General features: G+C 39.2%; 51 protein-coding genes, 1 tRNA gene, 1 pseudogene, 1 riboswitch and 1 other annotated feature (1 of these 55 running past the window's edge). Of the genes and pseudogenes, 36 read left to right on the top strand and 17 right to left on the bottom strand.

What is annotated here, in order from left to right:
- The 4 genes from pstB to FC85_RS00615 form a co-directional block, all read right to left on the bottom strand.
- Positions 1 to 292, bottom strand: partial view of a phosphate ABC transporter ATP-binding protein PstB gene (pstB, locus tag FC85_RS00630; RefSeq protein ID WP_057863643.1) — the 5' end (the start) only. Its footprint begins 503 nt before the window's first position; only the first 292 of its 795 coding nucleotides appear in the window; its start codon is at positions 290 to 292; its stop codon lies off the left edge, out of view.
- Positions 293 to 302: 10 nt separating this feature from the next.
- Positions 303 to 1,190 (bottom strand): phosphate ABC transporter permease PstA, encoded by an 888-nt coding sequence (pstA, locus tag FC85_RS00625; protein ID WP_057863642.1) that lies wholly within the window; start codon positions 1,188 to 1,190, stop codon positions 303 to 305.
- The gene (gene pstC / locus FC85_RS00620; protein WP_057863641.1) at positions 1,187 to 2,110 is read right to left on the bottom strand and encodes a phosphate ABC transporter permease subunit PstC; all 924 of its coding nucleotides are present in this window, start codon (positions 2,108 to 2,110) and stop codon (positions 1,187 to 1,189) included. Before pstC ends, pstA begins: the two co-directional genes overlap by 4 nt.
- Before the next feature lie 174 nt (positions 2,111 to 2,284).
- Positions 2,285 to 3,178: a phosphate ABC transporter substrate-binding protein PstS family protein gene (locus tag FC85_RS00615; protein ID WP_057863640.1), complete on the bottom strand. Its 894-nt coding sequence runs from the start codon at positions 3,176 to 3,178 to the stop codon at positions 2,285 to 2,287.
- A 186-nt stretch (positions 3,179 to 3,364) separates the two neighbouring features.
- On the opposite strand from FC85_RS00615, the gene FC85_RS00610 reads away from it, so the two are divergent.
- The 3 genes from FC85_RS00610 to FC85_RS00600 are packed head-to-tail and all read left to right on the top strand — an operon-like array spanning position 3,365 to position 5,467.
- Positions 3,365 to 4,096 carry a winged helix-turn-helix domain-containing protein gene (locus FC85_RS00610; protein ID WP_057863639.1) on the top strand — a complete coding sequence of 244 codons (732 nt, stop codon included), beginning with the start codon at positions 3,365 to 3,367 and terminating at the stop codon, positions 4,094 to 4,096.
- 23 nt (positions 4,097 to 4,119) lie between these two features.
- On the top strand, positions 4,120 to 4,704 hold the full coding sequence (locus FC85_RS00605; protein WP_057863638.1) for a uracil-DNA glycosylase family protein: 585 nt from the start codon (positions 4,120 to 4,122) through the stop codon (positions 4,702 to 4,704).
- Positions 4,697 to 5,467: an aminoglycoside adenylyltransferase domain-containing protein gene (locus FC85_RS00600; protein ID WP_057863637.1), complete on the top strand. Its 771-nt coding sequence runs from the start codon at positions 4,697 to 4,699 to the stop codon at positions 5,465 to 5,467. Before FC85_RS00605 ends, FC85_RS00600 begins: the two co-directional genes overlap by 8 nt.
- Before the next feature lie 86 nt (positions 5,468 to 5,553).
- Here FC85_RS00600 and FC85_RS00595 read toward each other — a convergent pair whose 3' ends face one another.
- The 3 genes from FC85_RS00595 to aroF all read right to left on the bottom strand — a co-directional run bounded on the left by FC85_RS00595 (position 5,554) and on the right by aroF (position 8,899).
- Positions 5,554 to 6,315 carry a hypothetical protein gene (locus FC85_RS00595; RefSeq protein WP_057863636.1) on the bottom strand — a complete coding sequence of 254 codons (762 nt, stop codon included), beginning with the start codon at positions 6,313 to 6,315 and terminating at the stop codon, positions 5,554 to 5,556.
- Positions 6,316 to 6,809: 494 nt separating this feature from the next.
- A complete protein-coding gene (gene aroB, locus FC85_RS00590) occupies positions 6,810 to 7,886 on the bottom strand; it encodes a 3-dehydroquinate synthase (protein WP_057863635.1) in 1,077 nt (358 codons plus the stop codon).
- Complete coding sequence (gene aroF, locus FC85_RS00585; RefSeq protein WP_057863634.1) at positions 7,883 to 8,899, bottom strand: 3-deoxy-7-phosphoheptulonate synthase; 1,017 nt, start codon at positions 8,897 to 8,899, stop codon at positions 7,883 to 7,885. Before aroF ends, aroB begins: the two co-directional genes overlap by 4 nt.
- A 723-nt stretch (positions 8,900 to 9,622) precedes the next feature.
- Positions 9,623 to 9,860 (top strand) — a binding site (T-box leader).
- A gap of 141 nt (positions 9,861 to 10,001) precedes the next feature.
- Between aroF and FC85_RS00580 the strand changes: the two genes are divergently transcribed.
- Both FC85_RS00580 and FC85_RS00575 read left to right on the top strand, forming a co-directional pair.
- The gene (locus FC85_RS00580; protein ID WP_057863633.1) at positions 10,002 to 11,480 is read left to right on the top strand and encodes an anthranilate synthase component I family protein; all 1,479 of its coding nucleotides are present in this window, start codon (positions 10,002 to 10,004) and stop codon (positions 11,478 to 11,480) included.
- Positions 11,464 to 12,066 carry an anthranilate synthase component II gene (locus FC85_RS00575; protein WP_057863632.1) on the top strand — a complete coding sequence of 201 codons (603 nt, stop codon included), beginning with the start codon at positions 11,464 to 11,466 and terminating at the stop codon, positions 12,064 to 12,066. Before FC85_RS00580 ends, FC85_RS00575 begins: the two co-directional genes overlap by 17 nt.
- Positions 12,067 to 12,479: 413 nt before the next feature.
- Here FC85_RS00575 and FC85_RS00565 read toward each other — a convergent pair whose 3' ends face one another.
- Positions 12,480 to 13,028, bottom strand: a complete 549-nt coding sequence (locus tag FC85_RS00565; RefSeq protein WP_057863630.1) for an RNA 2'-phosphotransferase — start codon at positions 13,026 to 13,028, stop codon at positions 12,480 to 12,482.
- A 194-nt stretch (positions 13,029 to 13,222) separates the two neighbouring features.
- On the opposite strand from FC85_RS00565, the gene FC85_RS00560 reads away from it, so the two are divergent.
- Positions 13,223 to 13,861, top strand: a complete 639-nt coding sequence (locus tag FC85_RS00560; protein WP_083484832.1) for a histidine phosphatase family protein — start codon at positions 13,223 to 13,225, stop codon at positions 13,859 to 13,861.
- 307 nt (positions 13,862 to 14,168) lie between these two features.
- On the opposite strand, the gene lepB is transcribed toward FC85_RS00560, so the two are convergent.
- Complete coding sequence (gene lepB / locus FC85_RS00555; RefSeq protein ID WP_057863629.1) at positions 14,169 to 14,759, bottom strand: signal peptidase I; 591 nt, start codon at positions 14,757 to 14,759, stop codon at positions 14,169 to 14,171.
- A 192-nt stretch (positions 14,760 to 14,951) separates the two neighbouring features.
- On the opposite strand from lepB, the gene FC85_RS00550 reads away from it, so the two are divergent.
- Positions 14,952 to 16,151 carry a multidrug effflux MFS transporter gene (locus FC85_RS00550; protein ID WP_057863628.1) on the top strand — a complete coding sequence of 400 codons (1,200 nt, stop codon included), beginning with the start codon at positions 14,952 to 14,954 and terminating at the stop codon, positions 16,149 to 16,151.
- 259 nt (positions 16,152 to 16,410) lie between these two features.
- Here FC85_RS00550 and mnmG read toward each other — a convergent pair whose 3' ends face one another.
- The 3 genes from mnmG to jag all read right to left on the bottom strand — a co-directional run bounded on the left by mnmG (position 16,411) and on the right by jag (position 21,119).
- Positions 16,411 to 18,342, bottom strand: coding sequence for a tRNA uridine-5-carboxymethylaminomethyl(34) synthesis enzyme MnmG (gene mnmG / locus FC85_RS00545; protein WP_057863627.1), 1,932 nt, complete (start codon positions 18,340 to 18,342; stop codon positions 16,411 to 16,413).
- 35 nt (positions 18,343 to 18,377) lie between these two features.
- Entirely contained in the window at positions 18,378 to 19,772 is a 1,395-nt protein-coding gene (gene mnmE / locus FC85_RS00540) for a tRNA uridine-5-carboxymethylaminomethyl(34) synthesis GTPase MnmE (protein WP_057863626.1), read from the bottom strand.
- 609 nt (positions 19,773 to 20,381) lie between these two features.
- Positions 20,382 to 21,119 (bottom strand): RNA-binding cell elongation regulator Jag/EloR, encoded by a 738-nt coding sequence (gene jag / locus FC85_RS00535; RefSeq protein ID WP_057863625.1) that lies wholly within the window; start codon positions 21,117 to 21,119, stop codon positions 20,382 to 20,384.
- A 244-nt stretch (positions 21,120 to 21,363) separates the two neighbouring features.
- On the opposite strand from jag, the gene FC85_RS00530 reads away from it, so the two are divergent.
- Positions 21,364 to 22,317 carry a cation diffusion facilitator family transporter gene (locus tag FC85_RS00530; RefSeq protein WP_057863624.1) on the top strand — a complete coding sequence of 318 codons (954 nt, stop codon included), beginning with the start codon at positions 21,364 to 21,366 and terminating at the stop codon, positions 22,315 to 22,317.
- A gap of 411 nt (positions 22,318 to 22,728) precedes the next feature.
- Positions 22,729 to 23,499, top strand: coding sequence for an acetoin reductase (locus FC85_RS00525; protein WP_057863623.1), 771 nt, complete (start codon positions 22,729 to 22,731; stop codon positions 23,497 to 23,499).
- A gap of 291 nt (positions 23,500 to 23,790) precedes the next feature.
- On the opposite strand, the gene yidC is transcribed toward FC85_RS00525, so the two are convergent.
- From yidC to rpmH, 3 genes are all read right to left on the bottom strand, one after another.
- A complete protein-coding gene (gene yidC / locus FC85_RS00520; protein ID WP_057863622.1) occupies positions 23,791 to 24,627 on the bottom strand; it encodes a membrane protein insertase YidC in 837 nt (278 codons plus the stop codon).
- Positions 24,624 to 24,989, bottom strand: coding sequence for a ribonuclease P protein component (rnpA, locus tag FC85_RS00515; RefSeq protein ID WP_057863621.1), 366 nt, complete (start codon positions 24,987 to 24,989; stop codon positions 24,624 to 24,626). The genes yidC and rnpA overlap by 4 nt, the downstream gene beginning before the upstream one ends.
- Positions 24,990 to 25,050: 61 nt before the next feature.
- Positions 25,051 to 25,185: a 50S ribosomal protein L34 gene (gene rpmH / locus FC85_RS00510; RefSeq protein WP_003550985.1), complete on the bottom strand. Its 135-nt coding sequence runs from the start codon at positions 25,183 to 25,185 to the stop codon at positions 25,051 to 25,053.
- Between the two features lie 500 nt (positions 25,186 to 25,685).
- Here rpmH and dnaA point away from each other — a divergent pair, with 500 nt between their 5' ends.
- The 13 genes from dnaA (at position 25,686) to dnaB (ending at position 41,834) form a co-directional block, all read left to right on the top strand.
- Entirely contained in the window at positions 25,686 to 27,041 is a 1,356-nt protein-coding gene (gene dnaA, locus FC85_RS00505) for a chromosomal replication initiator protein DnaA (RefSeq protein ID WP_057863620.1), read from the top strand.
- Between the two features lie 190 nt (positions 27,042 to 27,231).
- Positions 27,232 to 28,371 carry a DNA polymerase III subunit beta gene (dnaN, locus tag FC85_RS00500; RefSeq protein ID WP_057863619.1) on the top strand — a complete coding sequence of 380 codons (1,140 nt, stop codon included), beginning with the start codon at positions 27,232 to 27,234 and terminating at the stop codon, positions 28,369 to 28,371.
- Positions 28,372 to 28,917: 546 nt separating this feature from the next.
- Positions 28,918 to 29,148 carry a S4 domain-containing protein YaaA gene (yaaA, locus tag FC85_RS00495; RefSeq protein ID WP_186825081.1) on the top strand — a complete coding sequence of 77 codons (231 nt, stop codon included), beginning with the start codon at positions 28,918 to 28,920 and terminating at the stop codon, positions 29,146 to 29,148.
- Positions 29,145 to 30,266 carry a DNA replication/repair protein RecF gene (recF, locus tag FC85_RS00490; protein WP_057863617.1) on the top strand — a complete coding sequence of 374 codons (1,122 nt, stop codon included), beginning with the start codon at positions 29,145 to 29,147 and terminating at the stop codon, positions 30,264 to 30,266. The genes yaaA and recF overlap by 4 nt, the downstream gene beginning before the upstream one ends.
- An 11-nt stretch (positions 30,267 to 30,277) precedes the next feature.
- A complete protein-coding gene (gene gyrB / locus FC85_RS00485) occupies positions 30,278 to 32,221 on the top strand; it encodes a DNA topoisomerase (ATP-hydrolyzing) subunit B (protein ID WP_057863616.1) in 1,944 nt (647 codons plus the stop codon).
- 47 nt (positions 32,222 to 32,268) lie between these two features.
- Complete coding sequence (gene gyrA, locus FC85_RS00480; protein WP_057863615.1) at positions 32,269 to 34,806, top strand: DNA gyrase subunit A; 2,538 nt, start codon at positions 32,269 to 32,271, stop codon at positions 34,804 to 34,806.
- Between the two features lie 148 nt (positions 34,807 to 34,954).
- Entirely contained in the window at positions 34,955 to 36,064 is a 1,110-nt protein-coding gene (locus tag FC85_RS00475; RefSeq protein ID WP_057863614.1) for a lactate oxidase, read from the top strand.
- A 341-nt stretch (positions 36,065 to 36,405) separates the two neighbouring features.
- Positions 36,406 to 36,702 (top strand): 30S ribosomal protein S6, encoded by a 297-nt coding sequence (gene rpsF, locus FC85_RS00470; protein ID WP_057863613.1) that lies wholly within the window; start codon positions 36,406 to 36,408, stop codon positions 36,700 to 36,702.
- Between the two features lie 33 nt (positions 36,703 to 36,735).
- Positions 36,736 to 37,284 (top strand): single-stranded DNA-binding protein, encoded by a 549-nt coding sequence (ssb, locus tag FC85_RS00465; protein ID WP_057863612.1) that lies wholly within the window; start codon positions 36,736 to 36,738, stop codon positions 37,282 to 37,284.
- Positions 37,285 to 37,321: 37 nt separating this feature from the next.
- A complete protein-coding gene (gene rpsR, locus FC85_RS00460) occupies positions 37,322 to 37,558 on the top strand; it encodes a 30S ribosomal protein S18 (protein WP_057863611.1) in 237 nt (78 codons plus the stop codon).
- Between the two features lie 132 nt (positions 37,559 to 37,690).
- Positions 37,691 to 39,703: a DHH family phosphoesterase gene (locus tag FC85_RS00455; protein WP_186825080.1), complete on the top strand. Its 2,013-nt coding sequence runs from the start codon at positions 37,691 to 37,693 to the stop codon at positions 39,701 to 39,703.
- 41 nt (positions 39,704 to 39,744) lie between these two features.
- Positions 39,745 to 40,197 (top strand): 50S ribosomal protein L9, encoded by a 453-nt coding sequence (gene rplI, locus FC85_RS00450; protein WP_057863610.1) that lies wholly within the window; start codon positions 39,745 to 39,747, stop codon positions 40,195 to 40,197.
- Between the two features lie 251 nt (positions 40,198 to 40,448).
- Positions 40,449 to 41,834, top strand: coding sequence for a replicative DNA helicase (gene dnaB / locus FC85_RS00445; protein ID WP_057863609.1), 1,386 nt, complete (start codon positions 40,449 to 40,451; stop codon positions 41,832 to 41,834).
- 152 nt (positions 41,835 to 41,986) lie between these two features.
- Here the strand turns inward: dnaB and FC85_RS00440 are convergent.
- Positions 41,987 to 42,059 (bottom strand) — tRNA-Lys (locus tag FC85_RS00440).
- Between the two features lie 267 nt (positions 42,060 to 42,326).
- Between FC85_RS00440 and yycF the strand changes: the two genes are divergently transcribed.
- The 7 genes from yycF to rlmH all read left to right on the top strand — a co-directional run bounded on the left by yycF (position 42,327) and on the right by rlmH (position 50,629).
- Entirely contained in the window at positions 42,327 to 43,046 is a 720-nt protein-coding gene (yycF, locus tag FC85_RS00435; protein WP_057863608.1) for a response regulator YycF, read from the top strand.
- Positions 43,047 to 43,086: 40 nt separating this feature from the next.
- On the top strand, positions 43,087 to 44,940 hold the full coding sequence (walK, locus tag FC85_RS00430) for a cell wall metabolism sensor histidine kinase WalK (protein WP_057863607.1): 1,854 nt from the start codon (positions 43,087 to 43,089) through the stop codon (positions 44,938 to 44,940).
- Entirely contained in the window at positions 44,930 to 46,228 is a 1,299-nt protein-coding gene (locus FC85_RS00425; protein WP_057863606.1) for a YycH family regulatory protein, read from the top strand. The genes walK and FC85_RS00425 overlap by 11 nt, the downstream gene beginning before the upstream one ends.
- An 18-nt stretch (positions 46,229 to 46,246) precedes the next feature.
- Entirely contained in the window at positions 46,247 to 47,086 is an 840-nt protein-coding gene (locus FC85_RS00420; RefSeq protein WP_186825079.1) for a two-component system regulatory protein YycI, read from the top strand.
- Between the two features lie 20 nt (positions 47,087 to 47,106).
- Entirely contained in the window at positions 47,107 to 47,910 is an 804-nt protein-coding gene (locus FC85_RS00415; RefSeq protein ID WP_186825078.1) for an MBL fold metallo-hydrolase, read from the top strand.
- A 267-nt stretch (positions 47,911 to 48,177) separates the two neighbouring features.
- Positions 48,178 to 49,443 carry a S1C family serine protease gene (locus tag FC85_RS00410; RefSeq protein WP_057863604.1) on the top strand — a complete coding sequence of 422 codons (1,266 nt, stop codon included), beginning with the start codon at positions 48,178 to 48,180 and terminating at the stop codon, positions 49,441 to 49,443.
- 706 nt (positions 49,444 to 50,149) lie between these two features.
- On the top strand, positions 50,150 to 50,629 hold the full coding sequence (rlmH, locus tag FC85_RS00405; protein WP_057863603.1) for a 23S rRNA (pseudouridine(1915)-N(3))-methyltransferase RlmH: 480 nt from the start codon (positions 50,150 to 50,152) through the stop codon (positions 50,627 to 50,629).
- Positions 50,630 to 50,715: 86 nt separating this feature from the next.
- Here rlmH and FC85_RS00400 read toward each other — a convergent pair.
- A pseudogene (locus FC85_RS00400) lies at positions 50,716 to 51,793 on the bottom strand (S66 family peptidase).
- Positions 51,794 to 51,898: 105 nt separating this feature from the next.
- Positions 51,899 to 51,973, top strand: a riboswitch (Fluoride riboswitch).
- Positions 51,974 to 52,018: 45 nt separating this feature from the next.
- Between FC85_RS00400 and FC85_RS00395 the strand changes: the two are divergent.
- The 7 genes from FC85_RS00395 (at position 52,019) to FC85_RS00365 (ending at position 57,409) form a co-directional block, all read left to right on the top strand.
- On the top strand, positions 52,019 to 52,429 hold the full coding sequence (locus tag FC85_RS00395) for a fluoride efflux transporter FluC (RefSeq protein ID WP_057863602.1): 411 nt from the start codon (positions 52,019 to 52,021) through the stop codon (positions 52,427 to 52,429).
- The gene (locus FC85_RS00390) at positions 52,426 to 52,779 is read left to right on the top strand and encodes a fluoride efflux transporter FluC (protein WP_057863670.1); all 354 of its coding nucleotides are present in this window, start codon (positions 52,426 to 52,428) and stop codon (positions 52,777 to 52,779) included. The genes FC85_RS00395 and FC85_RS00390 overlap by 4 nt, the downstream gene beginning before the upstream one ends.
- Positions 52,780 to 52,842: 63 nt before the next feature.
- Positions 52,843 to 53,694 (top strand): YitT family protein, encoded by an 852-nt coding sequence (locus FC85_RS00385; protein WP_057863601.1) that lies wholly within the window; start codon positions 52,843 to 52,845, stop codon positions 53,692 to 53,694.
- A 116-nt stretch (positions 53,695 to 53,810) separates the two neighbouring features.
- Positions 53,811 to 54,770, top strand: coding sequence for a 3-hydroxyacyl-CoA dehydrogenase family protein (locus FC85_RS00380; RefSeq protein WP_057863600.1), 960 nt, complete (start codon positions 53,811 to 53,813; stop codon positions 54,768 to 54,770).
- A 67-nt stretch (positions 54,771 to 54,837) separates the two neighbouring features.
- Entirely contained in the window at positions 54,838 to 55,401 is a 564-nt protein-coding gene (locus FC85_RS00375; protein ID WP_186825082.1) for a GNAT family N-acetyltransferase, read from the top strand.
- 274 nt (positions 55,402 to 55,675) lie between these two features.
- Entirely contained in the window at positions 55,676 to 56,659 is a 984-nt protein-coding gene (locus FC85_RS00370; RefSeq protein WP_057863598.1) for an aldo/keto reductase, read from the top strand.
- 123 nt (positions 56,660 to 56,782) lie between these two features.
- The gene (locus FC85_RS00365; protein ID WP_057863597.1) at positions 56,783 to 57,409 is read left to right on the top strand and encodes an NADPH-dependent F420 reductase; all 627 of its coding nucleotides are present in this window, start codon (positions 56,783 to 56,785) and stop codon (positions 57,407 to 57,409) included.
- Positions 57,410 to 57,671: the final 262 nt, after the last annotated feature.

Here is a 57,671-nt window from a genome sequence, read left to right as displayed (position 1 = left end):
TACGAACTTCATAAACATTAATTTTCGGACTATTAATATCCATATCCCGATACATAATCTTGCCCTTAACAGTTGCAATCCGATCGTTCATTCGGTTTAAGCAACGCAAATAAGTTGATTTACCAGATCCTGAAGCTCCAATTAACGCCGTAATTCGGTACCGGGAAAACTGAAGACTGGCATCATGCATGGCGTGATTATCACCGTAAAAGACTTGCAGATTTTCAGTTGTCATTGCCTTCTCAATTGGAATATCAATAATGTGAGTTTTATCAAATGAGTAATCTTGCATAGCTAATCTCCTACTTTGTCGCCGTCATTTTTTTGTACATCCAGTTACCTAATAATCGTGCTGATAAGTTAAACAGTAAAATTACAATAATCAACACCGCTGATGTCCCACTTGAAATTGATAGTGCATCAGGGGTAACACCTTCTGTATTAACTTTCCAAATATGAACCGCCAATGTTTCAGCCGGTCGCATTGGGTTTAAAAAACTAGTGGTGCTCATTGGATTCCAGTTACTATAATTAACGATTGGTGCACTTTGCCCAGCAGTATAGATTAAGGCAGCGGCTTCACCAAACACTCGACCGGCACTCAAGATGATCCCCGTTAAGATACCGGGGACAGCAGCCGGTAACACAATCCCGGTAATTGTTTTCCAATGTGATAGTCCAAGTGATAAGCCCGCTTCACGTTGCAAGTCAGAAACATCCTCCAAAGATTCTTCAACACTTCTGGTTAAAAGGGGTAGATTGAAGAACGTTAATGCAATCGCACCGGCAAGAATTGAAAAGCCCATTCGAAACTGAATAACAAATAGTAGATATCCAAAGAGGCCAATAACCACAGAAGGTAACGAACTTAAAACTTCAATCGCGGTTCGAATTAACCCGGTAAGCCAATTGTTTGGTGCATATTCGGAAAGATAAATCCCAGAGCCCAACGCAATTGGAAACGAAATAATTAACGTTAAGACCAACAGATACAGGGAATTAAAAAGTTGGTCACGAATCCCACCGCCAGCACGAAACGATTGGGCTGCCGATGTTAGAAAGTGCCATGAGACATGAGGAAGTCCAGTTATCAGAATATAACCCAGCAAAAAGATTAAGATACCAACGACCGCAGCTACCAGCACATAAATAATACCGGTTGCGATGTTGTTTGTCGTTTTGCTATTCATTTCTTTAAGCTACCTCGCTTTCCGATAAACCGAACTAAGATGTTAAATACCAGGGACATCAACAGCAGAATCAATGCTAATGACCATAGTGCATTGTTTGGTAAAGTTCCCATTGTTGTGTTTCCAATTCCAGTCGTTAACTGACTCGTTAACGTTGAAGATGGCGTTAACAAACCATGGGGCATCAGAACCGCATTTCCAATAACCATTTGAACAGCTAATGCTTCACCAAATGCCCGGGCCATCCCGAAAATAATGGCAGTCATAATCCCCGGAGTAGCAGCTCTCAGCACAACCTTATAAATTGTTTGCCACCTTGTTGCTCCCAGTGCAAGGGACGCGGATCGGTAGTACATTGGTACTGCCTTGATACTATCAATGGATAATGAGGTAATGGTTGGCAATACCATTACAAACAACACAACTACTCCGGCTAAAATACCAAAACCGGTACCACCGAATGTGTGTCGAATTAATGGCACGATCACTGACAAGCCAATAAACCCATAAACAACCGACGGAATACCGACCAGTAATTCAATTACCGGTTGAAGGACTTTCGTACCTCGCTTTGGTGCAATTTCAGTCATAAATAATGCAACTCCAAGGGCAAACGGTGTTGCAACCAAAGCCGACAAGACCGTCACACTGAAGGACGTCACGATCATTGGTAATGCCCCAATTTGCGGCTGACCATGCGAATCCAACACACCTGGATTCCAATTTTTTTCTATCAAAAACTTCCATAAACTAACGTGGTTTTCGGTGAAAGTTGCCAATCCACGAGTCGTAATAAAGTACAAAATCGATAGTACCAGTAGACCAACAAAGGTGATGCAAAGATAGCTAAGCGCTTTACCAAAGTAATCTTGGTGGGTTGCTCTGGAAGAACTTTGAAGTTCCTGCTTAATCTCATCCATACTGAACCTCCTCAAAAAAATAATAGGGTAAACCTCAGGAAGGCTGGGGCAAATGTGGATTTGCCGCCAGCCTCCAGAGTAAAAAATTAGTTAAGTTAATATATTTCAAATTTGAAACGGAAATCTTTTAAAATGCAAGCTGTCAGCTGCTAGATGAACGATTCTCAATAGTTATTATTTAGTAGTAACCGCACCACTGGCATTCTTTTGAACTTTCATATCATGAATACTGATGTAACCTAATTTTTGAACCAAGCTGTCCTGAACTTTACTTGAATCCATATAATTTAAGAACTTCTTAGCTGCAGCATTTGGTTGACCCTTTGTATACATATGTTCATATGACCAGATCTTCCATTTATTGTTTTCAACGTTTTGATCAGTTGGGGCAACGTGATTAATTGAAGGTGCTTGAATCTTGCTGTTAACATAAGAGAAGGCAAGGTAGCTAATAGTTCCTGGGGTACTTGCCACAATCTTTTGAACAGTTCCATTTGAATCTTGTTCCTGAGTCTTAATGGCCTTGGCACCTTCAAGAACTGCACCTTCAAATGTTGCTCGAGTACCACTTCCTTGAACCCGGTTCACAACATTGATCTTTTGATCCTTACCGCCAACTTCTTTCCAGTTCTTAATCTTTCCAGTAAAGATTCCCTTTAATTGCGCCATTGATAAGTTCTTAATACCAACACCTTTATTTACAACTGGTGTCATTCCGACAACGGCAACTTGATGATCAACTAACTTCTTAGCTTTAATTCCGGCTTGTTGTTCGGCAAAAATATCTGAATTTCCGATTGTAACGGCACCTTCCTGAACTTGACTAAGACCAGTTCCGGAACCACCACCTTGCACGGAGATGTTAACTTTCTTATTTGCTTTTTGGTAATCACTGGCAGCTTGTTCAACCAATGGCTGTAAAGCAGTTGAACCAACAGCCGTAATTTTGACATTTGAATCTGCTGACGTACTCTTTGACGATTTTGAACTGCTAGATCCACACCCAGTAAGTAAAACCCCCAACGCTGATAAAGCGACAATTGTTGAAAATAAGGATCGTTTTTTCATAATCCGATTTCCTCCTAATGAAAACCAAGTTTTTTAGTACTGTTTTAGTACAGTTTTAATATATCAACGTCATGTAAAAATCGAGTTTCGTTTATGTAAAAGTAACGTAAATATCGCCGATTCATGTCAAAAGTATGGCATAACTTAAGATGTAAACAATTTTATTTAAAATGGAGGAAAAACCGGATGCCATTGGAAATTTTATTAATTAGCCAAAATTTACAACTCGCAAGTCAACTTGAAAAATTATTAGATTCCTTTAATATCACCACCCGGGTATCGTTCGACCCACTTGACCATTTACTACAACAGGTTTCCGGAGTCGTCTGGGATCTTAATACGACTTCCCTACCAACAAATTCCTCTGAACTACAGATTTTAAGAAACCAAATTACGGGTCCTATCTTACTGTTGGATCAAAATACTGAACCAATTGATACAATTTGTTCCTATTTCCTTAACTATCATCTGGACGATTATATTCAGTCGTCTTCACTAAAAGAAATTGTTGCCAGAACTGTTCAGAAAATCTGGGTTTACCAGAATAAAGACCGTTTACAGATTAACCAGCAGGGACAGACTGATCCCGATTTGAAAGTCGGTCATTTAAAAATCAATTTAGACAAAATTCAGGTTAACAGCGGCAACGTGAGACTGAATCTAAGTCCCATTGAATATAAATTACTTCTATTCTTTGTTAGTCACTCAAACACTGTATTAAGTCGCACCCAAATTGCTTCAGCAGTTTGGGGAAATACAACTGGGGCCACCCTGCGAATTATTGATACGCATATTAGTAATTTACGAAAAAAGATTGAAACCGAGCCTAAAAATCCGCAGATGCTAAGAACCATCCGCGGATTCGGTTATTTATTCAAATATGAAAATCAAGGTGCTAAGATAAGTGGCAAGAACTAATTCTTTATGCAAGGAGAGAAACGATGCAAACTGCCACTGATATTTTCCGAAAAATCCAAACCGATCCTCAAAATCAAACCTTCACAGAAAAGGGAATTTTACCACTCTACCATATTGTTCCTGACGCTCAAATTTTAATTATTAGTCAGGCACCAAGTCGTAAAGCCCAAGAATCAATGATTTTTTGGAACGACCCCAGTGGTGATCGGCTTCGAGAATGGATGGGTGTCAGTAAGGACGAATTTTATCGGTCGGGTAAAATTGCAGTCATGCCACTTGATTTCTATTACCCAGGTAAAGGGGCTCATGGTGATCTACCACCTCGAAAGGGATTCGCTGACAAATGGCATCAACCACTTTTGGCATTAATGCCCCAGATTCAATTAACGTTATTAATTGGTCAATATGCTCAGAAATATTATTTAAAGCGGCAACGGCAAAAAAACTTAACTGAAACCGTTCGCCACTTCGATCAATATTTACCAAAATATTTTCCATTGGTTCATCCATCACCATTAAACTATGGTTGGCTGAAACAACACCCTTGGTTCAAAGAGACGGTCGTGCCAGAACTACAAACAAAGGTGGCCGCCATCTTTCATGACTAAAACAGCCACACTTCTCCGGTTACTTAAAACCGGCTATTTAACAATCATTGGAACCAATCTAGTTGGCATTTATCTCCATGGTTCTTATGTCATGCATGCCTATAACGAGTCAGTCAGTGATCTTGATTACATTGTAGTAGTTAGGCAACCGCTTTCATTTTCGACCAAATCTCAATTACTTGCTTATACAGTCAATCAACTTTGGCCACTTTCACCAAAAAAAGGATTAGAATTTCATGTCTTATTGTTAAAAGATACCCACCATTTCGTCGACCCGTTACCTTTCGACCTACATTTTTCACAAATGCATTACCAGGAATACTTAATGAATAACACGGAATATATTTCAAAAATGCAGGGTGTCGATCCGGATTTAGCAGCCCACCTGACAATTATTAATCATTTTGGTCAAGTCTTGATTGGTCCACCAGTCAAGACGGTTTTTAGCCCGGTTCCCGAAGCTGTTTATTGGCAGAGTATTTTGTTTGATATCAACGATGCTGAAAGAGAAATTGTTAATCAGCCGATGTATGTGATTCTAAATCTTTGCCGGGCATTGGCCTTTAAGAATGACCACTTAATCACATCCAAATTATCTGGCGGTCAGTGGGCGCTTACCCATCTCTCAAACACAAAGTATCAATTAATTAACGCCGCAATATCGGATTATACCGGAACGGGAGCTTCAAAGGCATTAACATGTTACTCAAGTCGTGAATTGCAGGATCTTGCCAATCATATGTTAAAACTAATTAGACAGTAGCGAACACGAGTTCGATGATATTCGATAATTATCAAAGAACAAAGAATACCCCATTAGTGGATTTAACTAAGGTTTGTTAACTACTTCTACCGCTGAGCAGCCATTTGAGTCAGGCAAAAATCAACAAACTGGTTGCCGTAAGCTTTTGCAACCTCATTCTGCCAATTGTTTAGAGCAGATTCTTTTACTAACATTGGTTCAATCCACTGATTAGTTGGCAATAATTTTAGCAAATGATGCTTTGTGAATTGTGAAAACAACAGATTCTCACCAAAATAAACCGCTAACCGGGATTGAAACTTCGGAACAATCACTTTTTCCAATAAATGATTTGCATTATTCCGATCACCAATCATTAGGGGTGCTTGGATAAAATCGGTTTGTAAATCAAACGGGAGCTCTTTATGTGCCTCAAAAATATCAGGTTTCATTTGAATAAACCAAATAAGTTGATGTCGTTCCAACTCTTTTAATAACTTAAGCGCAGCAATATCTCCCGCCGTTAGTTCAAACTGATTAACCGCTATTTCTCGGCTGGTCAACTGACTGCTAACTAAATGAGTTAATTGTTCAAAATTACCCGGGTCTTGCCATAACACTTCACTTTGCTCAGCATTTCTCAACCATCCATGATGCGTTGCTACCCGCAATGTCAGCCAGATAGTCCGATTGTTAGATATTCTTTTCCTTAGTAACCAATAGGAACTCGCTGTTGACCGGGCATAATTTCCTGCACTTAAGGTCATCCCCGCTGGAAGTGCCGCTTGAACAGCTCGCGCAAGCTTATCATGATAACCTGGTTTGCTGGTAAATTCATATATGTGTTGAGTTGTGCGTAATTTAGCCAAATAAATCCCTTCAATATTGTGATTACCACAATTGTAGCATAGGAATTTTGGATTTAATGAACAATCACATCTACCTACAAACAGTATTCCAAAAGAGAGTGGGACGAACGGCGGTTAACTTCCAGAGCGTAATCGGATTATCCGAATATTCTGGGCTTGAATGTTTGGATAATTCGGTTACGCGCAGGAAGTTGCCTTTTGGCGCACGTTTTCTCTCGGTAATAATCGTGATTACACAAATGGGGCTGGGACAAAATTACTTTTGTCCCAGCCCCTTTCATCTCGACTTTCTATTCATTACGATTATTATTCAGTGAAAATGCCGGAAAGATCATTTCTAGCCATGCAACCGAGGGATACATCTACTCATTTTTATTTTAGCCGTAAATTACCATTTAGGTCATTAGTCTTCATTCTTTATTCGATAGTCATAAAACAAAGGATGAAGCACCCAATTTTAGTCGACGGCTAAACCGCTTAAACAATTGTCCTTTTCAAACATTTTCTTTAGCATCTAAGAACTCACGAATCGTACTTGATGGAATTGATTTAATTGCCGGCCCACCAATTTGGTGTAAATAGATTAAGTTTAAGTGGCCATCTCGATTTTTCTTATCGTTTTTAATCTTGTCAAAGACTGCCGGTGAATCGAGCAATGATGAACTGGTCGGCAACCCGACGGCTTCTAAACGATCAGTTAGCTTTTGGGTTAACCCGGCTTGTGATAATCCTTTTTCTTCAAAAATCCGGGTTAAAGCAACCATGCCAATGCTTACTGCTTCACCATGACGTAAATCACCGTCAGCTAAGGCTTCAACAGCGTGCCCAATGGTATGACCAAAGTTCAGTAATTGACGAAGTCCACCTTCTTTTTCATCTCCCATCACAATATTGGCTTTGTACTGAACAGAATGCATACTTAGTTCAGGCGCATATTTCAAAATGTCTTCAGGTGTTTCAATTGATTCAATTAATTTCCATAAATCACCATCAGACAAGGCACCAACCTTAACAATTTCACCATATCCCTCTACCAAATCCCGCTTTGTCAGTGTTGTTAAAGTTTCTGGATCGATAATAACTAAATCGGGTTGGTAAAATGCTCCAATAATATTCTTAGTGGTATCTAAATCAACAGCCGTTTTACCACCAACTGAGCTATCGACTTGAGCTAACAATGATGTTGGCATCTGAATCAGACTAATCCCACGCATGTAGGTGGCTGCTAACAGCCCAGCCAAATCACCAGTCACACCACCGCCCAAAGCGATGACACCATCATCACGGTTAAAGCCATCAGCGGCCATTTGACGAGTTAAGTTTGCCAACACTTCAAGCGACTTGGATTCCTCCCCCGCTGGAAATTGGTAATTATGAACCGTAAATCCAACTCGAACTAACGCATCAGCAACCTTACTTTGGTAAAGCGGTGCCACGTTACTATCACTAACCAAGGCGATTTTGCGCTCGGACCAAACACTGGAGACCAGCTGCCCGGTACAATTTAAAAGGCCAGCCTGAATTTCAACATTGTACGAATGATCCGGTAAATCTACTTTGATAATCTTCATAAAGTAACCTCACTTTTTTCTTCGTTAGGCGTCGTAATTAATTGACGGATTGCAAATGCTTTAGCTGCCATTTGCCGATATTCATCAGGTTTGAGTGCTTGGGCACCATCAGAAAAAGCATGAGCCGGATCATCGTGAATTTCAACCACCAAGCCACTAGCACCAATTGCAACCCCAGCCAAAGCTTCAGGTACGACAAATTCTGTATGACCGGCGGCATGACTAGGATCTACAATGACAGGATAGTGAGTCAACTTTTGCAAAACTGGTACAGCACCTAAATCCAATGTGTTTCGCGTGTATTTATTATCAAAGGTCCGAATGCCACGTTCTGTAATCATGATTTGGTGATTACCGCCTGCGGCAATGTATTCCGCAGCATTTAAAATATCATCAATTGTTGCTGACATCCCTCGCTTCAGCATTACTGGAATATTTGTTTTGCCGACTGCTTTGAGTAGCGAGAAGTTCTGCATATTTCGAGCACCAATTTGAAAAATATCCGTGTAACGCGCAATCATATCAACGTGATCTTGATCCATGACTTCAGTTAATACGTCCATATCATAAGCATCAGCGGCGGCCCTTAAGTATTTCAGTCCATCTTCACCCAACCCTTGGAATGAGTATGGTGAGGTCCGTGGCTTAAATGCGCCACCCCGTAAAATAGTGGCACCACCACTTTTTGCGACCTTTGCCATTTTCATGACATGTTCTGCTGATTCAACGGAACACGGCCCCGCCATCATCGTAAAATGGGCACCACCAATTTGACTATGCTTGGTTGTAATAACTGTATCCTCAGGGTGAAATAATCGACTGCCTTGAACAGCAGCCGGCACATTATCTATGATCGCATCAGCAGCGATTTTCTCGTCCTGAGTTAAATCAGTCTCGGAAATCCCTTGAATCGCAACTCGGTTATGATGGACAAACACTTCATGAGTTCCTTCAAATCTGTTCCTAATTTCGTCAATAATTGTCATCTGGTTGTCTTTAATTACAATAATCATGATATCATCCTCATTTCTTAGAATTCAAAGTTAACGCTTATCAAAGTATAAAATAAAACCCCACAGTGGCTGAAAACACTGTGGGGTAAAGAAAATTTGTGTAAAAAAATGGTCCCACAGTATTTTAAATGGAGAACTGTGTGACCGCTAATCATGCTGAAGAACTATTGGTCGCACAGGATGCTGACAAGTGCCCGCATCCCGTACGATGTGGACACTACCTGAACCAATAGTAATAAAATCGATTAATTTTGCGATTTACTTTCTTCATGATTAGAATCTCCTAAGTTAAGTTAAATTTTAATTGTAGTTAGCTTATAATTTATCATCATGATTGTCAACCTTTAATTTCAAAAGATGCTTAAATGACAACTAAATTCTCGATTTTAAAATCTGGATAGATAAAAACGTTGTCGGTTAATATGAAACCAGCTTTTCTTTAAAGTCATCCTCATTTTTAGTTCAAAAAAGACCACTTATTCCCTTACACTACCGGGATTGGTGGTCATAATACTTAATTTAACTTGTTAAACCATTTTTTAACTTTTACTGATTATTGGATATATGACTCGTTTAGAAAATGGGAGTTATATGAAACCAAATCAACAAATTTAATATGTTAAACGGCAATCTCCAGTCATAATTATTCACACCACCGCCTAATTTTTCTTGACATTTTCACATAATCGCCGTACGCTTAATGGCAATTAAACATCCGTCCTAAATAAACCATTGATGTGGAGATCAAGATTGTTGTGCACGTAAAGAGAGCCACCGCTGCTGAGAGTGTGGTCGAACGCAAACAGTTAAATGGACCACAGAGGGTTCTTCTGAAAGTTACGAGTACGAAGAAACGTCAGACATACGTCAGTTGTCGGGAGCGTGCTAGCGCTTTGCTAAGGGTGATGACGGTCTTTTTGTCATCAAATTAAGGTGGTACCGCGGAAAATCCGTCCTTAAACAAATCAAAAGTTTGTTTTGGGCGGATTTTTTTATTTAGACGATAAACTCAAATATGGAGGAATCCTTATGATATCTAGATCTAAACGATGGCAATTTTCCGATTTTAGCTGACAACACAATCAAATCGGAGGTTCTTATGATGACTTTTAATCAACTCAAAAAAAATGCTCAAAATTATCCAGCAATTCCAATTACATTACAATTTCATGTTGACTCTTTTGATCCAATTGCCATTACCCAGGCTTTCGATCAACCTGAATCACCCTGTTTCTTATTAACGGGTCAACCTAAAAAAAGTGAAGACGGTTATACCTTTATCGGATTAAATCCAGTCAAAACATTCACTTATCGTGACGGTATCATGACGATATCGGATAATCACGGTAATGTTTCACATGGAACAGTTGCGTTAAAGACTGTTATCAACCAAACTCTTCAAACTAGCCGGACTCCACGACTACCTGAATTGCCACCATTTGTCGGCGGGCTGGTTGGTTACTTCAGCTATGACTACGCTAAGTACGCAACCACGGCAAACCTACCAAATGTTCAAAATCCAATGAATTTAGATGATGCTGATCTGCTCCTAATTGATCAGGTCATTGCATATAATCATTCGACTCAAACTGTCACCCTTAGCAAAGTGATTGCCTCTGCTGACTTATCAGCAGCTTATGATTTAGTCATGACTGATCTGAAGAAGTTAAAAACTCAAGTCTTGAGCGTGACCGATCGCAGGCAATTCCCTGATTTTTCAATGTCATCACTAACCAGTCAGTTTTCTTTACAAGAATTTACCGAGAAGGTAGCTGAAACTCAAAAGCACATTGTTGATGGTGACATTTTCCAACTAATTTTATCGAATCCTCAACAAGCAACGATGACTGGTTCTTTATTTACAGTCGCGCCAACCTTGTTTAGAGAAAGTCCTTCACCTTACCAATTCTATTTCCGCCACGGCGACTTTGAAACAATTGGTGCCTCACCGGAAACGCTCATTACCAAACGAGACCAGACACTTTTTAGTTATCCACTGGCAGGCACCCGCCGTCGAGGTAAGGATCAACGTGAAGATGATCAATTTGCTTATGAATTGCAACACAGTGCCAAAGAGCTTTCGGAACATAATATGCTAATTGATTTAGGCAGAAATGACCTTGGCAGTATCAGTAAGTTTGGTACTGTAAATGTCACTGCTTATCGCCGATTACTAAAATTTGCCAACGTGATGCACTTAGGATCAGTCATCGAAAGTACCGCAAAAAAGGATGTTTCGGCCATCGATATCATTAACGCTGTTTTACCTGCCGGTACCCTATCTGGTGCGCCAAAAATTTCAGCAATGCAAATCATTGGTCAACTTGAAAATCGAAAGCGTGGTGTCTATGGGGGTTGCTTGGGATACCTGGGATTTGATGGTGACTTGGACTTATGTATCGGTATTCGTTTAGCCTATCGGAAGGGTAAACACTTAGTGGTTCATTCTGGTGCTGGAATTGTTGCTGATAGCGTGGCTAAATATGAATATCAAGAGTTTAACAATAAAGCAAGCTCAGTAGTTAACGCATTAAAAGAAACCGCCATGAAGGGAAGTGTTAAAGATGCACTATCTTATTGATAATTACGATAGCTTCACATATAATCTCTATCAATTGATTGGTACATTAACCGATGACCCAATTAAGGTTGTTAAAAATGACGCCATCACAGTAGATGAACTGCGGAGTGAAAACCCTGATAGTATTATTCTTTCGCCAGGACCAGGCCGTCCAGAAAACGCTGGAAATATGCCCGCAATTCTCCAAGAGTTTATTGGCAAAGTTCCTATTTTCGGCGTCTGCTTAGGTCATCAAGCAATTGCCCAGGCTTATGGTGCTAAAATTGTCCACGCACCACAGTTGATGCACGGCAAGTCTTCGCTAATTAACGTTTCCGTAAATAATGGTCTTTTTACCAAATGTCCAGAAACATTTGAAGCGGCCCGTTATCATTCACTAATTGTGGATTCCGATTCCATCCCGACTCATTTAACGGTTACCGCTAAAACCACTGATCATGAAGTCATGGCAATCGCGGATGAAAAAAATGATGTCTACGGCGTTCAATTTCATCCTGAATCAATTATGACCGACCCCGTTGTTGGTAAACAAATTGTGACAAACTTTTTAAAAATGACTACAAAGACAATCAAACAAACGATTTAGTAACCAGCAACCTAAAAGTTCTTGTAATCAATATTTAAAATATGAAACACCCTGAAATTAGGTTTAACCAAAACTGATTTTTCCAGTCTTGGTGTTGAATCCAATTTCAGGGTGTTTTCTAATTTTAAACAGTATCCGGTGACGATTACTAAATCAGTATACAGATTGCACTATTCCAACTTTCAAAGAGAGTCATATTTCATCCCTCCGATATCCTTACTCTGCTTTAAAATTCGACTTAAAAATATAGCCACATGATGGGCAGCGATTCATACCATAATTGATTTGCATCGGTCGATGGCAATGTGGACAGTTTCCCTGAACGGATCGGGGAATCTTTTTGAACCCAGTTGCTTGTTTTGATTGCTGATTATTCATGATAACTTCCTCCGATTTTTATTAACTATAAGCACTTAACTTTGAATAGCTGTTAAATATTTTGCGGGTATCGCATCTACCAGCCATATGCCACTTTTAGTTGGATAAAATAGTAGACCATGATTAGCGGCTTGTTTGGCTGCAATTTGGAAGATAACCGGTTGCGGATCCCGGCGCTTGCCCACCTGAATCGCCATTGCTTGATTGGCCGAAAGATGAACAAAATCCCGATCCATTTTCTTCAACCCTTCATCCACAATAAATCTAGCTGCCGCATGAGTTGTCCCATGAAACAAACGATCTGGTGGCGTCATTGGCCGCGTTAACGGCTTAACGGGAATACTATGACCATATAGTGCCCTTATGGTATCACCCTCAATGGCGTAGCGCTGCTTATCACTTTGGGCCATGATCTGTTGAATAACCTGTTTACTAATAGGAGTTCCAAAGTGTTGATTAAATTTAGTAATTAATTCATCCAGATTCACGCGACCATATTGATCCAGCGTGACACCAATTTTATCGGGATGGTGCCTCAAAATAAATGATAATCGTTTGCTTAATCTTGTCAGTTCATGCTTCATTAATCAATCAGTCCCTAAACGCAAAATTTCTATCTGCTATTATTATATATCCAATGAATTAAAAACCAGCGATAACCAATCGGGCTACCAATAGTGGTTATGATATGGTAAGTGACCAGATCAAATAATTATCAATTTAGTCCCCTGCATATGCTAAAATCAGAGTATGTAAATTTGCTGAAAGGAATTCCAAAATGAAAACTATTTATTTTGTCCGCCATGGTCAAACTTTGCTAAACCAATTTCGGAGAATGCAGGGATGGGTTGATTCGCCATTAACAAAAAGGGGAGAATCCCAAGCTGCTAAAGTTGGCGATCAGTTAAAAGATCTCCAATTCAATTTAGCAGTTAGTTCTGATATGATGCGGGCAATTCATACCCTTGATATTATCCTTAAAAAAAATCAGCACACTGACAACCTCAAACGTGAAATTCACAAAGATGTTCGCGAAGTTTATTTTGGTTCCTTCGAGGGCATCGACAGTACACAGACCTGGAATATGATTGGTGGTCCGCTGGGGCATTTCAAGCAAGATGATCTAATCCGCGAACACGGTCTTTTAAAAGTTCGTGATTTTATGCATGACGCAGATCCCTTTCATGAAGCAGAAACGGCGGCCCAAATTGAGAAACGAATCAAACAGGCAGTCGGACATCTTCAAGATGAACTTGAGGATGGCGACCAAGCGATTGTTGTTTCACATGGAACATACCTACGGAATCTAGCAACTATCTACACGGAAGGTCATCCCTACCTCAGACAACCCAAAAATGGCGGAATTACAATTCTTGACGTTACAGATACCCCTAAAATAATATCGTATAACCAGTAGAAATGGAATTGGTTCTCAAATTCTCAGTAAGCCATTTAAACCTGGGTAGACATATCCTTTATGCGATGGCTAGTTATTACGTCTTGTCACTAAATAATCTTCAAAATAGGATTGGCTTTTATCCAACCAATAAATCATTCCATAAGCGACTTAGCAATTGAATAAAATGACGATCTTTTTATTTCCCCGCCAAAATCATTTGTTATAAAAAATCCTGTAAAATCAGCATGGTGCCATTTCAGCTGGTTTTACAGGATTTTAAGCTTCCGACCCACTTGAACTTAAATCGGCTTTCTTTGAAGATGACTTAATAGCCCAGATTATTAACGTTATTGCGTTTCGTTTTATCAGTTTGCCAGAAGAACAGTGTCTTGGCAACTCCAACAACTTTCTTCTTTGGAACGAATCCCCAGTAACGACCATCATTGGAAACACTACGATGATCTCCTAAGACAAAATACTCACCCTTGGGAACTTTAACAGCACCGGTATTCTTACTCCAGCTCTTTGATAGTGACTTAAGATCCCAGTTGCCGGTTCCAGTTGTGCGTTCTTTTTGACTAATAAATTTCTGATTAATAGCCTTCCCGTTAACGTAGATATTGCCATCATTACTTGAAACAGTATCACCGGGCAATCCAATTACCCGCTTTACGTAATCCGTGTTTGGTTGGGTTGCACTAGGATCCACACCATGAGCATCAAAAACAATCACACTCAAATGCTTAACCTTGCTATGGCGGAAAACTAATAACCGCTCATTATTAATCAAATTAGGTTCCATCGATGGGCCATCCACTTTAGCAACCGTTAGAACAAACATTCGTAACAACTCAGCAATTAATAACCCAACAACGATTGGAATAATCCAACTTAATATTCCCTTGAAAACTTTCATTTTAAACTCCTTTACGGACTATTATTTATTGATAATACGATATTAAAATGCAATCGGATTTAATTTTAGCATACTTTCCTACCATGACAACATTTTCAGCCATTATTAACAGAACCATAATTTATTTGCGCATTCTATTGGCACTCGGTATGATAACGTAAGTGACTTATCTTGATAGAAATAGGTGATTAAATGGCAACTTCCCCAAATATGGTCAAAAAAATTTGGCTAACCTTTATCTTGGGAACAATAAGTGCGACTGGGCCACTCTCAATTGACCTTTACCTGCCGGCACTTCCGGAAATGACAACCAGCTTACATACTCAAACATCCCTTATTCAGCTTAGTTTAAGTGCCTGTTTAATTGGTCTGGCATTGGGGCAATTAATTTCCGGACCACTAAGTGATAAATTTGGTCGTAAACGGCCGCTTATGGTTGGCTTTTTTATCTTTGGAATTGTTTCATTATTAATTGCATTCAGTCATTCGGTTTATCTGTTAATATTCCTAAGATTTATCCAAGGCTTGGCTGGCGCCAGTGGTCAGGTACTATCTCGGGCGATCGCTTCAGACATGTTTTCCGGATCATTATTAACCCGCTTTTATGCAATGCTATCGGCAGTAAATGGGATTTTCCCAGTGATTTCGCCTGTGATTGGTGGCTTCATGATCCGATTCGTCAGCTGGCAGGGAATCTTTGTTTTGCTGGCAATTATCGGGTTCCTGCTTTTCGTTGCCATTTGGCTAGGAATCCGCGAAACATTGCCACCCGAAAAACGATTACATGGCGATGTTGTTAAATCAGTCGGCGTTATGTTTGATTTGTTAAATGATTCTAAATTTGTAAAGTTGATATTGGCAACCGGTCTCGCCTATGGTGGCTTGTTTAGTTACATTTCCGCGTCATCCTTTGTTTTCCAAAATTTCTTTCGAATGTCGGTTTCTAATTTCGGCTTATTATATGCAATAAATGGGATTGGCATTGCGATTGGTTCCGCTATTCCTGGATTGTTAGCAACTCATTTTTCAGAGGTTGCCCAAACAAAATTTGTTTTAACATCAACATTGTTAACAGCTATTGGCTTACTGTTAAGCTCATTTTTCTTCAACAACCTCTTCATCGTCATCGCTTTGGTTTTCCTAATTGTGACCCAATTTGGCATGATTTTTACGTTAACCACTTCAATTATCATGAATCTTTCTTTAAAAAATAGTGGCAGTATTTCAGCCCTACTGGGACTTTCGCAAAATGCAATCGGTGGTATTATGTCACCCTTAGTCGGATTAATGGGAACCGGTACTTATTTACCAATGGCTACTGCAATAGTCGGCTGTATCGGTATCAGCTTGGTACTGTTCAATACGGTTCGTTTTAAGCCGATAAAAGATTAGCCAAGCATGTTTATTTACTACCACAAGACCTGTTTTTAACCTATTTTCTGGTTGTATATCGGTCAACATAAATGAAATAACAAATTTCCCTAACATCAAAAAATCCCGTAAAGCCAATTTTGCAGAATGCAAACCGGTTTTACGGGATTTTACTTTAAGTTAAAACTATCAGCTAGATGACTGTGTATAACGATTACCAGGATAAACCACCAACCGTGACAGACCCCCTCACGATCATTCACCTTAAATCTAACCGCTTTTACTGAGCTAACTTGGTAATCTTACCTTCTTGGATATAAACACTTAAAATTGCAATATCAGCCGGATTAACACCACTAATTCGGGTCGCCTGGGCAATTGTTTCAGGATGAATTTTCTGAAGTTTCTGGCGGGCTTCAGTTGCGATGCCATCAATTGCTTCATAGTCAATTCGTTCAGGAATCTTTTTAGCTTCCATCCGTTTCATCTTTTCAACACTAGATTCTGCCTTAGCAATGTAACCAGCATACTTTGTTTGAATCTCAACTTGCTCAATCACTCGCCGATCCAGTGACGTGTCAGATTTTGGAATGAAGCGAAGCAGTGTTTCATAGTTAACGTATGGTCGACGAAGAAAGACAGCCGCAATAACACCATCTTGAAGTGGCTTATCACCGTGTTCTTGAACAAAGGTGTTAACCTCATCAGACGGTTTAATTCGAATCTTATTTAGCCGATCAATTTCATCTTCAATCGCTTGTTTTTTAATTAAAAATTTAGCATAACGCTTATCGGAAATCAGCCCAATGTCGTGACCTTTTTCCGTTAGACGCATATCTGCATTGTCCGTTCGTAGCAATAACCGGTATTCAGCACGACTAGTCAACAAACGATATGGTTCTTTCGTCCCTTTCGTAACCAAATCATCAATCATAACGCCAATATATGCTTCGTTTCGCTTCAAAACAAATGGGCCCTTTCCAAGCGCACGACGCCCAGCATTAATACCAGCAATAATTCCCTGCCCGGCTGCTTCTTCGTATCCTGATGTGCCGTTGGTTTGACCGGCGGTGAATAGGTTCTTCACAATTTTAGTTTCCAAAGTTGGTTTCAGTTGATATGGTGCCACAACATCATACTCAATTGCATAACCTGGCCGCATCATTTGAGCGTGTTCCAAACCAGCAACCGTATGAAGCATCTTTTGCTGAACCTCCTCAGGCATTGAGGTTGACAATCCATCGACATACCATTCTTCAGTATTTTTACCTTCTGGTTCCAAGAAAAGTTGATGACGTTTCTTGTCAGCAAATCTGACAATCTTATCTTCAATGGATGGGCAATAACGCGGACCCACCCCTTCAATGACCCCAGTAAACATCGGTGCCCGGTCAAGATTCTCTCGGATAATTTTATGCGTGGTTTCATTTGTATATGTTAACCAGCAAGACAACTGATCCTTAACCGCTAAGTAATCTTTGTCAGGCGTCTCAAAACTAAAGTGATGCGGCTTTTCATCCCCTGGTTGCTCTTCAGTCTTAGCATAATCAATCGTTGTCCCATCAACTCGGGGTGGCGTTCCTGTCTTAAACCGCTCCAGATCAAATCCTAATTTTTCAAGATTTGGAGTCAACTTCTCGGCTGGTTGAGAATTATTTGGCCCAGATGCATACATAAGTTCGCCAATAATAATCTTGCCGCGAGCTGCTGTTCCGGTTGAAACAACAACCGCTTTAGCTTGATATCTGGCACCTGTATTCGTAATAACACCTTTGCAGATACCGTCTTCAACAATCAAGTCGTCGACAATTCCCTGACGCAGCGTTAAATTTGGTTCCTTCTCAATCGTATGCTTCATTTCGGCATGGTATGCGTGCTTATCAGCTTGGGCACGTAATGCCTGAACGGCTGGGCCCTTTCCGGTATTTAACATCCGCATCTGAATATAGGTCTTATCGATATTATGACCCATTTCACCGCCCAATGCATCAACCTCTCGGACAACCGTTCCTTTGGCAGGACCACCAACGGATGGATTACATGGCATAAAAGCAACCATATCCAAGTTAATGGTGATAAGCAATGTTTTATTACCCATTCGAGCAGCAGCTAATGCAGACTCGCACCCAGCATGACCGGCTCCGACAACAATGACATCATAATCCTCACCGCGATATTTTTGTTTAACATCGCTAACTCGTAAACTTTTCAACTGCAAATTCCTCCAAATGTTTCACATGAAACAAACTATTTTCCTAAACAAAATTGACTAAATAGTTGATCAATTAGTTCATCTTGATAACTATCACCAGTAATTTCACCAAGAAAATCCCAACAACGCGTCATATCAATTTGAACCAAATCAACCGGCATCCCTTCATCCAAGCCTTTAAGAACATCTTCCAATGCGCTTTTGGCCTGATTAAGTAAGCCGATATGCCGGGCATTAGTCACCATGACATCATTCTGACTACTTTCGATCCCTTCATTAAAAAACATTTCTGCAATTAAGGATTCGAGGTGAGTAAGACCATTCGCTTTTATCGCCGAAGTTGAAATAACATTTTTTGACTTTGCAAGACGCTTAATTTCGCCTAAATCAACTTTATTTGGTAAATCAGTCTTATTTAAAACGATGATTCGCTGTTTAGCTTTTGTCGCAGCAAGTAATTCTTTGTCCTCATCCGTTAATGGCTCACTCGCATTTAAAACTAGTAAGACAAGATCAGCACTGTTAATCGCCTTTCGTGATCGATCAACACCAATTTTTTCAACTTTATCGGTTGTATCTCGAATTCCGGCTGTGTCCACCAACTTTAATGGAACACCACGCACATTAACGTACTCTTCCAAAACATCTCTGGTTGTCCCAGGGACATCAGTCACAATTGCCTTATCTTCGTGAAGCAAATTATTTAAAAGACTGGACTTTCCCACATTGGGACGACCAATAATTGACGTAGCAAGACCATCACGCAAAATTTTACCTTGTTTTGCAGTTGCCAAAAGTTGGACAATTCGACTATGAACGTCGTTAGCTTTTTCCCGCAACAAGTTACTGGTCATTGTCTCAACATCATCATATTCAGGATAATCAATGTTCACTTCAACTTGTGCCAAAACATCCAAAATATCTTTTCGCAAATGCTTAATGAGATGAGATAAGTTTCCATCCAGTTGACTAATAGCAGCCTGCATTGAACGATCAGTTTTAGCCTCAATCAAATCCATTACCGCCTCAGATTGTGATAAATCAATCCGACCATTCAAAAAGGCTCGTTTTGTAAACTCTCCAGGTTCTGCCATTCGCGCACCGTTGCTCAGCACCAATTGTAAGATTCGATTAGTTGCAACAATGCCGCCGTGACAATTAATTTCGATAATATCTTCTTTAGTGTAAGTATGTGGCGCTCTCATGACTGAAAGCATCACTTCGTCAATTTCTTCATCTGTCGAGGGATCTACAATATGACCATAATTGATGGTATTGCTGGCAACCTTATCAAGGTTCTTACCACGATAAATTTTCTTAGCAACATCAACTGCTTCCTCACCACTAATGCGGACAATTGAAATACCGCCCTCACCAGGTGGTGTTGAAATAGCTGCAATCGTATCAAATTCTGTTGTTGTTAAAACCATGACTAAGCTTCCTCCCACATAAAAATACAACAGACAATATTAAAACACATTTTGTATATTAGTGCACAAAAAAAGTGCCCACTCCACGCTAGAAAAATCTAGCATGGATAAAGCACTTTGACTACTTTACCTAGTTAAGATAAGAATGATTACCTTTATGATATTTTAAAGACGCTCATTTGTCAATCCAAAATTAAGAGAAGTCATCTAAAAATAAAATGACGCAACTTATTTGTTAAAGACAAATTACGTCAAATAAAAAATTCGCAACAAAAAGACGTCTCCTTAGCCATTCATAGGAAATCGTGATTCCAAAAACGCTCCCTTAGCCTTAAAATTGCCATAATCAGGCCACATCAAAAAGAGTATGCTATTTTTAATAGTCAATCCCTTGAAAGCCACCCTAAATAAGGCGGTTATCGTCATTTATATTAATTAATAGTCATTGCCATAAACTGTATTTTATTTCGGAAGCAATCGCAAAGGACGCTGCCAGAACACCTTATCAATTTAACAAGGAACTAATCCAACCAAATCAGTCAATTGGCTATTTTATTTCTGACTTAAATATATTGGATCCACTTAATCCAAAACAATTTTGAATTAAAGTTACTGCTTAGGTGCCACAACGATCACTCGATGTGGTTCCTTACCCGTTGAATACGTAATAACGTACTCATTATCCGCGAGCGTATTGTGGATCTGTTTGCGCTCAAATGAAGGCATTGGGTTTAAGTAAATTGGTTTTCCATTGGCGATCGCATCACGAGCTGTCTTTTCCGCCAACTGCTCTAGCGACTCACTTCTTCGGGCCCGATAGTTCGCGGTGTCCAATTCAACATTAACATTATTAGCCCCCAATCGGTTGATAAAAATTTGGGATAGATTCTGAAGTGCATTAATGGTTCGGCCATGGCGCCCAATAAGACGGCTTTCCTGGTCAGTGCTAATATCAATATAGATCGCATGTTTACTGCGCATATCTAATTTGAGTTTAAACGAAAATCCCATTGCTTCAAGCACATCATTTAGATAATTGGCTAATTGTTGAGAAATGTTTTCGAGATCAACGGCTTTTTTAGTAACATCATTATCTGCCTGATCAGGACGAGACAGATTAGTAGTGTTACTTTTTGCTTCAGTTAGTTTTTGATTTGTGATCGTTTGATTCTGGTTTGTGTTCTTTTTCTTTTTAACGTCAACCTTAGCTAGTTTGCGACCGATACCAAAGAAGCCATGTCTTGGCTGTTGGAGGATTTTAACTTCAACTTGGTCCTGTGTGAGTGATAAATCAGCTAGGGATTGTTCTACTGCGTCTTGGATGGTTTTTCCAGAGTAAATTGTCATAATAAACTCCCTTTAATTAATTTAACTGATTTATGATAGCATAAATTATTAACTTAATAAATGGTTTCCGGTAAAAAACGCAAACTAATCGGAAACTTGAAAGATTAATGTGATGTTTGCAATCTTCATTTAACCAAAACTTCACTAATACGATATAATTGACATTAAACCCCCTTCTGGATCATTTGGGTAATAAAGTCTCTTTAGAATTTAGATTCTAGTTTTCGTTTTAGGGAGTGTCAGATTGGCAAATACTAACCAGTATGATGCTGGTAGGAACATCCAAGTCGACCGTCAGCATCGCTTAAATAAACTACAGGAAGCTCAGAAAATTACCCTTGCAAACTTAGGTACCTATGCCGTTATTATGACTGCTGAATTAATCATTGGTTATTGGAACAGCATTACTGTTTTAATTGCCGATGGGCTGAATAATCTGACCGGTGTTTGTGGGGCAGCTATCTTAATTGCGGGCTTAAAGATTTCAAGAAAACCACCGGACTCCAACCATGTCTTGGGACATTGGCAGTATGAAAATATTGCCGCTTTCTTGTCAGCAACTATTATGTTTGCTGTTAGTATCCAAATTCTGGTTGATGGTGTTTTCGCAGTGAACCGATTCTTGTCTGGTCACCACGTTGTTCCAAACGGGTGGTCTCTGGGTGTGAGTCTGGCTTCGGCCTTAGTTATTTCGGTGCTTGCCAGATTTAATCGTGTCAGGGGTGCTCAGTTAAAAAATCAAGCATTAATTGCTTCTGGTCAAGATTTAAAGAGTGATGCTTGGACCAGTTTTGGAACATTTCTGTCCATTGGTGGTGCTTTTCTTGGCGCCCAATGGCTGGATGGCGTTGCTACCATTGCCGTTGGTATTTTAATTTTACATGCCGCAATTTCGATTTTTAGAACAACCATTATGAGACTTACCGAAGGGTTTAATCCCGGCGTCATTAATGAGTACAGTAAGACAATCAATGCGATTCCGGGTGTTTTAGGGGTCCAGGGAATTGAGCCACGCTGGCTCGGCGATCAAATTGTGATGAAAATTGGTATCTATCTCGCGGATGATACAGAACTGCAAACCGCCTACTCGATTGGCGAAAAGGTCGAAAGCGTCTTAATGACCCAATACGATATTCTGGATGCGGACGTAATGGCTTACCCGGTAAGTCTAAGAAATGATCCGTCAAAAGTTGACTAGACAATAAAGGGATTCAATTTAAAAACTTTCAAATCCGATTAGGGCTTCTTGACAAGGTTTCCAATCACTGCTATATTTTGGCCAATAAGTTAGTTCGTAAAACAAAATGATTCGGTGAGTAATTTGCGGCCACCTGCAGAGAATCGACGGTTGATGCAAGTCGAAGCTGGCAACAAATGAAGATGGCCGATAATTGGTTGGTGTAAATGACGTCCACGAACATCAAACGGAATGGTCTCCGTTACCAGACACACCACTTTATTGAGAAAGATTTAAAATGGTTGATAAGGCTTGTTGCGTAATCAACAAGCAAATCCAGAATGGTACCGCGAAAAAACGCTTCTGCTAGTTACCACAGAGGCGTTTTTTGTATCCTAATTTTTAGTGAATATATGAAAATGGAGTGATTATATGTCAAAATTAGCAATTATTACAGGGGCAGGACAGGGAATTGGAAAAGGAATTGCGCAACGTTTGGCCAAAGACGGTTATTCAATCGCTGTCGCAGACATTAATTCCGATACAGCAGCCCAGGTTGCCAAAGATTTGAAGTTAGCAGGCTACTCAGCAAAGAGTTATCAATTGGATGTTGCCAATCGGGAAGATATGTTCAACTTAGTAAAATCAGCAGTCAATGATTTAGGTACCCTCGCCGTTTTTGTTAATAACGCCGGCGTGGCATTTATCGATACCATCGTTGACTCGACTCCTGATAAAATTCGTCGGTTACTTGATGTTAATCTTCTTGGTACCTACTGGGGAATCCAAGCGGCTGCTCAGCAATTTAAAAAACAAGGTAAAGGTGGTCGAATTATCAATGCAGCCTCATTGGCTGGTATTGAAGCATCTGCACTTCAAAGTGCTTATTCTGCCTCTAAATTCGGTATTCGAGGTCTAACTCAAGCTGCATCCAAGGAATTAGCAGCAGATAAGGTTACTGTCAATGCTTACGACCCAGGGGTTGTTCGAACCCCACTACGAGATGGTATCGATAAACGAACCGCGGAGATCCGCCATATTTCTATTTCGGAACAGCAAAAAAATGTCCTCAGCGAAATTACGTTAGGGCGTGAAGCCACCCCAGCTGACGTGGCAGAGGTGGTAGCATGGTTTGCATCACCAGCAGCCGCCTACATTACAGGACAATCTATCTTAGTTGATGGTGGCATGAGGTATCAATAAAAAGATAATCTCTTGTCCTTTTAATTTATAATAAACATTTAGATCACAGTTACTTCTTAAAACATTTAAGCCAAGTTCAACAAAATCAAAGGATCAGAGTGAGATAAAAGGCGATTAGCTTCCAGAGTATAATTGGATTATCCCAATATTCAGGGCTTGAATATTGGGATAATCTGGATGTATGGCAGGAAGGGCTTTTGTCTCACGTTTTTGCTTGGTAATAGTCATGATTACAAAAAGCGGGGCCGGACAAAATTACTTTTGTCTCGGCCCCGCCCTTTTTATTTTTTATTATTTTCGCTTACTACGTTTTGCTTTACGAATTGCCTTTTGAACAGCTCGTTTACGATTACGTTCGGCTTTTTGTTTTCGTTCACGTTCACGACGAATCTTCCAAGGATTTTGAATAACCAGTGTCTGACCAACTTGGAAAGCGTTGGTAACCACCCAGTACAATGATAAGGCTGAAGGAAGACTTACGGCCATAATTAGAATAAAGATTGGCATTCCAATCGTCATCATCGTTGTCATGGAATTTGATTCAGGTTGGCCTTTCATTGCTAGCCAAGAAGAAATAAACGTAAACAGCGCAGCCAAGATTGGCAAAATGAAGATTGGATCCGGATGGCCAAGTTGCAGCCAGAAGAAAGTGCCACTTCTTAAAATATCAGTTCGCCAGATTGCTTGATACAAAGCAAATAGGATTGGCATTTGAACAATTAATGGTAAACAACCTGCGATTGGGTTAATTCCCGCTTCGGCATATAATTTTTTCTGTTCAGCCTGCAGCTTTTGCATTGTTTCAGCATCTCTAGACGAATACTTCTTTTGCAATGCCTTTAACTGCGGTTGAACTTCTTGAGTTTTTCTCATGCTTCGCGTTTGATAAATCATCAATGGTAAAATCACAATTCGGACAAGAATCGTGAATATGATAATTCCCATTCCATAGTTATCACTAAAGAATTTAGATAACCAAATAATTGCTCGTGAGAAGTTAAGGACAACCCAACCATCCCAAATTCCCTTGCTATGTTCAGTAATTGGCGTATTGCTACATGCGGAGAGTACTACCGTTAGACTGACCAAAGATAGCAATACCATTATTTTTCTTATTTTCTTTTTCAACGTTTTTCCCCACTATCATAATTGGAATCGATCAGTTTTGCTAACTTAAATACGTGAATCAAGCTGGATTTGATATCTTGCATCGACATTTGATCCGTTGATGGACGCGCTATTACAATAAAATCAACGTCTTGGCGCAAATCCGGCTTCAATTCTAGTATTGCCTGACGAATTCGACGTTTGACCCAATTTCTATGTACTGCATTGCCAATCTTTTTTCCAACGGAAATCCCGACGCGAAAATGTAATTGATTAGGCTTGTCCAACGAATAGACAACAAATTGACGATTTGCAACGGAGTTGTGAGTTTCAAACACTTTTTGAAATTCGGACTCTTTTTTTACACGATACGATTTTCGCATGATTCATCTCCACATATTTCTGTTTAAAAATAATGAAAAAGACCACTGAATGGTCAGTGGTCTATGCAGACAATACTTTTCTACCTTTTTGACGTCGGCGTGCTAACACTTTACGACCATTACTGGTACTCATTCGTTTACGGAAGCCATGAACGCGAGCGCGATGACGCTTCTTTGGTTGATATGTTCTTTTCATAAAAAAATCCTCCTTACTCTTTTAAGTCGCGTTTAAGCATTTATTAATATGTTCAAATGCATTTCCCAAATATATTAACATAAAACTCCTATTAATGAAATACCATTTTTTATAGTTAAGCAACTTAAAAAAATATAAAATTTGTTTCATGAACAAAAGGTGTGGATAACTCCGTCATTTACGAGACATCATTTTCTTGATTTGCACAAGGTTATCCACAAAGAAACAGAATGTTCTTAAAGTTATCCACAGCTTGTGGACAGTTTTAATTTTATTTTGATAAGCCCTGTTAACACAACGTTTAGTTATCCACAGAGCGCTGTGAATTCCTTGAATTAAACTTTTGTTTTTCCACTTATCCACAGAAGAGTTATCCCAACTGTCTACAACTGTGAAACAATTATGCACAGGCTTGTTTTGCCTGTGGAAAACTTTTATTGAGAATGCTAGAATTAATTTGCATTTCATAAAACGACTAAAAATCAGGGGGGAATTTCAAAGTGCTTGATAAGGATTCATTGTGGCAAAAACTAAGTGAACAATTTCGAGAGAACACAACCGACCTTACTTACGATACATGGATAAAACCAGTGACACCCATTAGCTTCGATGGATCCACACTTACTTTATCTTTACCTTCTGAATTGCATCGGGATTATTGGAAAGAACAACTGGCTCCAAATCTCATCGAATATGCCTTTGTTATTACTAAGGGTAATATCGAACCAAAATTTATTTTGGATTCCGATGTCAAAAAAGAAGAAACAGAATTAGAGTCAGAACCTACAGATGACGCTAACGAGCCTGAGCCGGATGAAGAGTTTTCCTTTAGTAAAGAAACTCATTTAAATCCCAACTATACTTTCGATAATTTTATTATCGGCAAAGGAAACCAAATGGCGCACGCTGCAGCACTTATCGTATCTGAAGAACCCGGAAAACTTTACAATCCATTATTCTTTTACGGTGGTGTTGGACTTGGAAAAACTCATTTGATGCAAGCCATTGGTAATAAACGATTAGAGGATCATCCGGAAACAAACGTAAAATATGTTACTAGTGAAGCCTTTACTAACGATTTTATTAATGCTATTCAAACAAATCGAACCGAGGAATTTCGTCGAGAATATCGTAACGTTGACATTTTAATGGTCGACGATATTCAATTTTTTGCGCAAAAAGAAGGAACCCAGGAAGAATTCTTCCATACTTTTAACGATCTCTACAATAATGATAAACAAATTGTTTTAACTTCCGACCGTGTCCCACAGGAAATTCCAAAGCTGCAGGAACGATTGGTTTCTCGGTTTGCCTGGGGATTACCGGTTGATATTACACCACCGGATCTTGAAACCAGAATTGCCATTCTCAAAAACAAAGCAAAATTGGACAATTTAGTTATTCCAAATGATACGTTAGCCTACATTGCTGGGCAAATTGACTCTAACGTTAGAGAACTTGAAGGTGCTTTATCACGAGTTCAAGCATATTCGAAACTTAAAAATGAACCAATAACAACTGACCTGGTTTACGAAGCATTGCGCGGTCTAAAACTAACCAAGACAAGCCGTGAACTATCAATTGTTGATATCCAAAATAAAGTTGCTAGTTATTTTCATGTCTCAATAACTGATCTTAAAGGAAAAAAACGGATGAAGTCCATCGTTGTTCCAAGACAGATTGCAATGTATCTTTCACGTGAAATGACAAACAACTCACTACCAAAAATCGGTAAAGAATTTGGTGGAAAAGATCATACAACCGTTATCCATGCTTGCGATAAAATTTCCGAAATCATCAAAATCGATATTGATATTAGAAAAGAAATTGCGGATATCAAAAGTGAGCTAAACTAAATGGTATAATTGGTTGTGGATAATTCAACAGAGAAGTAATAAGTTATGCACAGACTTATCCACAAGTTGATAACTGCTAATTGCCAGTATCTTTTCAGTTATCCACATATCCACATGCCCTACTATTACTTCTGTTTTTCTATTAATTAAATAAAATAATTCACCACTCTCTGGGAGGTAGATTTAACGCATGAAATTTTCAATTGGTCGCACAGCATTTACAAAAGGATTAAATACAGTAGCAAGAGCTATTTCTACAAAAACAACAATTCCAATTTTGACAGGACTTAAATTAGTTGCTAATGAAACCGGTATCGTTTTAACAGGAAGCGACGCTGACATTTCCATTGAAACAACAATAAGATCTGATGATCCAGATAATATGTTGGTTATTCAATCAGAAGGCGCAATTGTCCTACCAGCCCGATTTTTTACTGATATTATTAAAAAATTACCTGAAGATACGATTACTTTAGAAGTTGGCGAAAATTTTCAAACATTAATTACTTCTGGTCAATCGTCCTTTACCATTAATGGATTAGATGCTAATAATTATCCACATCTTCCAGAAATTCAAACCACGGATACCATTCCATTGGCAGGAGATCTATTTAAGCAAATTATTAGTCAAACCGTTGTTGCAGTTTCAAGTCAAGAAAGTCGGCCAATTCTAACTGGGGTTCATTTTGTCCTTTCTGAAAATAACTTGCTGGCTGTTGCCACAGATAGTCACCGATTAAGCCAACGTAAAGTAACCTTGGAAAATCCAATCAATGGCACTTATAATTTCGTTATTCCAGGTAAAAGCTTAATCGAGCTTTCTCGAATGATAGACGATGTTAAAACTGAAGTTACTTTATCAGTTACTGAAAATCAGGCACTTTTTGTAATTGGTAATACTTTATTCTATTCTCGGCTTTTGGAAGGAAACTATCCCGACACAACAAGATTAATTCCTGATTCTCATGACACGCAAGTTGCTTTTGATTCACCTGATCTCTTAGCAGCAATCGAACGGGCATCTTTGCTATCCCATGAATCAAGAAATAATGTTGTTAAGATTACAGTAGATCCAGATAAAAAATCTGTTACCATCTATGGAAACTCTCCAGATGTTGGGAATGTCGAGGAAGATCTTGAACCAAAAACCGTCGAAGGAAACGAACTTGAGATTTCTTTCAATCCTGATTACATGAAAGATGCGCTCAGATCGTTTGGCCAGGCAACCATTAATATTGATTTTACGTCGTCATTGCGGCCGTTTACATTGACTCCAACCGAAGAAAGTGAGAGTTTTATTCAATTAATTACACCAATTAGGACATTTTAAAGATCCCCTGTTACTTTAGATATGTTGTAGAACATTATTAAACCTACAAAGAGGCTGAGCAAATTTTATTTTGTTCAGCCTCTTTTAATAAGCGTGCAATTATAAGGAAATTAACCAATGATTTAAAGACAACTCTTAGTTATGTCCTTAAATTACCCAACAGATAATATTCAGACAACTTACTTTACGATTACTTTATGTATGGAAAGTTTTAGATAAAAAGGGCTATTTACTTAATCCAGGTGTTTATTTTGGAAATGGTTGTTTTATTTGTACCATTAATTGGAAGCCAAGATAATTTGGAAAATGTTTTTATCCTGTTTTCACAAACATCAAGGTTGTTAAAAATATTCTGCCAACTGCTTAAAAAAAGCTTAAAAGATCATTTATTGTCCATATACGTACTTTTTAGCGCTTTTTACTCTCATAAGGTAAAAATATCAAAAATGCCAAAACCCGCTCAGAATGCTTGAGAATCGCTATAAACATGTACTTTTAGTAAATAAAGAGGTATAATTATACTATGTAAAAAAGGTGGGTGAAATTGTGAAAAAAGAGATTTTCATTGATGGGCCTTATATTACTCTTGGACAATTATTGAAAGAGGAAGCCATTATAAGTAGTGGTGGTCAAGCTAAATGGTATTTAAAAGAAACTGCAGTTAATGTCAATAATGAACCTGACAATCGCCGTGGTCGAAAGTTATCCGATGGTGATAAAGTTGAGATTCCTGATGTTGGCTTATTTTTTATTCGCTCAAAGCAGGAATCTGAATGAAATTAACGGCAATTGAAATTCATAATTTTCGTAATTATGTAAATCAAACGCTTAAATTTTCAGATGGTATTAATGTATTACTGGGTGAAAATGCCCAAGGAAAAACCAACTTGCTTGAAGCGATTTATGTTTTGGCATTGACCCGTAGTCATCGCACAAATAACGAGAAGGAACTCATTAATTGGAATAGCCAAACTGCTCAAATTAAAGGTGTTTTACAAAAGCGCTTAGGAAATGTTCCCATTGAACTGGATTTGGGCCCTAAAGGAAAGCGGGCCAGAGTTAATCACTTAGAACAAGCAAAGTTATCCACTTATATTGGTCAACTAAATGTTATTTTGTTCGCACCGGAAGATTTGTCAATTGTTAAGGGGTCTCCTCAAGTTCGGCGTCGATTTATGGACATGGAATTTGGTCAAATGAGCAATCGTTATTTGTATAATTCTGCCCAATATCGAAAAATACTAAAACAACGTAATCGCTATTTGCGAGATTTACATCAGAAAAGACAATCTGATCGAGTGTACTTAGACGTTCTATCAGATCAGTTGTCAGCTTATGGTGCGGAAATTATTTTTCAGCGATTACAACTACTTAAAAAGTTAGAAAATTTCGCCAGAATAATTCACACTGAAATCTCTCAAGGAAAAGAAAAGCTTACTTTTGAATACAAAACTGTTGTTTCCAAAGAGCAGCTAGGGTCCGTAGAGTTAATTTATCAAAACCTTTTGAAGCAGTTCACTGAAATAAAAGATAAAGAAATATTTCGAGCAACAACTTTGATTGGCCCACATCGTGATGATCTCCACTTTGTTATTAACGGTAAGGAAGTTCAATCCTTTGGTTCACAGGGTCAACAGAGGACAACAGCGTTGTCGGTAAAGTTAGCTGAAATCGATTTAATGAAAGAACAGACTGACGAATATCCAATTCTATTGCTGGATGATGTTCTGTCTGAATTGGATGATTTTCGACAGACTCACCTTTTGACAGCAATTCAAGATAAAGTTCAGACCTTTTTAACCACCACTAGTTTAAGCGGTGTGCAGCAGGAGTTGCTGACAAATCCACGAATTTTTAAGATAAAAGATGGCACAGTTGATTTGGAAAATAGTTAGGAGACATACAAATGGCTGACGAAAAAGAAACTAAAAAAGAATTAGCTCATGAATACGACGCGAGTCAAATTCAAGTTCTTGAAGGACTCGAAGCTGTTCGTAAGCGTCCTGGGATGTATATTGGCACAACGAGTTCGCAAGGACTTCACCATTTAGTATGGGAAATTGTTGATAACGGAATCGATGAAGCCCTTGCTGGTTTTGCTAGTAAAATCACGGTAACCGTTGAGAAGGATAATAGCATTACAGTTACTGATGATGGTCGTGGAATTCCAGTTGACGTTCAAAAAAAGACGGGTAAATCAGCACTAGAAACCGTATTCACAATTTTGCATGCTGGCGGTAAATTTGGCGGTGGCGGTTACAAAGTTTCTGGTGGTCTTCATGGTGTTGGTGCATCAGTTGTTAATGCACTTTCAACGGAACTGGATGTATCAGTTACTCGAGATGGAAAAGTTTACTACATGGACTTTTCGCGAGGTCATGTTACTACTAAAATGAAGGTTGTGGATCATGTTTCGGATGACCTTCATGGAACAAAAGTTCATTTCTTACCGGATCCTGATATTTTTCGTGAAACGACAACTTTCGACATCAAAGTTTTAACGGCTCGGCTCAGAGAATTAGCTTTCTTAAATAAGGGTCTGAGAATCGTTATTCGTGATTTGCGACCAGAGAAACCAACTGAAAAGGATTTTCTTTACGAGGGAGGTATTCGGCATTATGTTGAATATCTTGATCGAGACAAGGACACTTTATTAGATGAACCGATCTACGTTGAAGGAATCATGAATGGGATAACCGTTGAAGTCTCGATTGATTATACGGAAGATTACCACAATACATTGATGACTTTTACCAACAATATTCATACTTACGAAGGTGGAACTCATGAGGAAGGATTCAAACGGGCACTAACACGAGTTGTAAATGATTACGCCCGTAAAAATAAGTTACTTAAGGATAATGAAGCCAACCTCTCTGGTGAAGATGTTCGTGAAGGAACGACTGCAGTTGTTAGTATCAAACATCCCGATCCACAATTTGAAGGTCAAACGAAGACCAAACTTGGAAATTCTGATGCAAGAACCGTCACTGATCGGGTGTTTAGTGATCATTTTTCAAAGTTCTTGATGGAAAACCCAAAATTAGCCCGAAAAATCGTTGATCGTGGTTTGCTTGCTTCAAAGGCGCGTTCGGCAGCTAAACGTGCTCGTGAAGTTACTCGGAAAAAGAGTGGATTGGAAATCAGTAATCTTCCTGGGAAGTTGGCTGATAATACAAGTAAGGATCCTAAAATATCTGAACTCTTTATCGTCGAGGGAGATTCTGCTGGTGGGTCAGCTAAACAAGGACGATCTCGACTTACTCAGGCTATCCTGCCCATTCGAGGAAAAATTTTAAACGTTGAAAAAGCCAGTATGGATCGAATCCTAGCTAATGAAGAAATCCGTTCATTATTTACTGCCATGGGAACGGGATTTGGTGATGACTTCGATTTATCGAAAATTAATTATCACAAATTGATTATCATGACCGATGCCGATGTCGATGGTGCTCACATCCAAACGCTATTGTTGACGTTAATTTATCGGTATATGCGACCACTAATTGATGCCGGTTATGTTTACGTTGCCCAACCACCTTTGTATCAAGTCCGTCAGGGTAAGATGCAACGATATATTGATTCGGATGACGACTTGAATCAATTCCTTGGGACTTTACAACCATCGCCTAAGCCCGTTATTCAACGGTACAAGGGACTTGGTGAAATGGATGCTGAACAGTTATGGGATACGACTATGAATCCTGAAAACCGTCATTTATTGCGGGTTGAATCCTCAGATGCTGCTGAAGCTAATCGAGTATTCTCGATGCTGATGGGTGACAAAGTCGAACCTCGTCGTGAATTTATTGAGAACAATGCCACATTTGTTGAAAATCTGGATGTTTAGTTTTTGTGTTTCACATGAAACATCATTAGACTTTTGGCAAGTCATGAATGGAGGTAAATAGTTTGGCCAACGAAAATAACCAAAATGGAGACTATTCAGGTCGAATTACAAATGTTGACCTATCAAAAAAAATGCGGACATCATTTTTAGATTATGCAATGAGCGTTATTGTTGCACGAGCTTTGCCTGACGTCCGCGATGGCTTGAAGCCGGTTCACCGTCGAATCTTGTATGATATGCATGAGTTGGGCGTTACGCCGGATAAGCCGTATAAGAAATCCGCTAGAATTGTTGGCGACGTTTTAGGAAAATATCATCCCCACGGTGACACCGCGGTTTATGAATCGATGGTTCGAATGGCACAAGATTTTAGCTATCGTTATATGTTAGTCGATGGTCATGGAAACTTTGGTTCCGTCGATGGGGATGGTGCGGCTGCGATGCGTTATACCGAAGCTCGTCTCAGTAAAATTGCAATGGAAATGTTGCGAGACATCAATAAAGATACGATTGATTTTGTTCCCAACTATGATGGTACAGAGAGAGAACCTAGTGTTCTACCAGCTCGATTTCCTAATTTATTAGTAAATGGTGCATCTGGGATTGCTGTTGGGATGGCAACTAACATTCCACCACATAATTTATCTGAAGTTATCAGTGCCATCCATGTTTTAATGGATAATCCGGAAGCAACCACAGCTGATTTGATGGAAGTCTTACCAGGCCCTGATTTTCCAACAGGCGGGGTTGTGATGGGAAAATCAGGAATTCGAAAAGCCTATCAGACTGGTAAGGGGACCATTATTGTTCGAGCCAAAGTTGAAATTGAAGGCGAAGCTACTGGCAAACAGAAAATTATTGCCACAGAGTTGCCGTACATGGTCAACAAGGCCAAATTAATTGAACGGATTGCTGAACTGGCCCGTGACAAACGAATCGAAGGTATTACTGATATTAATGATGAATCTGATCGTGAAGGAATGCGGGTTGTTATTGATGTCCGTCGTGATGCAAGTGCTGAAGTCATTTTAAACAATCTGTATAAACTAACTTTTATGCAAACATCATTTAGTTTTAACATGTTGGCGATTGTTGACGGAACACCTAAGATTCTTAGCTTGAAAGAGATTTTGCATTATTACTTGGAACACCAAGTCCAAGTCATTAAACGCCGAACTGCATACGAGCTGAAGAAGGCTCAGGCACGGGCTCATATTCTTGAAGGCTTGAGAATTGCACTTGATCATATTGATGAAATTATTAAAATCATTCGTGGTTCTCAAACTGGTGAAGTTGCCAAAAATCAATTGATTGAAGGCTTTGGTTTGGATGGTAAACAAGCCCAAGCTATTCTTGATATGCGATTAGTGCGTTTAACCGGTTTGGAACGTGAGAAAATTGATAAAGAATATGCTCAGTTAATGAAAGATATTGCTGAATATAAGGCAATTTTAGCTAGTCGTGAGCGAATTAACCAGATTATTTATCAAGAATTGCTTGAAATTCAAAATAAATTTGGTGATAAACGCCGAACCGAACTTTTGGTTGGTGAAGTTCTCAGTCTTGAGGATGAAGACTTAATTGAGGAAGAAGACGTTATTGTTTCATTAACCCACAATGGTTATATTAAACGACTTCCAACAACTGAATTTAAAGCTCAAAATCGTGGTGGCCGTGGTGTTCAAGGCATGGGTGTCCATAATGACGACTTTGTGGAACATTTGGTTTCTACTTCAACACATGATGTTCTGCTGTTCTTTACCGATGCTGGAAAAGTTTATCGGATGAAGGGGTATGAGATTCCAGAATATGGACGTTCAGCTAAAGGAATTCCGATCGTCAATCTGCTGAATATTAATTCTGGCGAGAAGATCGAAGCAGTTATTAACATTTCAGATCGTAAACATGATATTGAAAAAGATCTTTTCTTTGTCACCTTGCTGGGGACCGTAAAACGGACGTCGGTTTCAGAATTTGCAAATATTCGTAGTAATGGATTAAAAGCAATTCATCTTAAGGATGACGACCAAGTTATGAATGTTTTGATTGTGGATCAGGATCAAAACATTATTATCGGAACACATCGTGGTTATGCCGTTAGTTTTAAAGCATCCGATGTTCGCTCGATGGGCCGTTCTGCCACAGGTGTTCGAGGTGTTCGACTTCGTGAAAATGATTACGTGGTTGGTTCGGATACCTTGAATCCTGACAGCGAAGTCTTTATCATTTCAGAAAATGGTTATGGTAAACGAACTTCAGCTGGTGAATACCCAATCAAGGGTCGCGGTGGAAAAGGTATTAAAACTGCCAATATTACTGAAAAAAATGGACCACTTGCTGGTTTAACAACTGTTAGCGGCAAAGAAGATATTATGCTAATTACCAATAAGGGTGTTATGATTCGTTTTGCAATTGAGGATGTTTCTCAGACTGGACGAGCTACATTAGGTGTTCATTTAATCCGAATGGATGATGATGCTAAAGTAGCAACAATGGCAAAGGTTGAAAAGCAGGAAGATACTGACGATTCTGCCGATGATCAAGCAAGTAACAATCAAGATTCAGACGAAAAGGATGAAAATTAAGCAATTAATTAGGGATTCTAGTCACTCAAATTTGAGTGTTTGGAATCCTTTTTTGTGTGGAGAAAGAAGCTAATCTTTTGACTTACTTTTTGTAAGTGATAGACTGAATTTGTTAATTAAGATAGTTATACATTGGAGGTATATATAAATGGCAGTTGTTAATGGTTATAAACAAAGTGAAAACGAAAAGAAACTAAATATTTTAAACTTGCCTGAGCTTGAACAACAGGCAAAGGAAATTATTCCGACTGGTGGTTTTGGTTACATATCTGGTGGTTCTGAGGATGAATGGACACTTCGCGCTAATCGAAAGGCATTTACGCATAAGCAGATTGTGCCACGGGCTTTAAGCAATATTGAGAAACCCGTATTGGATACGACTGTTTTTGGCTTTCCGCTAAAGACGCCAGTCATGATGGCACCAACCGCTGCACAGGGATTGGCTCATGCTAAAGGCGAAGTTGATACTGCGAAGGGAGTGGCTGCTGTAGGTGGTTTAATGGCGCAAAGTACTTACTCATCAACTTCAATTTCTGATACAGCGGCTGCTGGTGATGGCGCCCCTCAGTTCTTCCAGCTGTATATGAGTAAAGATTGGACTTTTAACGAGTCACTTCTTGATGAAGCTAAGAAGGCTGGTGTTAAGGGAATTATTTTAACCGTTGACGCAACTGTTGATGGCTACCGTGAAGCAGATATCATTAATAATTTCCAATTCCCAATTCCAATGCCGAACTTAACCCAGTACAGTGAAGGAAACGGCCAAGGCAAAGGAATTGCTGAAATTTATGCTTCAGCTGCCCAAAAGATTGGTCCAAAAGATGTTGAACGAATCGCCAGCTATACAGATTTACCAGTTATTGTAAAGGGGATTGAGTCACCTGAAGATGCTCTCTATGCAATTGGCGCTGGCGCAGCTGGTGTTTATGTTTCAAATCATGGTGGCCGTCAATTAAATGGTGGACCAGCTTCCTTTGATGTTTTAGCAGATGTTGCTAAGGCCGTTAATGGGAAAGTACCAGTTATTTTTGATTCAGGTGTTCGTCGTGGATCCGATGTCTTCAAAGCAATTGCCTCTGGTGCAGATTTAGTGGCAATTGGCCGTCCAGCAATCTATGGTTTGGCCCTTGGCGGTGCACAAGGTGTTCAATCAGTCTTTAAGCATTTAGACCAAGAGCTTGAAATTATTATGCAACTGGCTGGTACCAAGACAATTGATGATATTAAGAAAACAAATCTGTTGGGGATTAACTATTAACAAATCGTATATGACCAAGAATCAGTTATTTATAAATGGTTATTTTTAGTCATAGTTGATAGATGTGAAAATTTGATACGCCGATTGAAATACGTCAACCTAATTCTGGGATGGGCCTTAAAAGCCGGTTCCGAGATTAAGGTTGATGTATTTTTTAGCCATTTTTAATGGATAGTTGTCTTTTTTTGCGTATATAATTAGTGTAACGTAAATTAATAATTAGGCATATTGATCTTTTAAGTGAAGCATGGTATAGTTTTACATTGTGAGTATCTGGGTAAAAACAGAGACTCTCCTTGCTCTCGGGAAGAGGGCCATAAGTCCATAAGGAGGTGCAAATCATGGAAGAAAAGAAATACGAAATTACTTACATCATTCGTCCTGATATTGATGAATCAGCAAAGTCAGCTTTAATTGACCGATTCGACAAGATCGTAACTGATAATGGTGCCAAGATTCTTAATTCAAAAGACTGGTCAAAGCGCCGTTTTGCTTACGAAATTGGTGGTTATAACGAAGGAGTTTATCACGTTATTACTTTGACAACCGATTCTGATACAGCATTAAACGAGTTTGATCGTCTATCAAAAATCAATGACGACATTTTACGTCATATGATCGTTGTTCGAGATGACTAATTAATCATTCTAATATGAGAGGAGCAATTCAGCATGCTTAATCGTGCAGTTCTAACGGGTCGCCTAACCCGCGATGTTGATTTACGTTACACGCAAAGCGGTGCCGCTGTCGGCACGTTTTCTCTCGCCGTTGATCGGCGTTTTACCAATCAACAGGGGGAACGTGAGGCTGATTTCATTAACTGCGTAATCTGGCGAAAATCCGCTGAAAATTTTGCCAACTTCGTTCATAAGGGCTCTCTTGTTGGAATTGATGGTCGAATTCAGACTAGAAATTATGAAAATCAACAAGGGCAACGTGTTTATGTGACTGAAGTCGTGGTAGAAAACTTTGCTTTGCTTGAGCCTAAGTCTTCGAGACATGGGAACTCAAACAATCAGCAAAACGGTAATGCTCCTCAACAAAATAACGGAAATGGCAATAATCCATTTGATAATAATTCAAATAATCCATCTTCTGGAAATAGTAATAATGGTGGAAATTCCAGTAACTCTGGGAATTCTGGTAACAATAATCCAGCCGATCCATTTGCTAATTCAGGAGATTCAATTGACATTTCCGACGATGACTTACCATTCTAATGAATGGCTAAAGATACTAATTTGAGGAGGAAATACTATGGCTCAACAAAGACGTGGCGGCCGTCGTCGTCGCAAAGTTGATTTTATCGCTGCAAACCACATCGAATATATCGACTATAAAGATGTTGATTTGTTAAGACGATTTGTTTCAGAACGTGGAAAGATTCTTCCACGTCGAGTAACCGGAACAAGCGCTAAAAATCAACGTAAATTAACAATCGCTATTAAACGAGCACGAATTATGGGCTTAATGCCTTTCGTTGCTACTGATTAATCATAAAGAAGCTATCTAAAAATAGATGGCTTTTTTATTTACAATCGAAATGATATAAATTCTTCTGAAAAATTTAAATCTTAATTTATGTTAGAATAAAAACATTAAGCATATTGATTAAGAGGATAAAAAATGAAAAATTGGTTTTCGCATGACAACGGTGAATTACCACCGTTTGTTCATAATCGCCGGTTAAGACGAATAATGTTATTTATCGCGTTAATCGTTATTTATGGCGTTGTCATCTCATTTTTATATAATATTATTGCTTCAGCTGTTTTGATCGTCATTAGTGTTGCAGGATTGATTTACACCATTGTGATGATGAATGAGATTAGTTCGGATACTAATCGCTATATTACCGACTTATCTTATCGAATTCATCGTGGTGAGCAAGAAGCATTATTAGAAATGCCGATTGGTGTTATGGTTTTAAATGCGGATGGTTTAATCGAGTGGACCAATCCGTATTTAACTAAATATTTTAAAGATGAAAATATTCTTGGCAAAAAGATTGTCGATGTTGATCGTGATTTGCAGCAGTTAATGATGAAATATGAAGAGTCTGACGAGTTTCACACGATTACTTGGCGGGATCACAAATTAACAATGTTGATTCAAAAGGAATATCACACCATTTATTTGTTGGATATTACCCGGTACGCTAATCTCGAGGAGCGTTATAAAGACGAACAAATTTCAGTTGGCCAGATCTTTTTAGATAATTATGATGAAATTACGCAATCAATGACGGATCAGGAAATTTCTAATTTAAGTAATTATGTGACTAATGAATTAGCAACATGGTCACAAAAATATGGGATGTACCTCAAGCAGATTGACGATGATCATTTCTTTCTACTAGCATATGCCAAATCGTTAACTGCAATTGAGAATGATAAATTTAACATTTTGGATGTTGTCCGTGAGAGCACGTCTAAGCAGAACTTCCCGCTTACGTTAAGTATTGGAATTGCTTATGGCGAGGATGATTTAAACAGCTTGGCTGATCAAGCACAAAGTAATCTGGATTTAGCCTTGGGTCGTGGTGGTGATCAAGTTGTTGTTAAATCACTTGATGGAACTGCTAGATTTTACGGCGGAAAGACCAATCCAATGGAGAAACGAACTCGGGTTAGAGCCCGAATGATCTCACAAGCACTTAATGAACTGATGAGTGACTCTGACCAGATATTTGTCCAGGGACATACCAGACCGGATATGGATTCGCTTGGTGCCTGTTTGGGGATTCGACGAATTGCTCAAATGAATAATAAGAAGTGTTGGATTGTTCTGGATAAGGAAAAGGTTCATTCCGATATTCAACGACTATTAGAAGCAACTAAAAAATACCCGGAAATTAGTGATTCAATTATTACGCCTTCAGAAGCACTGTCTAAGACAACGGATAGTAGTTTGCTTATTATGGTGGATCATTCCAAGCCATCGATTAGTATTTCACAGGATCTTTATGAAAAAATGAATCAGAAAGTGGTGATTATTGATCATCATCGTCGTGGTGAGGAATTTCCTGAGAACCCGATGCTGGTTTATATTGAACCATATGCATCATCAACTTGTGAGCTGATTACTGAAATGTTTGAATATCAACCACATGAAGAAGAACCAATTAATCGAATTGAAGCAACGGCAATGTTGACAGGAATCTTTATTGACACACAATCATTTTCAATGCGAACGGGGACCAGAACCTTTGATGCCGCAAGCTACTTACGGTCTGCCGGAGCTGATTCAATAGAAATGCAGCAATTTATGAAAGAAAATATTGATAGTTACTTACAACGGAATCATTTGATATCAATGGTTGAATTTTTCCACAAGGATATGGCAATGATTGTGGGTGAAGAGGATCGCGTCTATGATCCGGTAACGGCCGCCCAAGCCTGTGATTCGTTGTTAACCATGTCAGGCGTTGATGCATCCTTTATTATTACAAAACGTTCCGATGGTAAAGTTGGTGTTTCGGCACGTAGCACAGGTTCTATCAATGTCCAAATCATTATGGAGCGAATGGGTGGTGGTGGTCACCTATCTAGTGGGGCTACGCAACTTGCTGACAAGTCAATTGCTGAGGTTAAGCAATTATTGCTTGAAACGATTGACTATATCGATGATAATGAGTAGAGGTATTTAAATAACTTTGAGAATATTAGGAGTGATCGGTTGTGAAAGTAATTTTTCTAGAAGACGTCCGTGGTAAAGGTAAACGTGGCGAAGTTAAAGAAGTTCCCGACGGCTATGCCCAAAACTTCCTAATTAAGAACGGTAAAGCCAAGCAGGCTTCGCGTTCTGCAATGAGTCAACTTAAGGGTCAGCAAAAGGCGGAAAAACGTCGTGAGGTTGAAGAGGTTGAAGAAGCGCAGCAAGTTAAAGCCAAGTTGGAAGACGATAAGACGGTTGTTGAACTTCAAGCTAAAGCAGGGACTGATGGCCGGTTATTTGGATCGATTCCAAGTAAACAAATTGCATCGGCACTTGATAAACAATTTGGTATTAAATTAGATAAACGTAAAATTGAATTGTCTGATCCAATCCGGGTAGCCGGGTATACTAATGTTCCGGTTAAACTTCATTCTGAAGTCACAGCACGGATCAGAGTTCATGTTTCTGAAAAGTAATATGGGCCAATGATTAAATGATGAGTTTAATTAAATCATTTCTTGAGCTGGCAGTGAGACAGGACTTATTTGTGCAGAGAAAGAGGATCTGGCTGGGAATTTCCTTAATAACTGGTTAAAATAAAATAGCAATATTTAACTTCATTGTGAAAAGAAGCGAGTGATTCGATTTTGAATCACTCGCTTTTATTAGGATAATTGGTGTAAAATAAAATATTGAATTTGTCACTATAGAAATTTGAGGAATTTAAATGAGTAATGATTTTGTAAATGAATTACCGCCACAGAATATTGACGCTGAAAAAGCGGTCCTCGGATCAATTTTTTTGAGTACGGATGCACTCATTGAAGCAATGGAATTTTTGGATCCGACAGATTTTTATAAGCGATCCCATCAAATTATTTTTCAAGCAATGGTCGATTTAAATGACCGGGATCAGGCTATCGATGTTGTGACAATAACTGATTTGTTAACAGATCAAAATAATTTGGACGATGTCGGTGGGATGCAATATATTGCCGAGTTGGCGGGTTCTGTACCAACAGCAGCCAATGTGACCTACTATGCCAAAATCGTCAAAGACAAGGCTATTTTGCGCCGTCTTATTCAAACTGCAACTAACATCGTGACTAACAGTTACAATACTGAAGATGATGTCACAACCGTTTTGGATGATGCTGAACGGGACATTATGAATGTTGCCGAGAATCGGAATCAATCCGGCTTTAAATCAATTAAGGATGTTTTAAATTCTGCTTTTAATGAAATTGATCGTCTTTCTCAGGAAGGCGACACCGTTACGGGACTGTCAACCGGCTACCCTGAGTTGGATAAAATTACCACCGGTCTTCATAAGGATGAACTGGTCATTATCGCTGCTCGACCGGCCGTTGGAAAAACAGCATTTGCATTGAATTTGGCTCAGAACGTCGGAACAAAAACAGATAAAACGGTTGCCATTTTTAGTTTGGAAATGAGTGCCGAATCATTGGTTGATCGGATGCTGTGTTCCGAGGGTAGTATTAATGCCAATCATTTGCGAACGGGACAGTTAAGTGAAGATGAATGGCAAAACCTGGTTGTTGCAATGGGCAGCTTATCCCGAGCAAACATTTTTATGGATGATACTGCCGGTATTAAGATGTCTGAAATTCGAGCAAAATGTCGACGACTAGCTAAAGAGAATGGAAATTTAGGCTTAATTGTGATCGATTACTTGCAGCTGATTGAAGGTGGCAATCGAGAAAACCGGCAACAAGAAGTTTCTGACATTTCACGGCAGTTAAAAAAGCTGGCTAAGGAACTTCATGTCCCTGTTATTGCGCTATCGCAACTTTCACGTGGTGTGGAACAACGACAGGATAAGCGGCCTGTTTTGTCCGATATTCGTGAATCTGGATCAATTGAGCAGGATGCTGACATTGTTGCTTTCTTGTATCGGGATGATTATTATCGTGACGAAGACGAGTCAGATAATGATGATAATGATGGTGGCGGTGAAGATGACGAAAATGACGTTGGTGAAGTTGAAGTCATTATTGAGAAAAACCGTTCAGGTCCTCGGGGAACTGTTAAACTTTTATTTGTTAAATCGTATAATAAATTCTCATCAATATCATACGCGGATGCATCATAAGCGATTCATTCGAAATAGCCAACGAACCGTGTTAGGATACACAAAAGGACTGAGATCTACTCAGTCCTTTTGATTTGCTGTCATTTATGCAAAAAAATAACAATCACGGCTTTTAATAGCAGCGTGATTGTTATTTAAATGGTATGTAATAGTGGGCAGTCAGGGGCTCGAACCCTGGACCCACGGATTAAGAGTCCGTTGCTCTACCAACTGAGCTAACTGCCCATCACTAACCGACTTAAATATAATAGCATATGGAAAAAATATTTGCAACCTGTGTTTGAAGTTTTTTTAGAAAGAAGGGAGCATAGTCACAAATTAAAAGGACTCGTATTTAATAAAAAAGATAATTTTATACAAAAATAATATGGCTGAGACTTACAGTTTGGGCATTTCTTAAAGAAAATCACAGCTGTGTTATAATAGCAACATGTTGGCGTGTGCACATTTTTAAAAATAACAATACGAAAATCCATGTTAGGAGAATTGTTAATGGCAAAGAAAATATTAGTCGTAGACGATGAAAAACCAATCGTCGACATTGAAAAATTTAATTTAACCAAAGAAGGCTACGAAGTATTCGTTGCTTATGATGGTGAAGAAGCATTAAAACAAGTTAAAGAAGTTGATCCAGACCTCATCATTCTGGATTTGATGCTACCTAAAATTGATGGCCTTGAGGTTGCTCGAGAGGTTAGAAAAACAAAGGACACTCCAATCATTATGGTAACTGCCAAGGACTCTGAGTTAGATAAAGTTCTGGGGTTGGAGCTTGGTGCTGATGACTATGTGACTAAACCCTTCTCAAATCGTGAATTGGTTGCGCGAGTTAAAGCTAATCTGCGGCGCCAGGGAACTTCTAATAACAGCGGGTCAAATGAAAATGACGAAAACAAAGATATCAAAATTGGTGATTTGGTAATTCATCCAGAAGCCTACTCAGTTTCTAAACGTGGTGAAAATATTGAGTTAACGCATCGGGAATTTGAATTACTTCACTATTTGGCACAACATATTGGTCAAGTAATGACCCGTGAACATTTATTGCAAACCGTTTGGGGATATGATTATTTTGGAGATGTTCGAACGGTTGACGTTACTGTTCGTCGACTTCGTGAAAAGGTTGAGGATAGTCCAAGCCACCCAACTTGGTTAGTAACTCGACGAGGTGTTGGATATTATCTAAGGAACCCAGAAAGTGATCAAGCATAGCACTTTTAGAAACAATGAATGTAAGAGGTAATAGCTGGTTGTGAATAATCGAATTAAGTTTTACCAATCAATCAAATTCAAAATAGCGCTGGTTTTCGCCCTTGTATTATTAGTAACGCTTGAAATCGTTGGGGCTGTTTTTGTGAGGCAATTGGAACATCAAAATCTAACAACGTTTAAAAATCAGATTCAATTACAAACCTACGTCAGTAATTCTCTAAAAACAGAACTTTCCCGTCGAAATGAATCAGCTGCTAACTCTCGAATTAGAGCAATCTTGAACGACTCGGGAAGCAGTAGCTCTGCGCAAATCCAAGTGATTGATAATAAAGGGACAATTCGAGGAACCAATCAAATTAATAATCAGGCTATCGTTGGCCAAAAAACGACTGATAATGACGTTAAGAATGCGATTTATAGTAGTCAAAAAGTTGAGAAGAATACCTATGATTCATCAAGTAATACGCGGTATTACACCTCAATTAGGCCGTTGATTAAAGGATCCGGAAATAACAGTACGTTAGTTGGGGTTGTTTATACAAAAGCCAACTTGGACAATGTTTATCAAAGTATTAGTAGTGTGACCGTGATTTACTTATTTGCGGCTTCGATAGCGATTATTTTAGGTCTATTAATCTCGATTGTGATTTCCAGGGCGATTACTCGACCAATTGAAGAAATGAAGAAACAAACTATCCGAATTGCTCGTGGCGATTATTCTGGTCAAGTTCACGTTTACGGAAATGATGAACTAGGTCAATTAGCCAGCGCAGTTAACAACTTGTCAGTTAGGGTTGAGGAGTCACATGAATCAACCGAATCCGAGCGTCGAAGACTGGATTCGGTTTTAGCTAACATGACCGATGGTGTGCTTGCTACGGATCGACGGGGGAACGTCATTATTATTAATGACACGGCAGCCAGTTTTCTTGATTTGGATGAGAATCAGGCAATGGGTCAGTCAATTTTAGATGTGTTAGATATTCGTAAGGATTACAGTCTGCGTGACTTGTTGGAAAAACCGGACGAACTGATTCTTGATTTTTCAAGTGACGATCACAGTCTTATCTTACATGCCCATTTTTCATTAATTCAGCGTGAATCGGGTTTTATTAGTGGTTTGGTTTGCGTTTTGCGTGATATTACTGAACAACAACGAATTGATCAGGATCGTAAACAATTTGTTTCCAATGTTTCTCATGAGTTAAGAACCCCATTAACAAGTGTTCGTTCTTATATTGAAGCCCTTCATGATGGTGCTTGGAAGGATCCTAAATTAGCTCCTAAGTTTTTGAAAGTTACTCAGGATGAAACAGATCGAATGATTCGGATGATTAATGATTTACTGACATTGTCACGGATGGATTCCGGAACTCAAAAAATGGAAGTTGAACTTGTTAATATTAATGAGTTATTTAACTATGTCTTAAATAGATTTGACATGATCTTAAAAAAGGATGATCATCCTGAGAAAACATACAAGATCAAACGTTACTTTACAAAGCGGGATCTTTGGGTTGATTTGGATACGGACCGGTTTACTCAAGTTCTTGATAACTTGATGAACAACGCAATTAAATATTCACCTGATGGCGGTGCGATTACCTGCCGCTTGTATGAAACTCGAAATAAAGTTATTTTAAGCATCAGTGACCAAGGTTTAGGAATTCCCCGTAAGGATATTCCCCATATTTTTGATCGGTTCTATCGGGTTGATAAGGCCCGTTCTCGTCAACAAGGTGGCAGTGGTTTGGGATTAGCTATTTCCAAAGAGGTTGTTGAAGCCTTGCATGGCCAACTTTGGGCTGAAAGTGTTGAAGGCAAAGGATCAACATTCTATATTGCCTTACCTTATGAACCGCTAGAAGAGGAGGACTTATGGGATGAAGTTTAGTAGATACCTGATACCAATCGCACTAACCATCGCGGTGGTTGTTAGCCTGACGCTTTCTGTTGTTTTATGGACCAATCCAGCTAACTATCGAAGTAAACAAAATTCAGAACAGAATCCGCAAACTGAACAGTTAAGTAAACCGAAGAGTTACGTGTATACGCCAATTCAGGCAGTTCATACTAATTCGGATGGTACCCAGGAAATTTTGGTTAACCGGTTGGTCAACGCGGTTACCGAAATTAAAAAAACGATGCAGGGTTATCATGATGCTAAAATTAAAACCTTAAGTCGTGATTCGCAAACCAAGTATTTAAATATCGCCAATCGACCGGATTCAATTATGTTGAATTACTCCAGTCCGGTGTCAATTAAAGTCGTTAATCAAATCGTTAATCATCGGTTTAAAAATTTTCCCAATCACACTGTTAATCGGATTGTTTTACCAACTAATAATTCAACGAAACTGTATTTATTAAATGATAAGAATTTTGCAGTGTATCAAGTTAGTGTTCAACACCACGATTTAAAGAGTTTGAACAAAGTGTTGGACATGAATATTCGAACCATTCCTGCATCATTACGCTTATTTAACAAGCAACCAATGGTTTATGTGGATGATTCGGTTCAAATGCAACCCTATAAGTATTTAGTTGATCGACAGTCACAGGATTACTTTGTAAGTCGACTGATGAATAACGAAGAATCACAAAATGTTACTGCTAAACGACGTCGAAATCTGCTAATTTATAGCGATCAAAATTCACTGCAGCTAACGTTTAATTCGCAAACCCGAATGGTAGAATTTTCTGATTATCGAACTAATAAGGATCAGCGAGCAATTACGTCAGTTCTCAATAATTCTTACAAAGATTTGGTCAAGTTGGGATTGCCGTTGGATAACGTGCGTTTCTTCCGCTATGATACCAAAACCCGAACAGTGATGTATCGAACCTTTGTTGAAGGATTCCCGATCTTTAGAGCGAATGGTTTTGGGACTATTTCAACCAGGATTATGAATTCGAGTGCCAAACGATTGAACTTTTCACTGGATAACCCAGAAGTACCAATTCCAAGTAAACGTGGTTACACAACCCTACCAGCAACTGAGGTGGTTATTAGACGATTAGTTGCCCGTGGATACAAGACCAAAGATATTCAACAAATGCGAATTGGTTACGGTTGGCAGAAAGATAAGGAGTCACAGCTGCTGATTAATCTTATTCCTGATTGGTATATTTATTACAATAATCAATGGCATAGTTATACATCTCTAATGAATCAATACTAGAAGAGAGGGGGGAGCCAATTGAACTTTAGACGAATTGAATTAATCTTCTTGGTCACATTTATTGCGATTGATATTTTTCTTTTTGGGATGTTTGAGCAGAATACAAATCAACAGGCCGACAACATGTCGGATGGAGACTCTGATTCACAAGTTGTTAAGGAAATGCGAGACGACCAGATTGAGGTGAGTCACTTATCCGAGAAGAAAAACTTTGCCTATTATCTGTCAGGGACCCAAAATGATATTTTACGACAACAAATGGGGCAGCTGGCTAATCAGACTCCCCACTATGTCAGCCATGAACTGGAAAGTGAATTTAAAGAACCGGTGACGGTTAATAAAACAACGCCGCAGAAATCAATTAATCAGATGTTAGATGATCCAACGTTTGTTGTTAATGGCGGCCAGTATTCTTACAGTAAGAATCTTTCAACCTCCAGGAATCTTGTTTACAGTCAAAAGGCAATGGGGAGTTCAATTTATTCTAGTGAGGCCCAAATTAGTTTTACTTTGAATGCCAATCATCAAATTGTTAGTTACACGCAATCATATCTTCAAGACGTTAAAAGCTTACGAGAAAAATCAGAGACAATTTCGGAAACTCGTGCTTTAATATGGTTGTATCAATATAACGAGATTCCAAACAATACTAAAATTGCTTGGACAAAATTGGGATATACGAAGCTATTGTCGATTGATAACGACCGGGTCTTCATTCCAACTTGGATTATTGGTATTAAGCCACAAAACTCTCCAGAAATCCAATTGAAGAAGATTAATGCATTTACTGGTGGTATTATCAAAGAGACAACTGGAAATCTAAAGGATAGTCAGGACTTATCTGACTTAACTAATTAATGTTGGGAAGAAGAACGATCATGAATAATGATGAAATGCAAATTAGTGTGCTTGCCAGTGGTAGTACCGGTAATGTCACATATGTTGAGACACCACAGCATAAGATTCTGTTGGATGCTGGTTTAAGCGGCAAAAAAATCGCGAACCTCATGAAGTCAATTGATCGCGATATTAACGATGTCGATACGTTGCTTGTGACACATGAGCATTCTGATCATCGTCAGAGTGTGGGTGTTTTGGCAAGGCGCTATAATTTAAACGTTTATGCCAACCAAGGAACTTGGGATGCAATGAGTTCTAAAATTGGCAAAGTTCCTGAGGATGAGAAAAACATTTTTCCGCCCGACACAGTTATGGACTTTGGTGATATTGATATTGAAAGCTTTTCAGTTTCTCATGATGCTGCAGAGCCCCAATTTTACGTGTTTCATCATCGGAATAAATCGTTTGTGGTTCTCACAGATACTGGTTATGTTTCAGACCGGATGGAAGGCGTGATTAAAGATGCCGACGGTTATTTATTGGAATGCAATCATGATATTGAAATGCTGGAAAACGGTGAGTATTCATGGCCGTTGAAACAGCGAATTCTTAGCGACCAAGGTCATTTATCAAATGAAGATGGTGCGAATACAATGTTAGATGTGGTTGGTCATCGAACCAAGAAAATATTCCTAGGTCATCGGAGTCAGCACAATAACATGAAATCGCTTTGCCATTTGACCGTTGCGTCGATTTTAGCGGATCATGATATGGGTGTGGGTAGCGATTTTAAATTGTATGATACAGAACCAGAAATTGCCTCACCATTGATGATTATTTGAGGGATTAGCGAAAGAATCTTTAAACACGATATTATTACTTGGTGTTATTCTATAAGTTAATAGAGGGCTGGGGCAACGGAAAATTTGTTCTGGTCCTTTTTGGCTAGTAAGATTGAATTAATGGATAAGCGTGATTGATTCTTGTTATCCAGTATCAATTTTGAAAAATTATAAAAGATCCTTTAAACTTTCCTAAGATATTAATCACACATTTTTCAAGAAAAAAGTTTATTATAAAACTAAGAATATATAAGGGGGAACACTAATTTGGCACAAAAAAATGGTTTTGGAAAAATTATTGTAACTGCTGTAGTGGCCGGTGCACTAGGTGGCGGAATTACGTATGGCGGTGTTTCGTATTTCAACAGTAACAACAATAGTACCGGGACAGAATTAATTTCTGGCAGTAATAAAAATGGTAATACCAAGATCAGCAATGTGAAAGTGAACCTCAATACTCAGGCAGAAAAAGCGTTTAATGCAACTAAGAGTACGGTCGTTTCCGTTATTAATCTTCAACGTGAAAGCTCTGGTGATAATAGCTTAGCTGGCATTCTCGGTGGTTTGGAAGGCGGCTCCAGTTCTTCAGGAAGTTCAAAAAAGAGCGGTGAATTACAGGCTTCCAGTGAAGGCTCGGGTGTTATTTACAAAAAGAGCGGAAACACTGCTTATATCGTCACCAATAATCACGTTGTTTCAGGTGCGAATGCTTTGGAAATTATCTTAAATGATGGATCGAAAGTTTCTGCCAAAGTTGTTGGTAAGGATGCCGTTACTGATCTGGCCGTTATTAAAATTAACTCCAATAAAATCAATAAAGTAGCGACCTTTGGTGATTCTGATAACATTAAGGTTGCCGAACCGGTTCTGGCAATTGGATCGCCACTTGGTTCTCAATATGCCACTTCGGTTACTCAGGGAATTATTTCAGCGAAGAAACGAGAGGTACCGCAAACCTCTGAGTCTGGACAACAAGTTGGTAACGCAACGGTTATTCAGACCGATGCAGCCATTAATCCTGGGAACTCAGGTGGTCCATTAATTAACTTTGCCGGCCAAGTTGTTGGAATTAATTCGATGAAATTAGCGCAGGATCAGCAGGGAACCAGCGTTGAAGGGATGGGCTTTGCGATTCCAAGTAACGAAGTCGTGACGATTATTAACCAATTAATCAAAAATGGTCAGGTTGTCCGACCAGCGCTTGGAATTGGCTACACCGATCTTTCCAATATTTCAGAACAACAGCAACGCTCAATTTTGAAGGTTCCTAAGGATGTTACCTCAGGTGCGGTTGTTCTCCAAGTTAATGCTAATTCACCTGCTAAACGCGCAGGGATTAAGAAATATGACGTCATTACCGAGTTGGATGGTACTAAGATTACTGAACAGAGTCAGCTTCGCGATATTCTGTATAAGCATAAGGTTGGCGATACCATTTCAGCCACTTATTATCAAAAAGGTAAGAAAGAAACTGGTAAGATTACATTGAACCAAAAAGCAACCAGCAAGGTATTAAGTGAAGCAAGTAAATAAATAGTGATTTTTAAGTGCTTTTAAGGCTGCTTATGCTAGTTAAGTCCGATTAGAAACCCGATTGTTTGGTTTCTAATCGGACTTTTTTTCAGTTGGGTCTGAAGTGATCTAAAGGTTTGAAGTTACCGGTTTCTACGGGTGCACTGTAGCCGACGCTGAATATCGGGAATAAAGAAACTGAACAATCATAACTACCTAACTTAACGGTATGTTTTGTTTCCGAACGAGTCAATTAAAGTAAGCCCTTTTTTATGACTATTCGATACCAGATCCGAACTTAGCTATTAATTTTGCAAGTAAAATTCAGTTAAGAACAGAGATGAGCAGGTTTATACACATTAGGCCTGTGGATAAGTCTGTGGACAATCCACAAGCTACTTGTAAAATAGTGGTAGATTAGCTGTTAGAAGTTGTCCACTAAATGCCAAAAGTTATCCACAGTTTTGTGGATAACTTTTTTTCAAGAAAAATATTACTTTGTTCGGAGCTATAGATGCTGTTATAATAGGGTTTGCGTAGTTGGATTGCGAACACATGTTGTTCACAATTTTGTGGATAAGTATTTTGACCCTTGACATTTTGGCAAAAAATGCGGGTGAGTGTAAAAATGGTTATTCACATAAACCTGTGGATAACTTTGTGGATAACTTGTTTATAAGCACCATTTTTTACACAGGAAACCAATAATTTTGGAGGACTTGATCCAGTGAATATCAAATTAGTCGTTGTTGGTAAATTAAAAGAGACCTATTTTAGACAAGGAATTGCGGAATACGCGAAACGGTTATCGCGTTTTTGTAAATTCAAGATTGTGGAAGTTGCCGATGAAAAGGCACCCGAATCTCTAAGTCAGGCTGAAATGGATGACGTGATGGATAAAGAAGGTTCGCGGATTTTAGACAAGATAAAAGATCGCGAATACGTATATGCGCTCGCGATCTTGGGAAAAGAGCGGTCGTCTGAAGCCTTTGCCAAAGAAATCGCTGACCTCACAACCTATGGCCATTCCGATATTACGTTCGTGATTGGTGGGTCGTTGGGATTGTCAAAACACGTGTTGGATCGTGCTGATAACCAAATTTCGTTTGGAAAGTTTACGTTGCCCCATCAGCTAATGAGATTAGTGTTGACTGAGCAGATCTATCGGGCATTTATGATTAATGAGGGTAGCCCGTACCATAAGTAGAAATGATTTGCCGGAAATTGTTATTAAGCTTTTAGGTTTTATTATCAAGGTATTGAATAACAGATGAATACCCTTGGGAAGCATCGTTAGTCGCTAAACCAAGGTTCAATAACTGCAACTGATTCGCGATCAAAATTAATTTGGCATTTCAATCCATATGGAATAATGGTTCGCGGATAACTGTGACCAAAGTTTAGGTTAAATAGAATTGGCGTATGCAGGTCTTCGGTAACAGCTAATAGTTGTTGTTTGTAGGATTCGTAGTAGGTATTATCTTGGGGTTTGCCGACAATAATGGCCGAAACGGCAGATAGTACGCCCACTTCCTTGAGTTTCAAAAGCATTTGTCTGTAAAGTGTTGGGGAAGGGCGTTCCTCACTGGTTTCGATAAACAGAATTTTGTCCTACCAATCTTCTTTAGATGGGAATAGATGATATTTTTCTGCGATTGGTTTTTCGTCAGGATAACGGTTACCTGCTAAAATGTCGTAGAAGCTGTCGATACAGCCACCGAGAAGGGCGCCGGTTATCTTGCCTGAACCACGTAAGACTTCGTAACCCTTCGTTTCAAAATGTTGAATTCGGGGAGTTCCTAAAGCAGATGGCGAAAAATCAGTTCGTTCTTCATACCAGAGTGGACTGGATTTGATTTCGGTGGGTGATTGATTATTAAAGAAGTTTTGAAAAGCGTGCTTAGTATACGGTAGCATTACCGGACCAAGTTCGGCTAAGTCATTTAAGAAATTTGGGCCATAAAAGCTGGTCATGCCAAGTTGATAGAACATTAGATGATTAATCGTTGTATCGGAAAAACCAGTAAACAGTTTGGGGGGAAGTTTGCACCGCCCGAATAAAGTCCGAATCATTCAGCAAGTATGGTAATAAGCGATAGGTATCATCGCCACCGATAACGCAGATAATTCCTTTAATTGATTGGTCCAAAAAGGCAATTTTTAAATCTTGAGCCCGCGCTTCGGGATGGTCTTGTAGAAATTTTAGACCCTTTAAAGCGTTGGGCATGATGACTGGATTGAGTTTAAACGATTTAAGACGTTTAGTTCCTAATTTTAGCTGATGTTTGGCACTGATTTCACCCAATATGCCACCGGAAAGGCTAACGATTGCAACCTTATCGCCAGGATGAAGTCGATTGGGCTTGATCATGAGAATTCCTCCTTGCTTGTCAAAATTAAGTTTCATTATAAGGCTTTAATATTTCACTAACAATGGCGGGTTGTTCTTGTTCAGCTGATTTGCTATACTTTTAACTATTAAAACGGCGATGACGTTCGCCCTTACTCAGCAGTGTTAACACACCAAAGAGTTGATGACGTCTACTTTAACGGTTGTTAAGGTAGGCGTTTTTTATTTTTGAAAGGAGAACGGATCATGAGTAGATTCAATTGGCAAGATATCGGGCAGTTTGTCGCAATTTTTATTGGCGGCGCAATGGGCGGCGTAGGGCGTTATGAACTCAGTGATTATTTGAATGAGTTTAACCAATTTGCAGGAACGACGGCTGTTAATTTGATTGGCTGCTTTTTAATGGCCATTATGATTTATGGGATTTCAATGCGGTTTGATTTACCGGAATGGTTGATGCTGGGGTTGGGAACCGGTGTGATTGGCGGTTTTACTACGTTTTCTGCCCTGATGTTGGCATTTATCACTAATTATCAGCAACACATCATTGGTGTTTTTGTTTTTCTGACTTTAAATTTAATTGGCGGTTTTTTAATGGCCTTATTTGGCTATTTGTCCGCTAAATGGATTAATCGGGGGCGAGGGTTATGGTCATGATTGGCCTGGTTGCTTTAGGAGCCGGAATTGGCTCGGTTTTGAGATATATCATTACCCTTGTTGGTAAACGACTGTGGCCGAAAATGCCCTTGGCAACCTGGCTGATTAATATTAGTGGGGCGTTTTTAGCGGGGCTGGTTGTTGGAATCCATTCCAATCAACTACTGACGGTGTTTTTGGTTACCGGAATCTGTGGCGGATTTACAACATTTTCGACTTTCACGATGGATACGTTTATCTTAATCAAGAATAGTCAATATCGGGTAGCTGCTATTTATTATCTCGGATCGACTTTCTTTGGAATTGGTGCGATTTGTCTCGGATTGTGGTTCGGCAACCTGGCAACTTAATCGCAATTTTGTTGGCAACACGGTTTGCCGTATAATTAACCTATTATGTTTACAAAAGGGGTGATGATCATTAACAATAAACGTGCACTAATCGCTTGGAATGGGCTACAAATTATCCTTGGTGCTTTCATCTATGCTGTCGCAATCACCGACTTTTTGATTCCCCATCAAATTGGCGAAGGCGGTGTTACCGGATTAACAACGATTGGTTACTACGCCTTAAATATTCCACCGGCTTTAACCAACATTGTTGCAAACGGCATTTTGATTTTGATTGGTTTTCGATTTTTGGATCGGCAAACAGTTGGTTATTCACTTTGGGCCGTGATTTGGATCTCGATTTTTTTGAAACTGCCACGATTATTAAATTATCACACAACGCAAACCATCATCCCGGCAATTGCGGGTGGTGTTCTCATGGGGATCGCGATCGGGGTTATTTTCCGTGGTGGGGGAACGATCGCCGGTAGTACAATTCTGGCGAAGATTATGAACCGCTACTTTGGAATGATGACGGGTTCGGCAATGCTGTTCTTTGACCTCATTGTTGCCATTCCCTCGGGATTTATTATTGGGTTTCAAAATATGCTATTAACGATTGTTGAACTTTATGTTGGTGCAGCGGTTTTAAATCGATTTCTTTCAAAATTTGGCGCCCGAAAAGCTGTTACCATTATTACCAATCAAACCGAAGAAATTACGTATGAGTTATCACAACGGCTTAAGCAGGGGATCACAATTATCAATGCCAAGGGCTATTATCATCAGGAAAAACAACCAATGATTTACGTGATTTGTACCAATAAGCAGGCGGCGCAACTCGTACCGCTGATTTCAGAAATTGATCCGACTGCTGTTGTCGTCGTTGATGACGTCCATAGTGTCAAGGGCGAGTCAATTGGGAAGATCCTTTAATAGATCAGATCATTGAAACAACCATTCTATTAAAGGTTAACGGGTAACTATGCTACACTGACGGTAAAGAAAAATGTAACCGCTTTACTATCGTTTTTGAATCGGAGGTCTGCAAAATGGATTCTTTAAAACTATCAGATATTAAAACAATTGCCAACATTGGTGCCGGCACAATGGGTCATGCAACGGCTTTGCAATTTGCAATGTACGGTTATCACGTTTATTTATTGGATACGACACAGAAAGCATTAAATCATGGGCTTGATTTGATTAAACACGATCTTCAAACATTTTTAGGTGCCAATATCGTTCAAGCTGATGAAGAAACGGATATTTTAGCCCGGATAATCCCAACTACAGATTACCAGAAAGCGATTTCAAAGGCAGATTTCGTTATTGAATCAATTGTTGAAGATTTGACTGTGAAACAATTAGTTTGGCAAAAGGTTGAACAGTTCGCTTCTGATGAGACAGTTTTTGCAACCAACACGTCCGGACTTAGCCCTACTGCAATTCAATCTAAGCTGCACCATCCAGAGAGATTGGTTGTTGCGCATTTCTGGAATCCAGCTCAATTGATGCCCTTGGTGGAAGTTGTTCCCGGTAATCTAACTAATGAAGCAACGATTACATTGACAACAGCATTAATGAATCACGTTGGCAAACATGCCATTGCCTTGAAACGGGAATCTTTGGGATTTGTTGGCAACCGGATTCAACTCGCGGTTTTACGTGAGGCGTTTAAAATTGTTAAAGATGGCATTGCTGATCCTGCTGCAGTTGATGACATTATTAAATATAGCTTGGGACGTCGCTGGTCTTTGGTGGGACCGATTGCCAGTGCGGATCTGGGTGGATTGGATGTCTTTAAAAATATTAGCAGTTATCTATATGCGGACTTGGCAAGTGAACAGGAAACCGATCCACTTCTCGAGAAAATGGTTGATGAAGGCAGACTTGGTCTGAAATCAGGTGAAGGATTCTTTGATTGGCAAGGTGATAAAGGCAAAGAGATTGTCGCGCAGCGGGATCAAAAATTGTTGGACATGGTGAAAAGCGATAAAAAATTAATTTAACTGTTTGAAATGACTTGGTGATTGTATAATAAAACTCATTAAATCTATGATGGGAGATTCAAATATGATTCATATTCGGCCGGTTACGATCAACGATGCGCCAGCTTTGGTTAACATTTATCGTTATTACGTTGAGCAAACCAACATTACGCTTGAATACAACACACCTTCGATTTCAGACTTTAAGCAGCGAATTCTTTCAATTAAAGAGAAGTATCCTTATTTAGTTGCGGAAAGTGATGGCCAGATTATTGGTTATACGTATGCCCATGATTATAAAGGTCGGGATGCCTATGACTGGTCAGTTGAGGTTTCAATTTATGTTACACGTGAAACATTGGCTAAAGGAGTTGGCACCACACTATATCAGGTACTTGAACATGAATTAAAACGACAACACGTTGTGAATGCTTCAGCTTGTATTACAGCAGGGAACGCCCGTAGTGAAAAGTTTCATGAGAAGTTCGGCTACAAACAGACAGCAGTCTTTAAGCACTTTGGTTTCAAAGCTAATAAGTGGTTGGATGTCCTTTGGATGACCAAATCGTTGGTCAATCAGTTACCTAAAAAGCCGGCACCGTTTATTCCTTATCGGCAATTATTACAGGACACAGATCAATCAGCATCATAGTTGGAAAATAAACCAAAGAGTGGATCACCAGTACATCGTTTCCGGAATATAAAGGGTGTCATCAAACAAATCAGGTCTAAGAATAACTGGTGACAAATTTGATATAGCTGGGAAAATACTTGGTGGCCACTCTTTTTGCCTTAGCATTCGTTTTTAGGATAACTTTTAACAGGGAAGTGACGAGTCTTCTGGAAATCGCTGAATTGTCAATCAACATTTGATATAATTGATACAGATAATTGTAAGCGATTTCACAATATATAGGAGGATTACTATGTCACATCAACCGATAACAATTGGTAAGACTAACGTCACAGCTACACGACTTGGGCTGGGAACGAATGCAGTTGGCGGTTATAACCTGTTTCCGGATTTAAAAGATGAAACTGGTTTGGAAATTGTCAAAGCCGGCCTTGAACATGGAATTACACTGTTAGATACTGCTTATGTTTATGGATTAGGGCATTCGGAGGAACTGGTTGGTCAGGCGATTAAAAGCTTTGATCGTGAAAAAATAACGTTAGCAACCAAGGGTGCCCATGATTTTTCGTCGGGTCAAGAAGTGATTAATAATGATCCTCAGTTTTTGATTAAGCAGGTCGATGCCAGTTTAAAACGATTGGGAACGGATTATTTAGATATTTATTATATTCATTTTCCTGACAAAATAACGCCAAAGGCCGAGGCCGTTGGTGCGTTGCAGAAGTTAAGAAAACAGGGAAAAATCAAGGCAATTGGATTGTCGAATTTTAGCCTGGCGCAGATTAAGGAAGCTAATACGGATGGCTATGTTGACGTTGTTGAAGATGAGTTCAGCCTACTTCACCAGGATCACGCAGTTGAGATGATGCCATATCTGAAAGAAAACCAGATCAGTTTTATCCCATATTTTCCACTGGCATCCGGATTGCTGACAGGAAAATATGATCAGAATGTTAAATTTTCAGATGATGATATCCGCAGTCAAATTGCCGATTTTCAAGAGCCACGATATTCAAAAGCTTTAGCTGCCGTTGAACAGGTCCGACCAATTGCAAGGGATCATCACGCGACTGTTGCTCAGATTATATTAGCGTGGTATATGAAAAATCCGTTAATTAGTGTTGTCATTCCCGGAGCCAAAAAGCCGGATCAAGTTATTGCAAATGCTAAAGCAATGCGGATAACATTGAATGATTCAGAATATCAAACCATTGATACCGCGTTTGCAGACTTTAAAAAAGTAAAGAGCGGTAAATCGTTGGCTGATCCTGAGTAATAAATAAAACGAACATTATTATTCTCGATGAATGTGAATGCCTTTTACTTGAATCATGTAGCCGTGATCTATTAACCTAGGATCGTAGTTAAAATTTAGCTTTTAGTGAAAGGATGATTCTAAGTGAAAATTGGATTGATTGGTGCTGGTCATATCGGCAGTAATCTTGCTCGCTTGGCGGTTAAACACGGTCATGATGTCATCATCAGCAACTCTCGCGACCCGAAGACGTTGCAGAATTTGGTGACAGAACTTGGGCCACATGCGAAAGCGGCCTGGGCAAAAGATGCGGCAGCTCAAGGGGATATTGTGGTTGTCACAATCCCGCTCAAAAATTATCAAAGCGTACCGGTTGAGCCATTGAAGGGCAAAATTGTGATTGATACGATGAACTATTATCCAACGCGGGATGGTCAAATTGTCGCTTTGGATAATGGCACCAGTACGACTAGTGAACTTCTTCAGGCTCATTTACCAGAATCAAACGTTGTCAAAGCGTTTAATTCAATTTTTGCCGGTGATTTGCTTTCGACTGCGGCATCAAAGGACGATCCTAACCGACGAACATTACCAATTGCCGGTAATGACCCTGAGGCTAAAACCGTTGTTAGTCATTTAATTGATCAATTTGGTTTTGATACTTATGATGTTGGGCAGTTGCACGAGGGGTTCCGATTTCAAAATGGCACCCCGGCCTATACGATTCGCGCTAATCGGGATCGGTTAATTTCGGCATTAAATAAGGCTTAATAATAAGGTTTAGATATAATAAAGAGGCTGAGACAATAGTTGTTATGCCCAGTCTCTGTTAGTGTAAACACGATTATTACCAAGTAAAAACGCGGGACAAAAGGCAACTTCCGGCCGTGTAATCGAATTATCCAAATATTCAAGTTCAGAATATTCGGATAATTCAATTACACTCTGGAAGTTAAACGCCTTTTGTCCCGCTCTGTTTCCTACGATTAGTCAAGAGTTTAATTGAAGAATTAAATAGCCCACAATTAGTCAT

The sequence above is a fragment of the Lentilactobacillus diolivorans DSM 14421 genome, assembly GCF_001434255.1.
Classification (GTDB): Bacteria; Bacillota; Bacilli; order Lactobacillales; family Lactobacillaceae; genus Lentilactobacillus; species Lentilactobacillus diolivorans.
Note: the sequence above shows the minus strand (reverse complement) of the source record. Positions and strands in the feature narration are given on the sequence as shown.

Bases quoted from the DNA above. Each gene is read 5' to 3' on its own strand.
- gyrA (WP_057863615.1), top strand. From the start codon at position 32,269: ATGGAGGTAAATAGTTTGGCCAACGAAAATAACCAAAATGGAGACTAT.
- FC85_RS00415 (WP_186825078.1), top strand. From the start codon at position 47,107: ATGAATAATGATGAAATGCAAATTAGTGTGCTTGCCAGTGGTAGTACC.
- dnaN (WP_057863619.1), top strand. From the start codon at position 27,232: ATGAAATTTTCAATTGGTCGCACAGCATTTACAAAAGGATTAAATACA.
- FC85_RS00425 (WP_057863606.1), top strand. From the start codon at position 44,930: ATGAAGTTTAGTAGATACCTGATACCAATCGCACTAACCATCGCGGTG.
- pstC (WP_057863641.1), bottom strand. From the start codon at position 2,110: ATGGATGAGATTAAGCAGGAACTTCAAAGTTCTTCCAGAGCAACCCAC.
- FC85_RS00600 (WP_057863637.1), top strand. From the start codon at position 4,697: ATGACTAAAACAGCCACACTTCTCCGGTTACTTAAAACCGGCTATTTA.
- gyrB (WP_057863616.1), top strand. From the start codon at position 30,278: ATGGCTGACGAAAAAGAAACTAAAAAAGAATTAGCTCATGAATACGAC.
- aroB (WP_057863635.1), bottom strand. From the start codon at position 7,886: ATGAAGATTATCAAAGTAGATTTACCGGATCATTCGTACAATGTTGAA.
- rpsF (WP_057863613.1), top strand. From the start codon at position 36,406: ATGGAAGAAAAGAAATACGAAATTACTTACATCATTCGTCCTGATATT.
- FC85_RS00615 (WP_057863640.1), bottom strand. From the start codon at position 3,178: ATGAAAAAACGATCCTTATTTTCAACAATTGTCGCTTTATCAGCGTTG.
- rpsR (WP_057863611.1), top strand. From the start codon at position 37,322: ATGGCTCAACAAAGACGTGGCGGCCGTCGTCGTCGCAAAGTTGATTTT.
- FC85_RS00560 (WP_083484832.1), top strand. From the start codon at position 13,223: ATGAAAACTATTTATTTTGTCCGCCATGGTCAAACTTTGCTAAACCAA.
- recF (WP_057863617.1), top strand. From the start codon at position 29,145: ATGAAATTAACGGCAATTGAAATTCATAATTTTCGTAATTATGTAAAT.
- FC85_RS00610 (WP_057863639.1), top strand. From the start codon at position 3,365: ATGCCATTGGAAATTTTATTAATTAGCCAAAATTTACAACTCGCAAGT.
- rpmH (WP_003550985.1), bottom strand. From the start codon at position 25,185: ATGAAAAGAACATATCAACCAAAGAAGCGTCATCGCGCTCGCGTTCAT.
- pstA (WP_057863642.1), bottom strand. From the start codon at position 1,190: ATGAATAGCAAAACGACAAACAACATCGCAACCGGTATTATTTATGTG.
- jag (WP_057863625.1), bottom strand. From the start codon at position 21,119: ATGACAATTTACTCTGGAAAAACCATCCAAGACGCAGTAGAACAATCC.
- FC85_RS00390 (WP_057863670.1), top strand. From the start codon at position 52,426: ATGATTGGCCTGGTTGCTTTAGGAGCCGGAATTGGCTCGGTTTTGAGA.
- FC85_RS00395 (WP_057863602.1), top strand. From the start codon at position 52,019: ATGAGTAGATTCAATTGGCAAGATATCGGGCAGTTTGTCGCAATTTTT.
- yycF (WP_057863608.1), top strand. From the start codon at position 42,327: ATGGCAAAGAAAATATTAGTCGTAGACGATGAAAAACCAATCGTCGAC.
- FC85_RS00550 (WP_057863628.1), top strand. From the start codon at position 14,952: ATGGCAACTTCCCCAAATATGGTCAAAAAAATTTGGCTAACCTTTATC.
- rnpA (WP_057863621.1), bottom strand. From the start codon at position 24,989: ATGCGAAAATCGTATCGTGTAAAAAAAGAGTCCGAATTTCAAAAAGTG.
- ssb (WP_057863612.1), top strand. From the start codon at position 36,736: ATGCTTAATCGTGCAGTTCTAACGGGTCGCCTAACCCGCGATGTTGAT.
- FC85_RS00385 (WP_057863601.1), top strand. From the start codon at position 52,843: ATGATCATTAACAATAAACGTGCACTAATCGCTTGGAATGGGCTACAA.
- mnmE (WP_057863626.1), bottom strand. From the start codon at position 19,772: ATGGTTTTAACAACAACAGAATTTGATACGATTGCAGCTATTTCAACA.
- lepB (WP_057863629.1), bottom strand. From the start codon at position 14,759: ATGAAAGTTTTCAAGGGAATATTAAGTTGGATTATTCCAATCGTTGTT.
- FC85_RS00575 (WP_057863632.1), top strand. From the start codon at position 11,464: ATGCACTATCTTATTGATAATTACGATAGCTTCACATATAATCTCTAT.
- FC85_RS00525 (WP_057863623.1), top strand. From the start codon at position 22,729: ATGTCAAAATTAGCAATTATTACAGGGGCAGGACAGGGAATTGGAAAA.
- FC85_RS00455 (WP_186825080.1), top strand. From the start codon at position 37,691: ATGAAAAATTGGTTTTCGCATGACAACGGTGAATTACCACCGTTTGTT.
- aroF (WP_057863634.1), bottom strand. From the start codon at position 8,899: ATGATTATTGTAATTAAAGACAACCAGATGACAATTATTGACGAAATT.
- FC85_RS00380 (WP_057863600.1), top strand. From the start codon at position 53,811: ATGGATTCTTTAAAACTATCAGATATTAAAACAATTGCCAACATTGGT.
- FC85_RS00580 (WP_057863633.1), top strand. From the start codon at position 10,002: ATGACTTTTAATCAACTCAAAAAAAATGCTCAAAATTATCCAGCAATT.
- dnaB (WP_057863609.1), top strand. From the start codon at position 40,449: ATGAGTAATGATTTTGTAAATGAATTACCGCCACAGAATATTGACGCT.
- FC85_RS00370 (WP_057863598.1), top strand. From the start codon at position 55,676: ATGTCACATCAACCGATAACAATTGGTAAGACTAACGTCACAGCTACA.
- FC85_RS00475 (WP_057863614.1), top strand. From the start codon at position 34,955: ATGGCAGTTGTTAATGGTTATAAACAAAGTGAAAACGAAAAGAAACTA.
- FC85_RS00565 (WP_057863630.1), bottom strand. From the start codon at position 13,028: ATGAAGCATGAACTGACAAGATTAAGCAAACGATTATCATTTATTTTG.
- FC85_RS00605 (WP_057863638.1), top strand. From the start codon at position 4,120: ATGCAAACTGCCACTGATATTTTCCGAAAAATCCAAACCGATCCTCAA.